We start from the raw sequence: 44,716 nt of genomic DNA, 5'->3' as shown, positions 1-44,716 counted from the left end.
CAGATTTTTGTTTCCAACCAACGTTATAGCCTACGACAACCGTATCTATGCCCAATGCTTTCACTTTTTTAAACAACAGACCTACAGTGTGTGAAATGTAACCATTTATTTGTCGTTCTCGTTTATGCCAAAGTGCAGCCATTTGGTTCGTTACAATACGTTTTGAAATTCCATTGTCAATATTTTTCTGTTGGAGGTTACATATCATTTTGTTAAAATATTGGTTTATAGATTTTAATTTTTTTCCATCAATTAAGAATGTATCACCTGTATTCGTTGCGCAACTTACTAATCTGTCTACGCCTAAATCGCAACTCAAAGCGTTACTAGTGGTCGTGGATTGTTTCTTCATTTGAGAAACGTGCATTTCATATGTATAATGCACCTCAAAGAACCGACCTTTTTGCTTCGGTACAATCTCAATATAGGAGATTTTTTTATTTCTTAAGTTCTTAGGCATACGTATTTTAATGGAACCGAATTTTTTTCTGAATGCCACACTCATCGGAATGATCCAATACCTGTTCTCATCCACTTTTGGAACTTGATAGATTTCAATAATTCGTTTATCAGTAGAACGAGAATAATTTGGAAACTTAGGACGACCTGTGAATGCTTCAGGTTTTTTCTTCCACTGTTCCAATGCCTTAAAAAAGCTCTTCACTTCTGTAAATAAGGCTCTACGAATCGCTTGAACAGAGTTTGATTGCATGCCCCAGTAATTCAAATCGGCTTGCATAGCAGTGTCCACTTCTTTTACAGTAGCAATCTTATTATTATTCAGGTAACTTTGTTTAATGGTATACAATCCAACATTTCGCAATGCTTTTGAACTATGCGACATGCGCTGAAGTAAACGAAATTCTTTAGCTGTGAGGCACGCTCGTCCGATATTTTGTTTTTGAGTGAATCGTTGCATGGTTTCTCTTTTCTTTTGTTTACGTAATACTTTCACTGCTTTCTTTCTAGCCATTGTTTTCACCACCTTTCTTAGAAAGTTCATTACTTTTGATAAATCAATATTTGGAAATAAATGTGAACATGGTCTTCATCGTAATTCCTTTTGGTTCAAGTAGCCGAGTGATGATCATTATCCAATTTCGTTGTCTTACAATCTATTCCCTCCTTATCTAAGGACAGATTGTATCGTAAGACAAAAAAACAAACATTCGCCCTAAAAAATTGTTATGAACGAAACAAAAGAGTTCAGCCTTATTGACTGACGGCAATTCATCTCCACCTGAATTGTTGGGTTTCACCCGTAACACAAATCAGATGGATTCTTCTTGCCGAAAAGGATAAACTCATCATTATCACGCATAACCGCAAAGCCATTTCCCCTTGCTCCGCTACAAGTTAAACCGAAATATTTTTCTAAAAACTCTCTAGTAGCTGCTACATCTGAAACTGTTAAATTAAGATGTTTAATTTTCAAACCATCACCATATTTCTTAATTTTCTAACATTTTATCATATAAAGTGAAACTTGAATCAATGGGGGCCTTACTGCCCGTTAATGCAGGACAAATAAAAAACACGCCTTTCACAGCGTGTTTTATTGCTTCACATACACTTCAACAATTGGATTATCTTTATGATCCGCATGTAAGCGTATATTCTCTTCACTTGTACGATAAATGCTAGCTAATAACATAATCGTTAACACATTAGGAGTTTTTGCATCGCTCCCATATTTCCTTTCCAGCGCTTCCTTATATTCAAAATCCAAATCCCCCTGCACATATGTATACACTTCAAAACCATCTTCTAAATTGCAAACTACTGTATCAATAATATCTGCCCCAACTTGCTTCTTCATTTCCTCTCGCAAAGCTTCAATAAACTCTTCCCACGGTACTTCGTATATCTGAAACTGATCTGTAGATTTCATTGCCTTTTCCTCCTTATATATCCTCTTCCTATATTTCCCCTTTCCAATAACAATTATGATAGATAGGACATTCGTACAAGCCGCACTTGTCCCCATTACATATCGTATTACTGTAATGGGGAAGGAGGAAAGAACATGCATAGACAAAAATGTTACGATACGTGCCAACGTTATTTCGGTAAAGTCGTTCGAATTGAAGATCGTGATGGGCGCGTTCATTTAGGCAAAATAATTGATGTGACAAAAAACTCTGTATGGATTGAACCAGTGCAACAGCACTCATCTTTTGATACAGGATTTGGATACTATGACGCTTATGCAAACGGTGGCTGTGATCTTTGCGGCGGCCTTAGCAGATGTGATAGCTGCGGATTTGGTTGTGGTGGTGGATTCAGCGGCTGTGGATGTGGCGGTCGTGGTTGTGGTAGTTGCGGCTGGGGAGGCGGCGGTTGTGGCTGGGGTGTTGAACTCGGATTTGGTTTCATCTTCGGAATTACATTAGCTGCGTTATTTTTCATTTAACATAGTAAAGAGTTGACTATCTTTAGCCAACTCTCTTTCTTTATTTTTCACATATAAAAATACGATGACCTAAAATATGTTGGTACATAAGCCGTACATTTTCATGCTGTACCCATGCCTCATATAACTCATTCGGGATAAATTGTGATACATTCCATTCGGGCTCTTCTATATAGCCCGAGATCGTTTCTGCAATTGTACCACCACCAGCAATCGTAACCCGCTTAAAATTTGCTTTCTGAAATAATTGTACCCACTCATTCTCAGTTAATAGTTCTTTCATCCCGTATAGTCGGGCGATTTTTTCTTCCTCACTCTTCCCAAGGTGGGCATTAATAATCATTTCAATGACAACTAGCTTTCCATCCTTCTGTAATACACGATAGCACTCCGAAATAACCCTTTCTTTCTCTGTAAAAGCGAGTATCGATTCTCCGAGTACGAACTCAAATGACTCATGCAAACAAGGTAATTGCTCTACCTTTCCTTCAATTAATTGAATGTCTATTCCTTCAAACGACCATCTATCTTTCGCCTTTTGAATCATAATCTCATTCTGTTCAACCGCCGTTACTTTATAACCACACTCTTTTGTCATATACGCCGCTGTTTTCCCCGTACCGCAACCTATCTCAAGGACATTTGCTCCATATCTAAAAGGCAGTTGTGCTAACAATTGTTTTGTTAGCGTAAAGCCACCAGGATGAGCACTCCCTATTCCGTAATAAGCTAAGAAGTCGATGTATGTGTTTCGTTTCATGGGATTCTCCTTTAAATTTTCTATAATACATATATTCATCCATTAATAAATCGTGCAAAAAAAAGAGCATTTCCAAGTGCTATACAGCAGCTTGAAAATGCTCTTCTCTTTTTTATTTCTCTTCTACATACGCCCATTTAAAGCTATATTCCGGACTAATATTATGTTTCACAATTCCCTTTACATTTGGTTTCATAACATATGATCTACCACTTTGATATAAAGGTACAAGTGCTACATCATCTTCAAGTAACACTTTCTCAGCCTTTCCTAACTCTGTCCAACGTTTTTTCGCATCAGCCATCCATTCCGTCTTACTTTTAGTAATAATGTCATCATATTTTGAATTTGAATAGCTCATCTGATTCTGCGAATTTGTCGTTTCAAACATATCAAGATATGTCATTGGATCCGCATAATCTGGATTCCAGCCGCCATATGAGAAATCATAATCTTGGTCTGATTCTAATTTTAGTTTTTGCTTAAATGGCTGCAGTTTAATATTTACTGTTACACCTTTTAAATTCTTTTCAACTTGGTCTTTTACATACTCCCCAACTTTTTTCGCATTACCAGTATCATAATTTAACAGTTCAATTGTTACTTGATCTTTTCCAAGTTCTTTTTTCGCTTCTTCCCAGGCTGCCGCTGCCTTTTTGGAGTCTTGTTTTAAACCATTCTTGAACGTTTCTGCGAAATCTTTACCGTCTGGTCCACTTGCTAAACCTTTTGGTACTAAGTAATCCACTGGCTTTGAACCATCATTTAAAATGACATTCGTTAAAGCTTTCTTATCAATGGATAACGCAATTGCTTCACGCAGTTTTTTGCTCTTTAACGGTGTATCTTGCCCACCACGTTTTTGGTTTAGACGTAAGTAAAACGTACTTGTTTCCGAATATGCGCCAAACTCTTCTTTATTATTTCTATACTTATCAACAAATTCACCTGATAAAAGTGTGAAATCAATCGCACCTGTGTCATATAAATTTACTCTAGTAGCTGGTTCTTTTACTACGCTATAATTGATTTCTTCTAGTTTTACAGTCTTTTTGTCCCAATACTGCTCATTTTTCTTTAATTTCCAACCTTGCTCATGTTTCCAATCAGTAAGAACGAACGGTCCGTTATATACTGTTGTATCAGACTCTAAACCGAATTTATTCCCTTTTTCTTTTACGAATTTTTCATTTAATGGATAGTATGACGCAAACGCCATTAAGTTCAAGAAATATGGTACTGGTCTTTCTAGTTCCACTTCAAGCGTATAATCATCTACCGCTTTTACACCTAATGTAGAAACTTCTCCTTTTCCTTGATTAATTGTTTCCGCATTTTTAATATAGTAAGCGATAAATGCATACTCAGCAGCTGTTTTTGGATCTACTAGACGTTGCCATGCAAATACGAAATCTTTCGCTGTTACTGGATCACCGTTTGACCATTTTGCATCTTTACGTAGTTTAAATGTATATTTTTTACCATCCTCGCTTTTTGTGCTAGATTCTGCTACAGCTGGGATTGGCTTATTGTCTTTATCAAGGCGATATAAACCTTCCATCGTATTCCCTAAAATTTGTGAGCCAAGTGTATCTGTATTTTTTGAAGTATCCATCGTCGGAATCTCATTCGTTTCTGTACGATTTAACACTTGATTTGCCGCATATTTAATATCAGACTTCTTCTCTTCCCCACCATTATTAGATGTCGTTGTCGTTTTCTTCTCCCCACCAGAAGATCCAGAACACGCTGTTAACACCATACTCATCGCTAAAACTGGCGCTACAACCGCCGTAAACTTTTTCATCTTTTTCTTCATTCTTGTACCCTCCCCAATTTATATGTAAGAAACAACTTTGAGAGATTCCTTTTTATTCTAAATTATTAGAAAATTCTTACTAATAATTATTCTACTGATTTTTCTCAAATTGTAAAGTATTTTTAATGAATATCCATAATAATTAATTTATTTAATTCAATAACAATCTATTACTACTATACGAATTCTCCCCCATCTACTATATGTAAGTACCACTTTTCTTATTCTTCTCTATTTATTTAAATTTAATTGAATAGTAAAAAAGCGTTTAAAAAATAAACAATATATTTTTTAAACGCTCTTTTTTCTTATTTTCCTTCTGTTACATACGCCCACTTAAAGCTATATTCTGGACTAATGTTATGTTTCACGATTCCTTTTACATTCGGTTTCATTACATACGCTCTTCCTGTTTGATATAAAGGAACTAGTCCAGCATCTTCTTCAAGGAATAATTTTTCTGCTTTCCCTAACGTTTCCCAACGCTTCTTCGCATCACCCATTAATTCATTACCTGCTTTTTGTACCATTTCGTCGTATTTTGCATTTGAATAACTCATTTGGTTATATGGGCTCTTCGATTCAAACATATCAATAAATGTCATTGGATCCGCATAGTCTGGACTCCAACCTGCATAAGAAATTTCATAATCTTGTGCAGTCTCTAATTTTAATTTTTGTTTGAACGGCTGAATTTTTGTATTAATTGTTACACCTTTTAAATTCTTCTCAATTTGATCTTTAACATAATCAGCTATCTTTTTCGCAGTTCCATCATCATAGCTTAGTAATTCAATTGTAACTTGATCTTTTCCAAGTTCTTTTTTCGCTGCATCCCAAGCTGCTGCACCTTTTTTCGGATCATATTTCAGACCATTTTTAAATGTATCTTGGTAATCTTTACCGTCTGGTCCTGTCGCAAGTCCTTTTGGTACTAATTGATCTGTTGCTTTTGAACCATTATTTAAAATAACATTTGCCAGTCCTTTTTTATCAACCGATAATGCAATTGCTTCACGAAGCTTTTTGCTCTTTAACGGCGTATCTTGTCCGTTACGCTTTTGATTTAAACGTAAGAAGAATGTACTTGATTCTGCATACTCGCCATATTCTTCTTTGTTCGATTTATATTTATCCACAAACTCTCCTGATAGTAGTGTGAAATCAATTGACCCTGTATCATATAAGTTTACTTTCGTCGCAACTTCTTTCACTACACTATAGTTAATTTCTTCTAATTTTACAGTCTTCTTATCCCAATACTTATCATTTTTCTTTAGCTGCCATCCTTGTTCATGTTTCCATGAAGACATCACGAACGGCCCGTTATACACCGTTGTATCTGCTTCTAAACCGTACTTATCGCCTTTTTCTTTTACGAATTTTTCATTTAACGGATAGTATGACGGGAATGCTAGTAAATTCAAGAAATATGGTACTGGCTTTTCTAATTCTACCTCTAGTGTATAATCATCTACTGCTTTTGCCCCCAAATCTGTTAGAGGTTTTTCACCTTTATTAATTGCTTCTGCGTTTTTAATATAGTAAGCAATAAATGCGTATTCTGACGCTGTATTTTTATCAAGTAAGCGCTGCCATGCAAATACGAAATCTTTCGCTGTTACTGGATCACCGTTCGACCATTTTGCATCTTTACGTAATTTAAATGTATATTTTTTGCCATCCTCGCTTTTCGTACTAGATTCTGCAGCAGCTGGGATTGGCTTATTATCTTTATCAAGACGATATAATCCTTCCATCGTGTTCCCTAAAATTTGTGACCCTAACGTATCAGTAGATTTAGACGTATCCATCGTCGGAATTTCTTGATTCTCTGTACGATTTAATACTTGTTTTGCTGCGTATTTAATTTCGGATTTGTTCTCTTCCCCACCACCATTAGACGTCGTAGTTGTTTTCTTCTCTCCACCTGATCCAGAACACGCTGTCAACGCCATACTCATCGCTAAAACTGGCGCTACAACCGCCGTGAACTTTTTCATCTTTTTCTTCATTTTTGTACCCTCCCCAATTATATGTACGAAACTAATTTTGATAGATTTTCTAATAACTAGTTATCAGAAAATTCTTATTAATTAATATTCTACTAACTTTTCTATTTTTGTAAAGTTATTTTTAAAATATTCTAAAAATTATTTTTTTGTAATAGTAACAAGTGTATTTTACAATTATCACAATATAAATCCTTCCTTAATATTTATCGATTTATTTACATTTAATTTCATAATAAAAGAGCATTCCAAAAGTAAATAGTCTACTTTTGGAATGCTCTATCATTTTATCTTTCTATTGTGGATAATGAGATTTTCACTACAAAATAAGCTAAGAAACTTGTATACATCCACTTAAATATAGCATCACTGCTTAAAAATTATTTTCCATCTTTTTCAGTCATATATGCCCACTTGAAGCTATACTCTGGGCTAATGTTATGGTGAACGATGCCTTTTGCATTTGGTTTTTGAACGTATGCATCACCACGTTGGTATAAAGGTACAAGTGCTACATCTTGCTCAAGAAGTAATTTCTCAGCTTTTCCTAGCTCTTCCCAACGTTTCTTCGCGTCACCCATTAATTCTCCGCCAGCTTTTTTGATCATATCATCATATTTTGAATCAGCGAAGCTCATTTGGTTATGAGAATGATTAGACTGGAACATATCTAAGAATGTCATTGGGTCAGCGTAGTCAGGTCCCCAACCAGCAAATGATATATCATAGTCTTGCTCTGTTTCTAATTTCAGCTTTTGTTTGAATGGCTGAAGTTTAATATTAACAGTTACACCTTTTAAGTTTTTCTCAATTTGATCTTTTACATATTCCCCAACTTTTTTCGCATTACCAGTGTCATAGTTTAATAGCTCAATTGTCACTTGGTCTTTCCCAAGCTCTTTTTTCGCTTCATTCCATGCAGCTGCTGCTTTTTTCGCATCTGGTTTAATACCATTTTTAAATGTTTCTTGGAAGTCTTTACCGTCTGGTCCAGTTGCTAATCCTTTCGGTACTAAGAAGTCCGCAGGCTTAGATCCATCATTTAAAATAACGTTTGATAAATTCTTTTTATCGATTGATAATGCGATTGCTTCACGTAATTTTTGGCTCTTTAACGGTGTATCTTGTCCACCACGTTTTTGATTCATACGTAAGAAGTAAGTACTTACTTGTGAGTATGAGCCAAACTCTTCTTTATTGTTTCTATACTTATCAACGAATTCACCTGTTAATAGCGCGAAATCAATTGCATTTGTATCATATAAGTTTACTCTTGTAGCTACTTCTTTTACTACACTATAATTGATTTCATCTAGTTTTACAGTCTTTTTATCCCAATATTGATCGTTTTTCTTCAGTTTCCAGCCTTGCTCATGTTTCCAATCAGTAAGAACGAACGGTCCGTTATATACTGTTGTATCAGACTCTAAACCGTATTTATCCCCTTTTTCTTTTACGAATTTCTCATTTAATGGATAGTACGATGGGAATGCTACTAAGTTTAAGAAGTATGGTACTGCTTGTTCTAATTCAACTTCAAGAGTATTATCATCTACTGCTTTTACTCCTAGTTCTGTTACAGGTTTTTCACCTTTATTAACCGTTTCTGCATTTTTAATTGGGAATGCGATAAATGCATACTCAGCAGCTGTTTTTGGATCTAATAGGCGTTGCCATGCGTATACGAAATCTTTAGCTGTTACAGGATCACCATTTGACCATTTTGCATCTTTACGTAATTTAAATGTATATTTTTTACCATCCTCACTCTTTGTGCTTGACTCTGCAGCAGCTGGGATTGGTTTGTTATCTTTATCTAATCGATATAAACCTTCCATTGTGTTCCCTAAAATTTGAGAACCTAATGTATCAGTATTTTTAGAAGTATCCATTGTTGGAATCTCATTTGTTTCTGTACGATTTAGTACTTGTTTCGCTGCTAATTTTTCTTCTGATTTGCTATCTCCGCCAGAGCTAGAATTTGTGCTTGTCTTCTTATCTCCACCTGATGTAGAACATGCTGTCAGTGCCATACTCATTGCTAAAACTGGTGCTACAACTGCTGTTAGTTTTTTCATTTTTTTCTTTTTCACTTTCTGTACCCTCCCTAATTCTTAACGCTCTCATTTAAGAATTTTCTGATAATTCTGTTTTTCTTTATATATTTATCAGAAGATTCTTATTAACTATTATTCTACTAATTTTTCGAGTTTTGTAAAGTGTTATTATTGAAAATTTTTAAAAAATTATTTTTTTACAGTAATATTCATAAAAATTCCATACTCTTTCGAAACACTATATCTCATTGAATTCTATGTATTGATTTAATAGTCTTTATCTCCCTACGCTACAAAACACTTGTAAATTATTGTTAATAAATAATGTATATCATAATAAACCTCTTTTCTACAAAAATAAAAAAGCAGACATTTCGCCTGCTTTAATTCTCCTCAATCTGCTTTTCACTTAATCCTAGATGTGTTCTAAGCGTATTACTCAAACTCTGTAGATCTTTTTTATTAGGATTATAATAATATACACGTTGCCCATTTGGACCGTTAGATAAATATAAATCATCACCAGTTAATTGTATTTTTTCAACTGAACCGTTTAAACCGTATTTATAAAATGATAAAATATCATCCATTACTAAATTTGTTTTAAAATCGCCGTCAACCGCCTCAACTATTTTTTCTAGTTTCGTAATCGAGCCTACACTTTTTAATTTACTTAACATCGCTTCAATAACAAGTTGTTGGCGCTGACCTCTCATTGCATCACTATCAATATGACGCGTTCTTGCCAGTGCAAGTGCTTCTTCCCCTGTTAATTTTTGTAGTCCTTTTTTCAAATGAATCGCGTCAGGTTCATCTTTACTATTTTGCTCCGTAAATTCAACTGGGACATCTACTTCAATCCCATCTAATCCATCAACAATTTTAGTAAATGCATTAAAATTAAACTTCACAAAATAATCAACAGGCACTTGTAGCAATTTTTCTACCGCTTCCACTGAAGCTTGTGGTCCTCCATCTTTACCATTTTTAACGAAACCACTTCCATACGCATGCGTTATTTTATCTTTTTTCTTTTCAACTGGAACATATGTATATGTATCACGTGGTATGCTCGTTAATTTCACTGTCTTATCATCTTTATTAAAAGTAGCTAACAGTAGTGCATCTGTATGAAAAGCACCATTATACTCCTTTTGTCGTTCTTGATTTTCATCAATTCCCATAATTAAAAGTGAAACATTATTTGCAATTGGTTTTACGGTGTTCTCACGTAAATGTGATTTTTCACCACGCGCTAAATTTAAACTAGACTTTTGTACGAGATTAGAAGTTTTCATATACACATAAGCACCGTATCCCACTCCGCCAAATAATAATACTACTAACAATACACTTATTATCATTGTCTTTTTATATTGTCTTTTATTTTTCTTTTCTCTTGAAGAAGAGGTATTCTCCATATAGTTCCCTCCGTTTTCTATTCATCTAATATATTTTTCAATTTTTCATACTTAGCGCTATCCTTTTGAAACACATTCTCTTTCAACCCTTTGTTTATTTGTATCCATTCAGTCGTAATCGAATATTGAATCATACCTTCGTGGAAACTAAGGAATTTTAGCATAACCCCCGTATTTTTCTCTACAACCATTTCAAATTTCCCTCTTAAATCTTCAGATGTACTTACAGGCATTTCTATATTTATTGTCCCTTCTATTTTGTAGCAATCCAGTCCAAGATACTTCGTTTCTTTATAATTCCAATCTTTATATCGGATTAACAAATCAGCAAATTCTGATTGCATACTATACTTCGCAAATCCCACATATTCATCATCATACCTTTTTTTCTCGCCTGATTTTCTCAATAATCTTTCCGTAGGATTTAATTTTAATAGTTCATAGTTTCTTTCCTTCGGGCTCCATTTTATCTCTTTATATGTATATTTCTCATCGTCAAATTCTTTTTTCTTGCCCTCGTTATATATAATGGTTCGTTTTTTCGTTAGCTTATCTTCTTTCGAAGAGATACCTCTCTGTTGCTCCGTATCAATCGCATATTTGTATGTTGTAGCAATTCTTGACGAACTAGAATATTCCTCAAATTGTCCTGAAATATTTTTAAAATAATCAATGGAATCTAGCATCTTTTCATGAATTTTTTCTTTATCTGGATAATTTACGTTCGATTTTATTTCTTCTTCATTTTCATAATCAGAAAACGCCTTTTTCTTTACATATTCAAACACTCCACCATTTTGAGCAAAAATTTGATCAGAAAACTCCGACATAGATACAATTGAAAGTGCTAGAACAGCAGCACTTATAACCATCATGTAAACTCTGTAACCATTCTTTTTTACAGGGAGATTATGTAGTGTACGATTAATCTTTTCATTTAACTCTGGCGGCATTATAACATTCTCATCTTTTATTCTCTTTTTTAATTTCTCATCAAATAATTTTTCATTATCCACTCTTTACACCCCTATTCCATCTTTAATCGTTTTTGCAGTTGTTCCCTCGCACGTGACAATCTCGATTTCACTGTTCCTTTTGGTATTTCTAAAAACTTAGCAATACTCTCTTGATTCATATCTTCATAATAATAAAGCACCGTAACAGCTCTTAATTCTTCATGTAACGATTGAATCGCATTACACAAATCTATATCTTCATACTGATCACATGCGCTCATATTGTAATCATTCTCTTCTGTCACAATTACCTTTTTATACGCTCTAATAATATTGTTACACTCATTCATTAAAATTCGAATTAACCACGTTTGAAAAAACTCTTCTTTTTTTAATTTTTTTATATTTTCATAGGCTTTTAAAATTGTTGCCTGTATCGCATCCTCTATATTTGTCTCATCACGTAACATCGCCTTTGCTATTCGATACATCTTCACTTTCTCTGTATGTATAAGCGCTATAAACGCTTCATGATCACCTTTTTTCGCTAAGGAAACATCTGTTTCTTCTTTTACAAACATTTTATATAAAGGGATTACTTTCACAATTGCTCCTCCTGTTTCATCCTCACTTCAAATTTAACTTTACATGTATTAGACGGATGAGCCTAGAAGAAGGTTCATTTTTTTGAATATTTCCATAAAAAAAGGTAAACATTTTTCATGTTTACCTTTACTCAGATGTAATTCTAAGGAAATATCCATCTGGATCGACAACTTTAAATCCCCTCATCTCCCATGGATAAGTTTGAATTTCTTCTTGTATTGTGCATCTCATCTCTTTACAACGTTCATATACTTCTTCAATTCGATTGACAACAATAATTAGTTCAAAGCCATTCCCCTTCATTTCTTTTCGATTGTAAAAATAATGATTTTCATTCAATGTTAAATTACTAGCTATTAATAAAGAAAACTGGTCGTGATTAAAACGCGCTGCATGCATACTTCTTTTATACAGCTTTAAACCAATTACTTCTTCATAGAACAAGAATGAATTCTCGATATCATTTACATATAGCTGAATCCGGAACAAATGATTCATTCGTTTCCTCCTCATCAAAAAAAGCCCACTTTCTCAGTGGACTTTCTACTTTACAACGGTAAATCCCTTTTCCTAAACACTACAATTGCTACTATGAAAATACAAAGTGCTCCAGCAGTTAAACCTATACTCACTGGCCATATATTATACGTTCCTTCCGCAATTTCTTTCGGACGAAATAGCGTAAATAATGATATATTTCTCATCCACTCTAACTTATCGCTTAATTTACCTACCATGTCCGTTACGAAAAATAAAATAGTTAAACTTGCTGAGTAGCTAAGTGCCTTTCTTTCGTCATTACATATACAAGAAAAGAAAAATGAATACGCACTAACGACTAAAAATATTAACCCACCGACTATATTTATCTTCAGGAATAATTCTTTATTTAAGTTATTATCTTGTAGAAACCACTCTGCACCTACTATACCCGCTACATACGTAACAGTTACTATGATTAGTAGCCCTAATACGAGAATAGCCGCTTGCGTGATTGCAATTTGCACTCTAGATACAGGTGTTGCTAGCAAGTATGCCATCGCTCCTTTATCTACATGACGAGCAATTAAATGCGTTGCAACTGTTACACAAAAAATTGTTAATATGATAATAAACAATAGACTATAATATTCGCCAGCTAAAAAATCCATTACGTTTTGAATCGGACTTTCCATTCCAACAATTTTTTTCACACTATCAGGCATAGCACTTATTAATTCATTTAACCCTTTCGCTGATACCATTGAAGGGAAGATCCAAATTAATAACCATAAATATAGAGCTGCACCAGTTGCATAACTCAAAATACTTTTTTGTGTTTCTTTCAAACTAGCTAAAAACAATTGCTTATTCATGCTTTACCCCTTCTTTCTTATCGTAATAATGCATAAATAAATGTTCTAAATCCATTGCTCTCGTTTGAAGCGCCGTTACATTATAGTTTGAAAGTGTTTGTAAAACAGTTTGATAGTTTCCTTGCACAATAATCGATGCTTCTCTACCTTTCACCGCTTCAAATTGCAAATTACATTGTGTAAGAGATTCAATCTCTTCTTGCGATGATACGGTTACATCTATTACCTGTCGTCTCTTGCTTTGTAAATCATGAATATTTTCAACTGTTACAAGGCGACCATCTTTAATTATAGCCACTCTGTCGCAAGTTCTCTCAATCTCAGTAAAAATGTGCGATGACATAAGGATTGTTTTCCCTCTTTGCTTTTCCTCTACTATTAAATCTATAAATACTTGCTGCATAAGTGGATCAAGTCCTGATGTTGGTTCATCTAAAATTAACACTTCCGGATCATGCATAAAAGCAGCAACAATTCCTACTTTTTGCTTCATTCCTTTAGACATTTTTCGAATCGGTGTTTTCACATCAAATTGTAGACGTTCTATTAATTCATCTCGTCTTTTCGTATCCTTTAACCCACGCATTCCTTGCATTAACTTTAAAAAATCTAATCCGTTCATTCCTTCAATAAAAGAAATTTCTCCTGGTAAATAACCAACTTCTCTTTGAATTTTCGCTGCTTCATCCCAGCAATCTAATCCAAAAATTGTCGCTTTACCAGCTGTCGGTTTTATAAATCCCATTAAATTACGAATTGTTGTGGATTTCCCAGCACCATTTGGTCCTAAGTAACCGAATACTTCCCCTTCTTTTACATCAAATGTAATATGAAACAAACCTTTTCCATTTGAAAACTGTTTTGTGACATTTTGAACTGAAATCATAATTCCACCTCATTTTTTGAAATATTTAATATGTGATATTTCAAAATTATTGTACTCCTCATCTTTCATATTCGCAACAACTTTTTGAAATATTTATATGTCCATATTTCAAAATTATTGTTTTCCATTATTTTTTCTTGTATATTTTAATTGAGGTGATTGCATTGAACGGCTTTGAAAGAGTGAAAGAAAAGAAAAAACGCGCTATTAAAGAGGCGGCCTTCTTATTATTTTCAGAACGTGGATTTAATGAAGTTAAAATAGAACATATTGCAAAAAAAGCAATTGTTTCTCAAGTTACCATTTATAATCATTTCGGAAGTAAAGATGCGTTATTTAGAGAGCTTATACAAGACTTTATCATATCTGAATTTCAATATTATAAAGATCTTGCAGAGGAAAAATTACCTTTTCATGAAATGATGCAAAAAATGATTGTAAGAAAAATGAATACTGGTGGGTTATTTCAGCCGGATATGTTACTACAAATGATGCAAAGAGATGAAGGGCTCCGAGAGTTTATTTATAGTTATCAAAACGAAAAAATCCTGCCTTGGTATTTAGAAATACTAGAACAAGCACAGCAAAAAAATGAAATTAACCCTCACCTTACTAAAGAAATGATGTTACTATACATTCAAATGTTCACTAAACTAGGTGATGATTTCGGGGCTCAGCTTCTTGAAGGAGATCGCGAAAAACATATACAAGATATCATTACGATGTTCTTTTATGGACTGTCCGTCCCAGAAAAATAATGTTTCTAAAGAACAAATACCATCACAAAAAAGCCCTTTGGATATTTAAATCTCAAGGGCTTTTTCATGTCAATAAAATGATTAAAACTAACTTTATCTTAAAGCAGTTAAATGCTGCTTTATAGATAATACCTTATTATAGATTAACTCTTTTAGCATAACTGGCTGAATTGAGATAATTGTTTCACCGAAATTCAGAAAGTAACTTGAAATAAACTCAACTTCTTGTTTGTTAAAATAGCCTGTTATACTATAATTTTCATTTTCTTTTTGTATCCTCATGGAAGGATAATTCTCTTTATCAAAAATATCTTTTCCTTTTTGATTAACAATGACACGAAAATCAATTGCATCCGGCTTTCTGTGAAAAGTTGTAAGATAACTTAACAACTCTTCAAGATTTTTTGGATTCGTATTGCTTGTTTCCTCAATAGAAAGAATTTTATCACATCTAATTATTTGAACATTATTTGTCTCAAAATTAAAGATTTTAGCATACCACTGGCCAAATTTAGATTCTATTCGAATAAATTGGGCGACCAATACTTTTTCCTCATCTTTTTTTAAATATGTTAAATGATAAACTCGCTCAGCAAAAATCCCCTGTAAAATTTCTTTTAAGAACGGACTAAAATTACTATGATTTGTTACTTCAAAAGAAAGCGTTCTTTCCATGATTGAAATATTTTCACTCACATTATCAGGTAATACATGTTTAAATTTATTTTCAAGCGCAATACTTTCTACATTAAATGGTTTTGTCTTGTATCCATTTAGCGTAAGAATCGAAAAGTATAACGCATACATTTCATCCACACTAAAATAAATTGGCGATAACACACTATTTTCTATAATTTTATAACTTCCATTTCTACCCAGTTCAGAATATATTGGTACACCTATTTCTTCCAATGATTGAATATCTCGCAACGCGGTACTTTTAGAAATATCATATCTAGCCATTAAATCTTTTAAATTAAAATATCTTTTATTATTTAAGAAAATAAGCATATCATTTATTCGTTCCGTTTTTTTCATATTTCCCTCCCAAAAAGGTGTCATGTATTGGAACCTTTTTAGTCTATATTATAATTATTAACTAATAAAGGAGTTATATATTTATGACATTAGAAATAGCTATTTTTCTTTCAATGAATGGGCAAGCAAAGGAGGCAATTAATTTTTACACACGTAATTTAGAAGCTACGCAGTTAATGATTGTTACGTATGGAGAACTGGCCAAAAGAGATAGTTCTTTTAAAATTACAAGTGAAAATAAAGATCATATTGCTCACTCTGTTTTACAAATTGGGAATACAAAGCTAATGATAGCAGAAGATACAATGAAACCTAATGAACGTTATAACGTTGGAAATAACATGTCACTTTGCATTCAAAGCGCTAATTTAGAAGAAATACAAAGGTTTTATAATAATTTAATTTCCGATAAGCATGTGAAGATAATCTCTCCGCTAGAAAAAAATATATTTAGTGAAGCATATGGGATTATTGAAGATCCTTACGGCATACAAATCCAGTTAATGTATGACAAACGATTAAACTAAATAATTATCCATATTCACATATTCCTAATAAAAAAGACACGAAATTCGTGTCTTTTTTACTTTATAGTGATGACTCTACCGGTTTCACTACTTTCAATCGCTAATTGAATAAGTCGAATAACTTCTAAGCCTTCTTGTGCTGTTACAGGTGGTTTCTCACCATTTACTATACTATCTCTTACACCTTTATAATACATGTCATAACAGCCAACTTCTGTTGGAATACGCTCTAGCTTTTCTTCCGTATGTAAAGCAGCAAAATTCTCTTCAGCATCTAATCCATAACCGTTATCGCCTGGCTTCATTCCATTTTTTAATTGTTCTTCCTGTGAATCCATACCGTATTTCACGATAGAACCTTTATCTCCATGCAGTGTAAAGTGTGGACCTTCTTGCTTTACGTAACTGCTACTATGTAAAGTGACACGTTTAACACCGTAGTGAAGTATAACATGGAAGTAATCATCAATTTCTGCACCTGGTCGTTGTTTGATTACATCTGCACTTATCGCATCTGGTTTCCCAAATAATGATAATGCTTGGTCAATTAAATGCGATCCTAAATCATACAGTATACCTGATCCTGGTAAGTTCTTTTCTCTCCAGCGATCACGTACATGTGGACGAAAACGATCAAAATGCGCTTCATATGCATATAGATTCCCTACGCTATCTTCTTCTAATAATTTTTTTATCGTTAAGAAGTCATTATCAAAACGACGATTATGATATACACTCAATACCACATTATGTTGCTCTGCTAATGAAATAAGCTCTTCTCCTTCTTCAATTGAAACAACAAATGGTTTTTCTACAACAACATGCTTACCGTTTAATATTGCTTCTTTTACATATGGAAAATGAGTTGTATTCGGTGAAGTAATGACCACTAAGTCAATATCAGCTCGCTTCACCAATTCATCAATTGTACTAACGACGTCAGCATTCGGTAATGTTTCTTTTACTACCTCTTCTTTTGAAGATAATACCGCACCAATATCGTATTCTTCTATCGTTTGTAATAATGGGATGTGAAATGTTGTACTAGAAAATCCAAACCCTACAATGCCTACACCTATTTTTTTCATGTTGCCCCTCCATTTATTCCGCTATTTGTGGACAGTAAGATCCCCACTGATTAAAGTTTCACTTTATGAGAACGATTTCATTCAGTTATTATAACAAGATTATTATTATTCACATAATAATTTGCCTAGAAAAAAGCATCTTGCCATTATCCATAGCAAGATGCTTTTTTTACTCCGGTCGTTTTTTCGTCCACGTTTCAATAACTTCACCAGTATCATTAACATCTAGTACTAAACTACCGTTACTATACCGGTCTTTATTTCGATACGCTTTCGGATCAATTTCTTCTACAATATGTTTCTCAGTCTTCATATATACTAGTTCATCATCTCGAACAATTTCAATACCGACAATACGGTATGGATTACGTTTTAACTCTTTAAAAATAACAAGACCTCGCTTCGCTCTCGTTGATTTCTCAATTTCTGATGCTTTTAGACGTTTTACAGCACCGCGCTGCGTTACGAGAATAAGTTGATCTTTGTCACCATTTAACGGTTTACCAGAAGCGACATAATCATCTTCTTTTAAGTTAATTGCTTTCACACCAGCGGCCCTTACACCGACTGGACTTACTTCATCTTCATGGAAAATAAGTGCATATGCACCATAGGTTGCAAGAACAATATCACTCGTTCCATCTGTTGCAAATATATCTACAACATAATCATCTTTTTTCAAATTCACAGCGACGAACGCTCTTGAATAACGCTGAACTTTATATTGGTTTAATTCTGTTTTCTTAATCATACCATTTCGTGTAACAAATACGATAAATCGTTTTTCTTCTTCAAAGTTCGGTACGACGGTCGCCCAAATAATCATTTCATCCCGCTCGAGTGAAACGAGATTCGCAACGTGTTGGCCTAAATCTTTCCAACGAATTTCTGGCATTTCATATACTGGCAGATATATATAGTTTCCTTTATTCGTAAATAAGAGGACTGTCTCTGTCGTATTCGTATCGAATCGCTCCAGTAAGATGTCACCCTCTTTCATACCGAAGTCTTTTCCGTTCGATGCATTATGTGAACGCCAACCTGTTCGTTTCACATATCCTTCTTTCGTTACAGTAACGATGACATCTTCCTGCGGAATCATAACTTCCACATCGATTTTAATTTCCTCAATTTGTTCTTCAATAATAGCACGGCGATCATCACTATATGTTTTCTTAACTCTCTTCAAATCTGTTTTAATAACTTGAAGAAGCCTTTGTTCACTTTGTAAAATTGACTGTAACTCTATAATCTTCTTATTAAGCTCGTCTGCTTCTTGTTCTAGCGCCGTAATATCTGTATTCGTTAAACGATATAGTTGCAACGAAACAATTGCTTCTGACTGCGCCTCTGTAAATCCAAATTTCGTACTTAAATTGTCTTTTGCATTACGCTTATCTTTAGAAGCACGGATTGTTTCAATCACTTCATCTAAAATCGATAATGCTTTCTTTAAACCTTCTACAATATGTTGACGATTTTCCGCTTTTCGTAATTCATATTGCGAGCGTCTCGTAACAACTTCTTTCTGATGCCCAATATATGCATCCAAAATCTTAGGTAATGTCATAAGTGTCGGACGACGATTATTTATCGCTACCATATTAAAGTTATATGGAATTTGTAAATCTGTATTCTTATATAAATAATTTAAAATACCTTCAGCATTTACTTCTTTTTTTAACTCTACAACAATGCGAAGACCTGTACGATCTGTCTCATCACGTACTTCAGCAATTCCATCTAGTTTTTTATCTAGACGTAATTCATCCATTTTTTTAACAAGGTTCGCTTTATTTACTTCATACGGAATTTCTGTAATAACGATTTGTTGCTTCCCACCACGGATCGTTTCAACTTCAGCTTTTCCGCGAATAATAATTTTACCTTTTCCTGTTTCATACGCTTTTTTGATACCATCAATCCCTTGAATAATACCACCTGTCGGGAAATCTGGTCCTTTCATAACTGTTAATAAATCATCAACAGTACTATTTGGCTTATCAATACGCATCATCGTCGCATCAATTACTTCCCCAAGGTGATGCGGAGGAATTTCTGTTGCATAACCAGCTGAAATTCCTGTCGATCCGTTCACTAGTAAGTTCGGGAACATCGCTGGAAGTACAACAGGTTCTTCACTCGTATCATCGAAGTTTGACACGAATTCTACTGTTTCTTTATCAAGATCACGCAACAACTCAGATGCGATTGGTGATAATCGTGCTTCCGTATAACGCATTGCCGCTGCTGGATCGCCATCCACACTACCATTATTACCATGCATTTCAACTAAAACATTACGTACTTTCCAAGTTTGACTTAAACGTACCATCGCCTCATATACAGAGGAATCACCGTGTGGATGGTAGTTACCGATAACATTACCAACTGTTTTAGCTGATTTACGAAATGCTTTATCATGTACATTTCCTTCTACATACATAGAATATAAAATACGTCTTTGTACCGGTTTTAAACCGTCACGCGCATCTGGAAGCGCGCGATCTTGAATAATATATTTACTATAACGTGCAAAGCGGTCACCTAACACGTCTTCAAGCGGGAGGTCATGAAACTTCTCTGCCTGCATGTTATTCCACCTCCGTCTCCATAATCATTTCATTTTCTAAAATGTTTCCTTCTTCTTGCATACCGAATTGTACATTTCGTTCGATCCATTTACGGCGAGGTTCTACTTTATCACCCATCAATGTCGTAACTCGGCGCTCCGCTCTTGATGCATCGTCAATTTTCACACGAATCAACGTACGTGTTTCAGGATTCATCGTCGTTTCCCATAATTGATCGGCATTCATTTCGCCAAGTCCTTTATAGCGCTGCAGCATGTAGCCTTTACCGACTTTTTTTGTTACACCATCTAATTCTTCATCAGACCATGCATACTCAATCACTTCACTCTTACCTTTTCCTTTACTTACTTTGTATAAAGGAGGAAGTGCAATAAATACTTTGCCAGCTTCGATAAGTGGTTTCATATATCTGTAGAAGAACGTTAGTAACAATACTTGAATGTGCGCACCATCTGTATCAGCATCGGTCATAATTACAATTTTATCGTAGTTAATATCTTCAACAGCGAATTCATTCCCTGCACCACCGCCAATAGCGTAAATGATTGTATTAATTTCTTCATTTTTAAAGATATCAGCAAGTTTTGCTTTTTCTGTATTGATTACTTTACCACGTAACGGTAATACCGCTTGGAAACGTCGGTCTCGACCTTGTTTCGCGGAACCACCCGCAGAGTCACCCTCTACTAGGTACAGTTCATTTTTTTGCGGGTTACGTGATTGTGCTGGTGTTAACTTACCACTTAATGTACCTTCTGATTTCTTTTTCTTTTTACCAGTACGCGCTTCTTCTCTCGCTTTACGAGCAGCCTCACGTGCTTGCGCTGCTTTAACTGCCTTTCTCACAAGAAGTGTAGCAACATCCGGGTTTTCTTCTAAAAAGTAAGCTAAATGCTCAGATACAATTGCATCAATTGAAGAACGAGCTTCACTTGTACCAAGTTTCCCTTTCGTTTGCCCTTCAAACTGAAGTACTTCTTCTGGTACACGTACAGAAACGATAGCCGCTACACCTTCACGAATATCTGTACCTTCTAAGTTTTTATCTTTTTCTTTTAATAACGATACTTTACGAGCATACTCATTGAACACACGCGTCATTGCTGTCTTAAACCCAGCTTCGTGTGTTCCACCATCTTTTGTACGTACATTATTTACAAACGAAAGAATATTTTCTGAGTAGCCATCGTTAAATTGAAATGCTAGCTCTGCCTCAATTCCATTTTGTTCACCAGTAAAATATACAACCGGATGGATTGAATCTTTTTCTTCATTTAAGTATGAAACGAAAGCTTCGATTCCTGTTTCATAATGAAAGACATCTTCTAAATCATTTCGCTCATCTTTTATTAAGATTTTCATCCCTTTTAATAAGAATGCAGATTCACGTAATCTTTCACATAATGTTTCGTAATTGTAATTTGTTGTGCTGAAAATCGTTGTATCTGGTTTAAAATGTATTGTCGTACCAGACTCTTTCGTCTTCCCGATCTTTTCCAGTGTCGTTGCAGGAATACCACCATTTTCAAAGCGTTGTTCATAAATATTTCCGTCACGTTTAATCGTCACTACTAACCATTCTGACAAGGCATTTACAACTGATGCCCCAACACCGTGTAAACCACCACTTGTTTTATAGCCACCTTGACCAAACTTACCACCGGCATGAAGTACAGTTAAAATAACTTCAGGTGTAGGTTTCCCAAGTTTATGCATTCCCGTAGGCATTCCTCGCCCTTTATCAATAACGCTAATACTATTATCTTTATGTATTACGACAGAAATTTCGTCGCCAAATCCCGCTAACGCTTCATCAACGGAGTTATCTACTATTTCATATACTAAATGATGCAATCCACGGCTATCCGTACTCCCGATATACATACCCGGGCGTTTTCGAACGGCTTCAAGTCCTTCTAGCACTTGAATTGCATCTTCATTATATTGGAACTGATGCTTTGCCAAACTCCTTGCCCCTTTCCTAATCAAATCAGAACATATGTTTCTATTATAGAATAACGCCTCGACTATAGTTTTGGCAAGTTATCTTATCTCTTTTATATACCATTTTCAATAGAAAAATCCTTGTTTTTTCACAAGGATTCCTCTAGGCTACTATTTCAGAAAAATAATCGTTTGTCAACGAGAAATGGATATGTATGCCAAGATTATACATTCCAAACCTTTATCATGATCCAAATGATCAATATCCAAAATGGGATAACAAGTAACAATCCCCAAAAACAGCCTTTAAAAAATCTCATGATGAACACCTCGTTCATCGGCCCTACTTATTTATAAAGAGGGCTGAATCAATCTTTCTCTCTTTAAAACCTATACTATTTTGTCATCGCATGTTCTACTTTAATGCACCGATCCATTATTACAGTATAGCCTTTTTCTTGCAAAAGTTTATATGTATCTTCATCTTGTACTCCTAATTGTGCCCAAAAAACATCTGCATCAATCTCTACAAACTCTTTCGCAACATCCATTAAAAATTCTGAACGACGGAATACATTTACAATATCAACATGTTCCTTAATATCCTTTAGTGAAGAAACCGCTTTTTCTCCAAGCACCTCATCTACTGTTGGGTTTACTGGAATAATGCGATACCCAGCATCTTGCATTGCTTTTGAAACCATATACGATGTACGTTCTGGCTTATCCGATAATCCAACAACTGCAATCGTTTTGCTTTTCTTTAATACTTCACCAATTTCCGTACGAGTTGGGTTTTCAATTGTCATAATTTATCCCTCCTATTCCTTTAGTATAGCCGATAAAGAAAGTCTCTTTCAATATGAAAGAGACTTTCTTTTATTTCAATTATTGATTCTTTGTAGCTGAATTATCTGCTAAAGTAGCTGTTTTCGTCATTTTTTGACCGTTACGATAGAATGTAACTTCTACTTTCTCGCCTACTTTTTTCTTTTCATATAAATATTTACGGAATTGAAGTGAATTTTCTACTTTTTGATCATCTAATGATACTACAATATCATATTGCTCTAAACCAGCTTTTTCTGCAGGTGATATTGGGTAAATTTTACCTAATACAACGCCGTTTGTTACTTCTTTCGGTACTTTCAATTGATTTACTGCATAAGCTTGCACATCTTCTAATGAAACGACACCTACTCCAAGAGCTGGACGTTTCACCACTCCGTCTTTTTCAAGTGATTCAATAACTGGCTTTGCAATATTAATTGGAATAGCAAATCCAATTCCTTCAACTTCTTGTTGTGCAATTTTACTTGAATTAATCCCAATTATTTCACCATTTTGGTTAAACAACGCACCACCACTATTACCTGGGTTAATTGCTGCATCTGTTTGAATAACTTGAGCATTCCAATCTGCACGCTTATCGCCATCAATATCTACTGGAATTTCACGTTCTTTGCTACTAATAATACCTTCTGTTACACTTCCATCAAACCCTAGTGGGTTACCGATTGCAATCGCTTTTTCACCCGCACGAAGTTTACTTGAATCACCTAAAGTGGCAACTTTATTTACATTAGATCCATCAATTTCTACAACCGCTAAATCTAACCAAGGGTCTTTCCCTACAAGCTTTGCTTCTACCTTTTTACCATCACTTAGTTTTACAGCAAGTTTATTTGCTCCATCTACTACATGGTTGTTCGTTACAATATACGCTTTATTTCCTGCTTTTTTATAAATAACACCTGATCCTGAGCCAGCTTGTTGCTCTTGGCCTGTCGGTTGCATTGCAAATGGATCAACACTTTGTTGCATATTAATAACACCTACAACAACATCTTTCGCGCCTTCAATCATACCAGGTAAATCAGTTTCATTTTTTGCTTTATTGACAACAGGAACTACAGTACCTTCAACTTTTGAATCCGAACTGAATGATGATGATACAGCCGCTCCATTATTTTGAGCCCATGGCATATATGGTGCCGCAAAACTAATTGTGACAGCCCCAACTACAGCTCCTACTAAACCTGTAAAAAAATAACCTTTTTTACTACCTGATTTTCTCACTTCTCTCGTTTCACTATGCTCTTCATTTACATTCGGTCCGTCGTAATATCCCATGTTTACTTCCCCTCTCTGGTGAATTCGTATTTTCAGTATAGTCACGTTTTGTGTCCTTCTTGTGAACTCATCGTGAAATCCAATTAAAAAAATACTCTTATCTAACATTGTAGACAAGAAAAGTATTTTTTGTACATTCCACCTACAAAAGAGAGTATAAATTTGCTATATCCCAAAGCCAAAGCGCACAGTAATTTAAAGGTTATTCTTCAAATTTGTAACCCACTCGAATAACAGTACCGATATGCTTCGCTTTATCTCCTAGTTTATTTCGTAGTTTTTTAATATGAGTATCAACCGTTCGGTCATCACCGTAGTAATCATATCCCCATAACTGATCTAATAAATGTTGACGTGACAACACAATTCCTTTGTTCTCCATTAAATAAACAAGAAGTTCAAATTCCTTATGTGTCAATATAATTTCTTCTCCGTCTACTAAAACGGTTCTAGATAGACGATTTACTTCTATTCCAGCTAAAGACATAGCATTTTCTTCCGCTACTCCTACCACGCCATCCGCACGTTTCAATAATGTCTTCGCGCGAGCTACTAACACTTTCGGGCTGAAAGGTTTCGTTACATACTCATCTGCACCTAATTCGAACCCTAGTAATGTATCATCCTCATCCGAACGTGCTGTCAACATAATGATTGGTACTGCTGATTCTTTTCTAATTCGTCTACAAACAGACCATCCATCTATTTCTGGTAACATTATATCTAACATAATTAAATCAATTTCATGCTCTGCAAATAATTCTAACGCTATTTTTCCGTCTTCTGCTTCGATTACTTCAAAGCCTTCATTACGAAAATAATCACTAACGATTTCACGTAATCTTCTTTCATCTTCAACAAGTAATACTGTTTTATTCATATCATCTATCCCGCCTTTTTACTCTTTCAATCGAATAATACGTTGATTGGAGCTTCCGCGAAATGGAAGTGTTAAATCTTTTTTCTCGATTTCAAATCTTCCATCGACTAAAACATCCCCATAATGTAACAACTCTATCATATCATTATTTTGAGAACTCTGTATCTCTTCTAACGTATAACCTGTATACATCCAAAGATTTTTTTTCAAGTCTTTCACAGCTTTTGCTACTTTTTTCACTTCAGCAGCTTGAAAAAATGGATCTCCACCTGAAAATGTTACATCAGTTAATGAATTACTTGCAATCTCTTTCACAATTTCTACTACTGTCATTTCAGTTCCATTACAAATATTCCACGATTTCGGATTATGGCAACCGAAACAACGATGCGGACAGCCCGCAAAAAACACGACTGTCCGCAACCCTTCTCCATCTACTACACTATCATGAATGATATTCATCACTTTCATTGATGCTTCACCCGATCCATCTCTTCACTACGTTTTGCACTATTCCACTTCGACATATCTCCTACAAGATAGCCTGTAATACGGCGAATTCTTTCTATATTAGCCTCGTCTTCATTTCCGCAGCTTGGGCATTCATTTCCAATAACTCCGTGATAACTGCAGCACTTACAACGGTCAACAGGATGATTAATTGAACCGTATCCAACGCCATGATCTGCCATCGCTCGTACAATTTGTTTTAACGCCTGTTTGTTATGCATAGCTGCTCCGTCTAGCTCAATATACGTAATATGTCCCCCGTTACATAGGGCATGGAAAGGTCCTTCTAAACGAATTTTATTTATCGCTTGAATGCTATAGTAAACTGGGATGTGAAATGAATTCGTATAATAATTATGGTTCGTTATACCGCTAATCACACCAAACTCTTCTCTATCTTTTTTCACAAACTTCCCTGATAACCCTTCTGCAGGAGTTGCAATTACTGAGAAATTCAGTTCATGTTCTTCCGTCGCTTTATCCATTCTATCTCTCATAAAGGAAATGATTTCATACCCGAGTTTCCATGATTCTTCATCTTCTCCATGATGCTTTCCTGTTAAAGCTACTAAGCACTCCGCAAGACCGATAAAACCAAGACTTAACGTCCCTTGCTTTAAAATGGATGCTACAGAATCTTCAGGCTGTAACTTCTCTCCACCGCGCCATACACCTTGTGAATATAAAAATCGAAAATCTCTTGCTCGCTTCGTACATTGATACTCAAATCTCTCTAATAATTGCTTAATTCCTAAGTCTAAGTAATAATTTAACGCTTCAAAAAATGCTTCTTTTGAACCACTAATTAACGCTAATTTCACTAAGTTGATAGACGTAAATGATAAATTGCCTCTTCCAATCGCTGTTTCTTCTCCATGTATGTTAGACATAACACGGGTACGACATCCCATATAACATACTTCACTTTCCGGTCGTCCGTCATAATGCACTGCATTAAATGGCGCATCTAAAAATGAAAAGTTAGGGAATAATCGTTCAGCCGTTGTCTCTAACGCTAATTCAAATAAATCATAGTTCGGATCACATCCTTCAAAGTTCACACCTTTTTTCATTTTAAAAATTTGAATCGGAAAAATTGGTGTTTCTCCTTTACCAAGACCAGCTTGTGTCGCTTTTAAAAGTTGTCTAACTAATAACCGTCCCTCTTTTGATGTGTCTGTTCCATAATTAATAGAAATAAACGGTACTTGTCCCCCGCCCCTACTGTGCATACTATTTGAATTATGAACGAAAGCTTCACACGCCTGATACGTATCATTTTCTGTTTCTTTCCATGCAAATTCTTCTATTTGTTCTTTCGTAAGCGGATATGACTGTAATCGTTTCTTATGTCTCGCTACTGTTTTTCTCACATATGGAGCTAAATCAATATCAAAGAGTGCAAATGATTGACCACCGTGCTGCATATTTTGATTCGCCTGAAAAATAATAGACGAAAGAGCCAATGCACTTTTAATATCCTGCGGTTGTCTCATATGCCCATGTCCGGTATGAAAACCGTCCGCAAGCATTTGCGCTAACGGAATTTGCGAACAAGTCGTCGTTCCTGTCGCATAAAAATCTAAGTCATGTGGATATAATATATTTTGATTTATCGCTTTTTTCACTTGATCTGACAATAAATTTTCAACTGCATAATATTTCGCACTCTCTGATGCGAACGTTCCCATTACTCCCATTGGAGAGCGACCATCTACATTTGCATTTTCTTGCATTAAATCTTGCTCACTACCGTGGACAATCGTCTCAAACACTCTCATTAATTCTTCTCCACGTACATTTCGTTGTAACATTTATAACCCTCCACCAATATGTTGTTGTCTTTTGATTAAAATGTTACTACATATAGTCTTGGTGTTTCTGTGAGAAATGTAACATTCCTGTGAAATTTTTTTCACGAAATAATGAATTTTTCATTTACAAAAAAGAAATGTGCTCTTTACAAATGTATGGTACAATATACGGGAAAAACTCTTTTTACCCTTTATCAACACATTTGAATAAAGGAGACTGAACTTATGGTTATTACATATCTTTTATTTATCGTTGCCTACTTACTTGGCTCGATTCCATTCGCACTAGTCGTTGGAAAAATCGGCTACGGAATCGATATTCGTGAGCACGGAAGCGGTAATCTAGGCGGAACAAATACATTCCGCACACTAGGGAAAAAAGCAGGTTTTATCGTTACAATTGCTGACATTTTAAAAGGTACATTAGCAACAAGTCTACCGATTATTTTCGGTTTAGATGTTCACCCACTATGGTTCGGATTAGCAGCTGTTCTTGGACATGTGTATCCGATTTTCGCGAAATTCCGTGGTGGTAAAGCTGTTGCAACTTCTGCTGGCGTGCTATTATGCTACTCTCCAGTTGTTTTTGCAATATTAGCTGTTGTCTTTTTCAGCCTTTTATTTACAACAAGATACGTATCACTTTCTTCTATGGTAACAGCCGTCGTTGCTGTTATTGCATCCATTGTTAGCGGGGATAAAATCTTCATTATTGCGATGTGTTTATTAGCAGGTATGGTTATTTATAAACACCGTGCAAATATCGGACGAATTATAAATAAAACTGAACCGAAAGCAAACTTTTCAAAAAAGCAAAAATAAGATCGTAACCCACATAACGCAAAAAGAAAACGTGAAGCATATTAATAGCGTCTTTTTGCGTTATTTTTTATACTAAAGAAAAAGCAACATAATTTGGAGGAACTATACATGAATCTTTCCGTAACAAAAGAAGCAGCACAATGGTATAAAAACGAATTAAACTTACAATCGGGTGAAACACTACGCCTTTTCGTACAATACGGCGGTTGCAGTACTGTGCAAAAAGGACTTTCTTTAGGTATTCGTAAAGATGATCCTGCACATCCTGCTGTTCAAACTCAAGAAGAAGGTATTAACTTCTTTATTGAAGGCGATGATGAGTGGTTCTTCGATGGACATAATTTAGCTGTTACATTTAACGACGGTGATGATTTCCCGCAATTTAATTATGAAAAATAAAAAAGCGTGGCTTCTGCCACGCTTTTTTATTTTTTCTTAATTTCCTCATATTTCGCATACCACTCTGGATATAACTTTTTAAATGATACAGGCCTGAACCCTTCTTTTTTCGCGCAAATATTCGTCGTACTTGCAGTAATACAAAGTTCACCTTCACCGTTATATATTTCATAACCATATACAACGCGAAGCGGACTAACAGTATCAATCCACGTTTTCACAATTGCTTTTTCTCCGTAACGCATCGCTTTACGATATGAAATTTGCAAATCTAACACAGGAGAAATAATTCCCTCTTTCTCCATTTCAACATATGAAAATCCTAAATCTTGTATAAGTTTCGTGCGACCTAGTTCAAGCCACACCAAATAGTTTGAATGGTAAACAACACCCATTTGATCTGTTTCCGCATAACGGATTTCAACTTCATGTTCTGCTACAAACATATGTATTCGCCTTCTTTCACTTCTGCTACCTTGCATACATTTAATCATAATACAGTGACATCAAAAATAAAATAAAAACAGTGAATCTTTTACTGAAAGGAGCAAGCATATGATTCAAATTGTAACTGTTCGTAGCGGTGATAGCGTATATAGCTTGGCATCAAAGTACGGATCAACACCTGACGAAATAGTAAAGGACAATGGACTAAATCCAGCTGAAACACTCGTCGTTGGTCAGGCACTGATCGTTAATACGAAAGGGAATAATTATTATGTACAGCCTGGCGATAGCCTATATCGAATCTCTCAAACATATAACGTACCTCTCGCTAGTTTAGCTAAGGTTAATAACTTATCTTTAAAATCCATTCTCCATGTTGGACAGCAATTATATATACCAAAAGGGACAAAACGCGCAGTAGAATCCATCGCTTATTTACAACCTTCAACAATACCAATAAAAGAAAGTTTGGTTAACGCTACGCGTGCCATTAATCCATTTTTAACATATTTGGCTTACTTCAGTTTCGAGGCAAAAAGAGATGGTACGTTAAAAGAACCAACTGAAACAGCTAAAATCGCTAATATTGCAACGCAAGGCAAAACCATCCCGATGCTCGTTATTACAAATATTGAAAATGGAAATTTCAGTGCCGATCTGACATCGGTTATTTTACGCGATGCATCGATTCAAAACAAATTTATTACTAACATTTTACAAACAGCTGAGAAGTATGGTATGCGAGACATTCATTTTGATTTTGAGAGTGTAGCACCTGAAGATCGCGAAGCGTATAATCGTTTTTTACGAAATGTAAAAACACGCTTACCTAACGGATACACATTGAGTACAACGCTTGTACCGAAAACAAGTTCAAATCAAAAGGGAAAATTTTTCGAAGCTCACGATTATAAAGCACAAGGACAAATTGTTGATTTCGTCGTCATTATGACATATGACTGGGGTTGGCAAGGCGGGCCACCGATGGCTATTTCTCCTATCGGTCCTGTAAAAGAAGTACTTCAATATGCAAAATCTCAAATGCCTCCCCAAAAAATTATGATGGGGCAAAACTTATACGGATTCGATTGGAAACTTCCGTTCAAACAAGGCAATCCGCCTGCAAAAGCAATTAGCTCTGTCGCAGCTGTCGCACTTGCTCGTAAATACAATGTCCCCATCCGCTATGATTTCACAGCTCAAGCTCCTCATTTTAATTATTTTGATGAAAATGGTGTTCAACACGAAGTTTGGTTTGAAGATTCACGGTCTGTTCAAAGCAAATTCAATTTAATGAAAGAACAAGGTATAGGCGGTATTAGTTACTGGAAGATTGGCTTACCATTCCCGCAAAATTGGCGTTTACTCGTTGAAAATTTTACGATTACGAAAAAGGGCTGACATAAGTCAGCCCTTTTTGACTATTAAAAATCCGTCACAAAAAGAAGAATGACAACATTCTCCCTTTTTAACCGTTATCAACAATCGGTTGTTTGCCTGTTTGGTCTTGCATTTGCTTTCCTTTATTGCCACCAGCTTTTTTTGATTGTGTTCCAATATGATTCGGTGCAAAGTCTTTTGAATTCTTTTTCGGATTACCCATTACTATCGCCTCCTTAACACTAGTATCGTACTAGTGTTAAGAATTATTCAGCTTGCTTAAAAAGTTGCATTTCATAACGTTTTTCAATACGCTCTTCAATGCGATCGATTGCATCACGATCACTTAATAATTGTTGTTTATTTTCTTTCACAAGTTCGTCAAATGATTTACGGCGACTTCTTCTCATGCTGTTCACCCTCTCTCCTTCGCATTCTTACTATACATAGTATGAGCAAATGAAAAACTCTTTAATCAGATTTGTAAGAAAATTTTATTTTTTAGTACTCCTAAAAAAACTCCGTGTACAACTTCTTGTACACGGAGTTATTTATACCATTATATTTAAATATTCTTTTAGCTTTTCATCTGCATTCATTTCACTTTGTTTATACTCACTTAGCGCTTGCAGTACGAAATCATACTGTCCTAAAATATAACTTTCTAATTTCAGGACATCCTCTAAGCTATTAAGCATAATTCTCGTATTACCAACTTCACTTTTTAACGCGGGTTCACAATTTAAACTCGTACATATTTCTTTCACATCATCTTCTAATATCTCTGTTAATACGTATTTCTTTCGCCCTTTTACTTTTACTCTCATAACTGGATAAAAAGCTTTTATATCTAAATAGCTTCCTACATTCATACAACGAATCCATTCGATATCACGTTTATTTCGTACAAGTATCTTTTTTACTGCTTCATATACTACTGTTTCATCAAGTACTTCTGTATTCGATTTCCTGTTTGTTTCTTCTTCAATAGATGCACATTTTTGATAAACAGCTGCACAAGTAATACAATCATCAAATGCATTATGAGAACTTAAACGAATGCCAAGCATTCGCTTTAACGTTTCAAGTTTATGATTAGGTGCGTGCTTCATATATTTCTTCGCTAAAAACACAGTATCAATCACTTTATTTTGAGGTTCAGGCAGCCCAAGCATATTTACATTACTTTTTAAAAAACGCATATCAAAAGATGCATTATGAGCGACAATAACATTTGTATGTAAAAATGCTAAAAATAAAGGTAATACTTCTTCAATCGTCGGTGCATCTGAAACACGATAGTTTGTAATACCTGTTAAACTCGTTATTCGGTCCGGAATTGAACGCTCTGGATTCACATAGGAAACAAATTGATCTACTAGTTCATGATTACGATATTTCACTGCTGCTACTTGAATAATTTTATCATTATAAGGGTTAAATCCTGTTGTTTCAAAATCAATTACAACATAATCTAACGGTAAGGATATATTCCCCACTCCAAACACTCCTTTACCTCTAAACGTTTATATTTCTTTTATCATAACATGCTGCTATCACTACGTGAAAAAGAAAAGGCAGAAATGGTAACTTTCCACCTCTACCTTTTCACCATTATTTTAATTTAGCAATCCGTTTCTCCATCTCTTTTTGCGTCATCGGTCCAATAAACTTATCTTGAATGACACCTTTCGTATCTATAAAATACGAAGTTGGAATCGTAATTACTTTATACGCTGTTGTCACATCAATGTTCTTGTCCAATAAAATAGGAAAAGTAATTCCTTTTTCTTTTGCAAAATTGCTTACCTTTTCTACTCCTCCGCCCTTTTCTGAAGGCGTATAATTTATTGCTAAAATTTCTACATTTTCTTTATGTTCTTTATAGAAAGCCTCCATATCCGGCATTTCTTGCTGGCAAGGTCCACACCACGTTGCCCAAAAGTTTAAAATCACTTTCTTTCCTTTCAAATCTGATAACTTTACATTCGTTCCATCTAACTTCGTTAATTCAAAGTTTGGCGCACTCTTCCCTATTTCGATACCATTACTTGCAATCATCTCTTTCATAGCAGCTTCACTTTTTTCTTGCTCCCCTTGTACCGCCTCGTCTTTTTTACCAAACTGTTCATAAGCTGCATATCCCGCTAAACAAAGTAACACTACAATAATCGTAAGCTTCCGCCACATTTTATATCACCCTAACGTATTTATCTTCTTATTAACCTAATTACCCAAATACTATATACCTTATTTTAGCTTATACGGACAAGCTTGGAAATATTCACAGTCAAAATAATTAGAATATTCTTATTTAAAGTGAAGTTTTTTCCTTTTTATCATATAATTAGAAAAACAGATGACATGTTGCTTATCTTCTTATGGATCCATTCACCTTTTTACTTTCTTATATAACCTTCAACAAAAGGGGGATTGTTTATGAATTCATTCGAAAAAATAACATTATATATTCTTAGTTTTCTTTTATACCCAATCGGCATTATTACATGGATCATTTCACTCTTTAGTAAAGATCTTGAAAAAAAGAAAGTAGGGCGTATTTGTCTCTACGTCTCTCTAGTCTCATTCGTCCTTTTCTTAATTCTCGGAATTGTAACTTTCCTTATGACTGCTACTTTTAACGTTGATCTGAATCACTCCGAATCTATCGAGTATCAAATAAATGATGCTGAATAAAGATAAGAGCACTGCTCTTATCTTTATTCATATCTCTGTAAAAACGAATGACTATTTATTAATTTTTCAGGACTTCCACATGCAACAATACTTCCTTCTCTCATTATAACAACATGATCTGCTAGTATCGCTTTCTCTACATCATGTGTTGCCACAATTCTCGTGACCCCTCTTCCTAATCCTTCTATCATATTCCAAACAGTTTCTTGATTGCCCGGATCTAATCCCGCAGTCGGTTCATCTAAAATAATAAGATTCGGATTTGAACCAATAGCGCGTAATAATGCAAGACGTTTTCTTTCCCCTCCCGAAAACTCTTCCCCGCTTTTATGTAGTACAGTTTCAATTCCCCTAGGTAAATCACTAATAATCGGTTTCACATTTACAAGTTCAATATTTTTTTCTAATTGATCTTCTAAATACTCTTCTCCGAAATACATATTCTCTTTTACTGTCGTCCGAAAGAAACGAGGTTCTTGCCACACTGTAGTCATACGAGCCTCATTACCATAATAAACAATGCTACCGTTAGATGGTTTATACAAACCCGTCATTAATTTTAAAAGCGTTGTTTTTCCTGCACCACTTTCCCCCACAATAATAACGAGTTCACCAGGTTGAATTTGCAAATCCATATTCTTAATTCTGTATTTTGCTTCATCATTCTCCTGAAATGAAACATTTGTTATCGTCATCCCCATCGCTCTTTCTACCTTACTATCTGCCCCTCGTTTATCTAAAAAAGAAAAAACTCTATTTGCCGAAGCGACTGCAACTTGTGTCATCATTAATAAATCGCCAACGTAACGCACTGGAAAAAAGAGCATTTCAATTGTAGCTAACACGGCAACAAGTGAACCAACTTCCATTTCCCCCTTCATTATTTTTTGCGCGCCTATAATGAGAACAACGATATATGCTCCTGTTTCAATCACTGTCCCAACTACTCCAATACAGTTTTGCATCATCGTCTTCTTTACTTCTGTTTTATAAGATTGTACTGTTACTCCTTTAAATAAGCGAATGGCCCACTTTTCTTTTTGCAAACTACATAAATCTTGTGCTCCTTTTACAAACTGTGACACCATCTCTACAACACTTGATTGATTCTTTTGAGCAATGCTTGCAATATTCCTTACCTTTTTCCCCATCACCATCGGAACCGTTGCACTAAAAAATAAAAACGGAGTTACCCACAATATGAACTGTATATCTATATGTTGTAGTGCTATGAACGCACCTATAAATTGTGCAATGGCGTGTATATATTCTATTAATATGGACCCATATAATCTGATCCAGTTTGGAATATCAGACACAACTAACGTCTCTAACTCTCCTTGTTTAATTTTCTCACTCTCTTCAAACGGTAATGAGAAGAAATGACGCAATACATCTATACGCTTCTCTCGTAATATTCGCTGACTCGCTTTTGAACTTACATAATCAAATGAAAGATTGTTCACCCACATTAACAAGCGGCTAGCTGCAAACAAAGTAATGTAAAGATACACCTCCTTTAACTCCCGTTGAATAAGGTTATCTACAATTAATCCCATGAAAATTGGACGGGATAAGTTTAAAATAGCTGCAAAGAGTCCACTGCATACAGCTGCTATTACTAACATTTTTTCTTTCTGTAACGGTAACAATATTCTTTTATATTCTTTCATGACCTCTCCTCCATTTTTTTAAAGTAAAAAGAAAGGGATGAAACCAAATGGTTTCATCCCTTTCCATAAAATAAGGAAGCTAACAGTTGTTAGCTTCCTTATCGTTCTTTTCAATTATTTAGTTCGACACTTTTGACTCTTCAATTTTCTCACGAAGAACCATTTGTAGGATACCACCGTGACGGTAGTAGTCAATTTCAACTTCACTATCGAAACGAGCTACTACTTCAAATTGTTTTTCGTTGCCATCTGCATCAGTTGCAACTACTTTTACAAGATCGCGTGGTCTAACTGTTTTGTCAATTTGAATTTCAAATGACTCGTTACCAACAAGACCTAATGTTTCAGCGCTTTCGCCATCTTTAAATTGAAGTGGTAACACACCCATTAACACTAAGTTACTGCGGTGAATACGTTCGAAGCTTTCTGCGATTACTGCTTTAATACCTAATAAGTTTGTACCTTTCGCAGCCCAGTCACGAGAACTTCCCATACCGTAATCTTTACCAGCAACAACTAGAAGACCTGTGCCATCTTCCTTATATTTCATAGCAGCATCATAGATAGATGTTACTTCACCAGTTGGCCAATATGTTGTATATCCACCTTCTGTTCCTGGTGCAATTTGGTTTTTAATACGGATGTTCGCGAATGTACCACGCATCATAACTTCATGGTTACCACGACGAGAACCGTAAGAGTTGAAGTCAACTGGTTGTACGCCGTTTTCTAATAAGTAGCGTCCAGCTGGTGTGTGCTTACCGATTGAACCTGCTGGTGAAATATGGTCTGTCGTTACAGAGTCTCCAAATTTACCAACTATGCGTAAATCTGATAACGTTTCAACTTCACCTGGCTCTTTAGATAATCCTTCAAAGAACGGTGGGTTTTGAATATAAGTTGAATCATTATCCCAAGTATATAAAGCTTCATTTGAAGTTTGGATTTCATTCCAGCGCTCATTGCTGTTAAATACTTGTGCATATTCTTTCTTGAACAGTTCAGATGTAACAACGTTTTGAACTACATCTTCAATTTCTTTAGCTGATGGCCAAATGTCCTTGAAGTAAACAGCATTGCCATTTGCATCTTTACCGATTGCATCATTTTTCAGGTCAATATCAACAGTACCTGCAAGTGCATATGCCACAACAAGTGGTGGTGATGCTAAGTAGTTTGCTTTTACAAGTGGATGAATACGACCTTCAAAGTTACGGTTACCAGATAAAACAGATGTTACTAATAAATCGTTTGCTGCGATTGCTTCTTCTAATTCCTCTGCTAACGGACCAGAGTTACCGATACAAGTCGTACAACCGTAACCAACTGTTTGGAAACCTAATTGATCTAAATATGTTGTTAAACCTGATTTATCTAAGTATTCAGTAACAACTTTAGATCCTGGTGCTAATGATGTTTTTACGTACTCAGGTACTACAAGCCCTTTTTCAATTGCTTTCTTCGCAACTAGACCTGCCCCAATTAATACGTATGGGTTTGATGTATTTGTACAGCTTGTAATTGCAGCGATTGCAATTGCACCTGTTTTCATCGTTACTTCTTTATCTTCTAATGTAACCTTCACTTCTTTATCGAACTCTTGCTCATTAAATCCAAGTCCTTGTGTTCCAACTGGTGCTACAACAGCTTTATGGAACGCATCTTTCATATCTGAAAGTGGAATTAAATCTTGTGGGCGTTTCGGTCCAGAAAGGTTAGATTCGATTGTATTTAAATCAATTTCAACAAGATCAGTGTAAATTGGATCTTTGCTGTCTGCTGTATAGAATAAACCATTTGCTTTACAGTATTCTTCAACAATGCGAATTTGCTCTTCATCTCTACCTGTTAAACGTAAGTATTCTAATGAAATATCGTCAATTGGGAAGAATCCACAAGTTGCACCGTATTCTGGTGCCATGTTTGAAATTGTTGCACGGTCAGCTAAAGGCATGCTCTTTAGTCCATTACCGAAGAACTCAACGAATTTACCAACTACACCTTTTTGACGTAATACTTGTGTTACTTTTAATGCAACGTCAGTTGCTGTAGTACCACTTGGAAGTGTACCAGTTAATTTCACACCGATTACTTCAGGTACTGGGAAGTATGAAGGCTGTCCAAGCATTCCTGCTTCCGCTTCAATACCACCAACGCCCCATCCAAGAACGCCGATACCGTTAATCATTGTTGTATGTGAGTCTGTTCCAACTAATGAATCTGGGTATGCAACTAAGTCACCTTCAGCATTTTTCACAGCATGAACAACTGGTGCTAAATATTCAAGGTTTACTTGGTGTACAATACCTGTAGCTGGTGGCACTGCGCGATAGTTATCAAATGATTTTTGTGCCCAGCTTAAAAATTTATAACGTTCTTCATTACGTTTAAACTCTAAGTCCATGTTGAATGCAAGCGCGTCTGCCGTACCCGCTCTATCAACCTGTACAGAGTGGTCAATTACAAGGTCTACAGTAATTTCTGGATTAATTTTATCAGGATCCCCGCCCATATCTGCCATTGCTTTACGAAGCGAAGCCAAATCTACAACAGCTGGAACACCAGTGAAATCTTGTAAAATTACACGAGATGGTTTAAATGGAACATCGATATCTTGCACATCTTTCGTTCCCCATTTCGCTAAATTTGTAACATGTTCTTCTGTAATTACACGTCCGTCTACTTGACGAAGTACTGATTCAAGTAAAACTTTCACGGAATATGGTAATTGAGATACGTTGCCAACCCCTGTATTTTCAAGCGCTTTCAAATCATAATAATGATACGTTTTTCCATCTACTTCAAAAGTTGCACGTGATTGAAATGGATTATGTTTGACCATTATGTTTCCCCCCTGTTAAACGTGACTAAGTTGTCTGAATATAAAATGTAGACAAACTTTTCAATACCTTACGATAATATCTTATTACAACTTTCTAAATAAGTAAATAATAAGAAACTTATAGATTATCATAAGTTTTCTTTATGTTTCTAAATTTGAATAGTGTTCACGCTCCTTATGAATACTATTACCATAAAGTAAAGTGCTCTATTAGTGCTTTACTTACAGTTCATACATACTATGAACTGCTCATCATTCAACATACAAAAAATATTATAGAGGTGAAATAAAATGGGTAAAAGAAAAGCAAATCATACTATTTCAGGAATGAATGCGGCATCTGCACAAGGACAAGCAACTGGTTACAATGAAGAATTTGCAAACGAACCTTTAACTCCCGCAGAGCGACAAAATAATAAAAAACGTAAAAAGAACCAGTAACAAAAAATCCCAAAAGGCATATTTTCCTTTTGGGATTTTTTCTAATGTTTATAACGTAGTAATTCCGAAACCGTTACAAATCGATATCCTTGTTTTTTCAGCTCAGGTAAAATTTTTGCTAGCGCTGCTACTGTTTGACTACGATCATTTCCTCCATCATGTAATAATACAATATCTCCACTTTTAGCATTTTTCACTACATGATTTACAATGGATTCAACCCCTGGATTCGCCCAATCACGTGGATCTTGATGCCACGACCATAGAACAGTTTGATAACCAGCTTCTTTCGCTGTTTTAAATACAGCATCGTTAATATATCCGCCAGGAGGACGGAATAGTAAAGGTTCTTTCACCCATTTTTTAAAAAATTTCTTTCCATCTAAAATATCATTTTCTAATTTTTCATCTGATGAATTACTCGCATACAAATGGTTCATCGTATGATTTCCAATTTCATGTCCCTCTTTTAACACTTGTTTCACTAAATATGGATTACGCTGAACTCGAAATCCAATCATAAAAAAAGTCGCTTCTGCTTTATATTGACGTAATAAATGTAAAATTTGTGTTGTATAAGTCGGATCTGGTCCATCATCAAATGTAATGGCAATAATCTTTTCATTATTAGGTACTTCCCATGTTACATAGCCAGTTGGTTCTAGCTCTTTTCTGAGCAACATTTTCGCTTCCACTTTTTCCACTTGAAATATATGTACTGCGCATAATAAAGAAAAAACCACTAAAAAAATTTTCTGTTTTAGCATAATGTTCATTAAAGTAGGAGGTTGTCGAATACACAACAACCTCATTTACTTTTCTAATTGATCTACATTTCGCATAATGTTTTGGAGATTATTTTCGTATTGCTCAAGTTGTGGACGTTGTGTTTCTGAAGCTACTTCTAACGCATTTTGAATCTGTTCATACGCTTCCTGAACCTCTTGGCGTAATTCTTTTAGATCATGACCGTAGTTTGGATCATTTTTCACAATGTTGTTAAATGCATGTTCTGCTTGTGTAACTCCTTGCTGCGCTGCTTGAAAAGCTTGTTGTTTATCTTTATGATATGGCATTATATAATCCCCTTTCCATAATAGTTAGTCCCATTTATCTTTACCTTTTTTTCTAAAAACATTCTCGTATAAATTTGCAAACTTCTCTCATTCTAAAGAGAAAGAGGAGGTGTCACATACAATGGAAAAAAACAATCGTGAAGCGAAAGAAAAAAAGGGACAACCTGAACCATTAAGCGGATCTCATAAAGTAAAAAACCGTAACCATTCACGCCAAAAAAATCATGCACATCATGATATGTAAAACAAAAGGTTCACACTAGCTACCTTTGTCACATACAATGTTTATATTTTTCCATTTATTCTTCACCCCTACTTCATTCATGCATAACATAGTATGAATTGAGATTTTACGGAGGGTGTCTTACATGGGCAAGAAAAAGAAGGATTGTCTTTTTCATGTTGATGGTTTCGAAGAATGGATGGATCAATTTTGTTCTGATTCTTGTAGTAACTTTAGTTTCCCAAATCAAATTCATATTGACCTTTGCGAAACTGAACAAGAGTACATTTTGGAAACAGATGTACCAAATGTATCCGAACAAAATGTAGTTATTAAAAAGATGGAGACAGGCCTAAATATTTGCATACTTCATAATAATAGTTCTTTGCAACGGATCATTCCTTTACCCGCTACTATTATTTATAAGAAGATGCTAGCCTGCTTAGAGAATGGATATTTAGCCATTCATATTTCCAAAAATGAAGTTGCTAATAAACATGAAAAAAAGGTTCTTTTTCAAATTGAGAATTAAAATAAAGTAAAGCTTTAATCAATGGGAGTTTTACTGCCCGCAAATAGCGGGATAAAGTGAAACTTTAATCAGTGGGGGCTTCATCCCCCACTGATTATTAGCCTTCACCAATCGGGCTTTTACGGGCAGTTGATCCCCCACCTAACTTCTTTGCTTTCACTGAATTTTTAGGTGTGGGTTCTTACTGCCCGTTAATGCGGGATAAATACAAAAATAAGCCCCAGTCATCTGCTGGGGCTTATTTTATTTCGCATGTAATTCTAAATTACAATTTCTATCATATCTTTTTTTCAATAAACCTTTTGTAACTACAAGTACAGGAAATGCTACAGTTGAAAATATAGCTAGTGCTGAAAATACTACAAACCCATTTTGATACCCGTAGTAATCGAGAAGCACTCCCCCAAACCATGGACCAATTACTGCTCCAATCCCTGAAAATCCCATTGCTCCAAAATATGTTCCTTTTAAATGTGAAACAGCTATATCATCAATAAATACATCTGTCATGGAAAACATTAAAACTTCTCCAATTGTAAAAATAATTGTGCAGACAGCAGCACCTAGCGTAGATTCTACTATTCCAAATCCAAACAATCCTCCGCTCACAAATAAAGTTCCAACCATAATTGATGTTAACGGTGTATACTTTTTACATATTTGAATAACAGGGTATTGAATTACGACTACAACAATCGCATTTAAAGCTAACATATACGAAAACAATGTCACTCCATCCTGAAATATATGTGCATTTGCAAAATATTGAGATACTGTTGTCGTTAAGTGTGAAAAGCCACAATTACTCAAAATAATACCGACTAAAGCAACTAAAAATACGACATCCTTTCGCAATATACGAACTGCATTTAACATTGTGACAGGCTTTTCTGTATTCACTTTCTTTTTTTCGATTGGATACTTCTTAAATTGGAACGCTAATATAGCTGTATATAGAATGTATACTCCAGCTGCTACTAAAAAAGGAATTGTAGATTTTGCACTTCCAATCTGTAACCCGACAAGTGGGCCAATCGCTACTCCAACATTTATTGCACCGTAACGCAAATTATATACGAGTAAACGATACTCTGGTTTCGTTAAATCTGATAATAATGCTCTTGACGTCGGCTCAAAAAAAGATCGACATAATCCATTTAAAGCATTTAATAAAAAGAAACTTAAAACATGATTTGCAAATGAAAAACCTATAAATACAAACACCCAAGCAATCATAGACCATATTATAATCATGTTTCGGCCGAATCGATCCGATAAATTCCCTCCGATAAAACTAGCAAACACTCCAACAAGTGCACTCGTTCCGATAATAGCACCCGTCATTCCAGCTGATACGCCTTTAACAGTCGTTAAATAAATTGCTAAAAATGGAATACTCATTGACGTGGCGAACCTCGCAAATAAAGTCCCTATTATAATTGTCATTCCTAACGGATGAATATTTTGTAACTTCCCTTTCATTGTTAAACCTACTCTCCCTATTTTCACATAAAAAAAGAAAGCAAAGGATCTGCTTTCTTTTCCCTTTTTATACTTGAGCTGTTGATACCCGAGCTGTTCTCGTTATTTCCATATCTATGCCATATGTAAACTGTAATTCTTTACAAACATCTTTAATTAAAATTACGACATTATACTTCTCATTAAATTGTAAAACGATATTTTCTACTTCTTCATATGTATACTTATATTCCCCTGTAATGACACTTTTTAAATCAAAGCATTCATTTATACAAAGTTGCACAAGTAGCTGGTCATATTTCTCTATTACATCTTCTTTCTTCCACAGTAACTCTTTTACATATAACCGATCAAACTTCACACTTTCTCGATTACAATCCGTTAAAATCCGGGTCATTTCATTTAATTCTCGATACAATTCAGAAATATTTTTGCTTAAACTAAGCAGTTTATCTACGCCGTTTTCATATAACATATTCATTCCACCCCCGCATTTTCTTCTTATTATAGCAAGAAAATTCTAAAAATAGTTTCTTTCTTCTGAAATATTAGGAAACTAATTTCAATTGCTTTACAATGAAACTAGTGAACGCGAAAGGGGAAAGAAAATTGGAGCAAAAATTATATTACACTGACGCTTATAAGCAAGACTTTACTACAAAAGTTATAAAGCAAGATTATGATAAAGACGGTAACTTATACGTCGTTTTAAACGAGACCGCATTTTATCCGACAGGTGGCGGACAACCGCATGATACTGGCACATTAAATGATATCGATGTAATCAATGTAGAAGAGATACATGGAGAAATTCGTCACTTCATTGTAGAAAAATTACATACAGAAGAAGTAGAAGGTAAAATCAATTGGGAGCGCCGTTTTGATCATATGCAGCAACATGCGGCTCAGCACATTTTATCTGCTGCTTTTTCGGACCATTTTAACATACCTACGATTGGATTCCACCTTGGTAAAGAAACGGTAACAATTGATTTAGAAACAGAAAATCTTCATGCGGAAACGGTTGAAAAAGCGGTACAAATTGCAAACAAAATTGTTTTTGAAAACCATCCAATCCGCACCCTGTGGATGAACTTAGAAGAAGCAAAAGCATTACCCCTTCGTAAAGAACCGACTTTAACAGAAAATATACGTGTTGTTATAATTGAGAACTTCGACTACAACGGCTGTGGCGGAACGCATCCGAAACGTACAGGTGAAGTAGGTCCTATTCAAGTACTAGGGTGGGAGCGCAATAAAGGTGGCATACGATTAACGTTTATCGCTGGTTGGCGCACACTAAATTTAATGGGCCAACAACTACAAATTATGAAAGATGTTTCTAAACAATTAAACAGTAGCGAGAGTGATATCCCCGCAAAAGTAGCACAACTTCTTACTTCTCAAAAAGAAAATGAAAAAGCACTACAAACAATGAATGAAAAATTATTATTTGCAGAGGCAAATGAACTACTTCAACAGCCTACGGAAATACATGCCGGCATACTTATTTCTAAAGTATTTACAAATCGTTCTATGCAAGAAATCGCAAAGCTTTCTGCCATTATTACAGAACAACAAGAGCATGCCATTACATATTTCGTTATTGAAAATGAGGACAAACTACAATGCATCCTCGCTTGTGGAAAAACAGTCACGCTCGAGATGAATGCTCTTTTAAAAGAGGCACTTCCTACAATTGAGGGAAAAGGTGGCGGAAATAAAAAGAGTGCGCGCGGTGGTGGGAAAGCGCTTATGACTGGGGACGAGTTTTTAAATCAGCTTGTTTCTTCTTTACAGTCGGCGGTATAAAACATGTTTATGAAGGATAGCTAACTGCTATCCTTCAACTATATTTACAAGCCTATATTTTGTTTCAAGCCTTGATAACTCCCTGCACTTGCAAAACCTTCACTTATAAGAGTTATAAAAGTTTCCGAAAAACCATATTGACTTAAATCTTTAATCGGTACCATTTGCACATCTTGAATTGGATTATGATCAAACTCATTAGAAGGTAGCGTAATTTCACCGTGAATCCTTTCAAGCAGAAACGTAATATGTAATAAAGATGGACTAGCATCTGGTTTATCACAAACATAGAGTAGCTTCTTAATTTTAACTTCTAAACCTGTTTCTTCTCTCATTTCTCGAATCATCGCTTCTTCTAACGTTTCACCATTCTCTACCGATACGATAAACTTAACTAAATCTATACAATTCAATCAAATTTACACAAGTTAGTGCTTCATCGTGTTCTCGCAACCCCGAAGGGACGAGGGGTATAACACTCCACACGAGGCAGTATCGTTACCTCCTATTATCAAGCATTTATTTTACCCATCTTGATAAATTTATCGAAGCATTTAAATCTCTATCGTGGTGGCTATTGCACCCAACACAACGCCACTCACGTATTTTTAAACTCCACTGTCCTTCTGGTTGAACTGAATGGTCGTATTTTACTCCGCAACATGAGCAAATCTTGCTTGAGGCGAACCATTTATCAGCTTTTACATACGCAATGCCATACTTCTCGCACTTGTATGACAAACATTGAAAGAAGAAGTTTAATTTTTGAAAGGAAAATGCTTTCGATAGTTTTTTGTTTTTTAACAGGTTTGAGATAGGTAAGTCTTCCACAACAATTCTCATTGGTTTGGTTTTCACCAAGTTAGCTGTTGCTTGATGGATATGGTTATTTCGGATATTCGTAATTTTCCTAGATAACCGCAGGTGCTCAGTTTTAGCTTTTTCATATCCGACAGACTGAATTTTTACACCTTTTTTAAATCTCCTAGACATATCTCTTTGCGCTGACTTTTTCCTTTTCAAAAGCTTTTTAACCTTGGCATCTTTGTTTATATTTCGTTCTTTCATACCATTAGAAGCTACAAACAGCCCTTTTAAACCAACATCCACACCAATCGACTCATTGGTTAGTTCTTGTGATTCAAAGTCTTCTTGGAACCCTACACTCATCCACCAGTGACGACCATCAAAGATAACTCTTGGATTGGATGGCTTTTTGTTTCTTGGTAGTTGTTGGCTTGTTTTCACTTCTCCAATAGACTGAATATGAACTACTTTCTTTCCTATAATCAGTCTTTCATAATTGGCATAAAATCCTT

44 protein-coding genes and 2 pseudogenes are annotated in these 44,716 nt (G+C 35.2%); 11 read left to right on the top strand and 35 right to left on the bottom strand.

Annotated features, from left to right (window positions below; genetic code table 11):
• The 3 genes and pseudogenes from DN394_RS22610 to DN394_RS22595 form a co-directional block, all read right to left on the bottom strand.
• A partial coding sequence (locus DN394_RS22610) for an RNA-guided endonuclease TnpB family protein (protein ID WP_149294255.1) occupies positions 1–973 on the bottom strand: 973 nt, incomplete at its 3' end.
• 321 nt (positions 974–1,294) lie between these two features.
• Positions 1,295–1,435: pseudogene (locus DN394_RS22600) on the bottom strand (VOC family protein); the annotation flags it as partial.
• A 120-nt stretch (positions 1,436–1,555) separates the two neighbouring features.
• A complete protein-coding gene (locus DN394_RS22595; RefSeq protein WP_097917408.1) occupies positions 1,556–1,891 on the bottom strand; it encodes a hypothetical protein in 336 nt (111 codons plus the stop codon).
• A gap of 135 nt (positions 1,892–2,026) precedes the next feature.
• Between DN394_RS22595 and DN394_RS22590 the strand changes: the two genes are divergently transcribed.
• Positions 2,027–2,413 (top strand): hypothetical protein, encoded by a 387-nt coding sequence (locus DN394_RS22590; RefSeq protein WP_149294254.1) that lies wholly within the window; start codon positions 2,027–2,029, stop codon positions 2,411–2,413.
• Between the two features lie 40 nt (positions 2,414–2,453).
• Here DN394_RS22590 and DN394_RS22585 read toward each other — a convergent pair whose 3' ends face one another.
• The 10 genes from DN394_RS22585 to DN394_RS22540 form a co-directional block, all read right to left on the bottom strand.
• The gene (locus DN394_RS22585) at positions 2,454–3,173 is read right to left on the bottom strand and encodes a class I SAM-dependent methyltransferase (RefSeq protein WP_097917356.1); all 720 of its coding nucleotides are present in this window, start codon (positions 3,171–3,173) and stop codon (positions 2,454–2,456) included.
• 112 nt (positions 3,174–3,285) lie between these two features.
• Positions 3,286–4,992 (bottom strand): peptide ABC transporter substrate-binding protein, encoded by a 1,707-nt coding sequence (locus tag DN394_RS22580; protein WP_149294253.1) that lies wholly within the window; start codon positions 4,990–4,992, stop codon positions 3,286–3,288.
• A 308-nt stretch (positions 4,993–5,300) separates the two neighbouring features.
• Positions 5,301–7,007 (bottom strand): peptide ABC transporter substrate-binding protein, encoded by a 1,707-nt coding sequence (locus DN394_RS22575; RefSeq protein WP_097917358.1) that lies wholly within the window; start codon positions 7,005–7,007, stop codon positions 5,301–5,303.
• A gap of 377 nt (positions 7,008–7,384) precedes the next feature.
• Positions 7,385–9,097: a peptide ABC transporter substrate-binding protein gene (locus DN394_RS22570; RefSeq protein WP_149294252.1), complete on the bottom strand. Its 1,713-nt coding sequence runs from the start codon at positions 9,095–9,097 to the stop codon at positions 7,385–7,387.
• Between the two features lie 347 nt (positions 9,098–9,444).
• Positions 9,445–10,482: an LCP family protein gene (locus DN394_RS22565; protein ID WP_149294251.1), complete on the bottom strand. Its 1,038-nt coding sequence runs from the start codon at positions 10,480–10,482 to the stop codon at positions 9,445–9,447.
• A 17-nt stretch (positions 10,483–10,499) separates the two neighbouring features.
• Positions 10,500–11,498, bottom strand: coding sequence for an anti-sigma factor (locus tag DN394_RS22560; RefSeq protein WP_097917361.1), 999 nt, complete (start codon positions 11,496–11,498; stop codon positions 10,500–10,502).
• Between the two features lie 11 nt (positions 11,499–11,509).
• A complete protein-coding gene (locus DN394_RS22555) occupies positions 11,510–12,043 on the bottom strand; it encodes a sigma-70 family RNA polymerase sigma factor (protein ID WP_046954580.1) in 534 nt (177 codons plus the stop codon).
• 127 nt (positions 12,044–12,170) lie between these two features.
• Positions 12,171–12,542, bottom strand: coding sequence for a VOC family protein (locus DN394_RS22550; RefSeq protein ID WP_097917362.1), 372 nt, complete (start codon positions 12,540–12,542; stop codon positions 12,171–12,173).
• Between the two features lie 50 nt (positions 12,543–12,592).
• Positions 12,593–13,399, bottom strand: a complete 807-nt coding sequence (locus DN394_RS22545) for an ABC transporter permease subunit (RefSeq protein ID WP_001041452.1) — start codon at positions 13,397–13,399, stop codon at positions 12,593–12,595.
• Complete coding sequence (locus DN394_RS22540) at positions 13,392–14,285, bottom strand: ABC transporter ATP-binding protein (RefSeq protein WP_097994587.1); 894 nt, start codon at positions 14,283–14,285, stop codon at positions 13,392–13,394. Before DN394_RS22540 ends, DN394_RS22545 begins: the two co-directional genes overlap by 8 nt.
• Positions 14,286–14,422: 137 nt before the next feature.
• Here DN394_RS22540 and DN394_RS22535 point away from each other — a divergent pair, with 137 nt between their 5' ends.
• Positions 14,423–15,043, top strand: coding sequence for a TetR/AcrR family transcriptional regulator (locus tag DN394_RS22535; protein ID WP_149294250.1), 621 nt, complete (start codon positions 14,423–14,425; stop codon positions 15,041–15,043).
• A 93-nt stretch (positions 15,044–15,136) separates the two neighbouring features.
• Here the strand turns inward: DN394_RS22535 and DN394_RS22530 are convergent, their stop codons facing one another.
• Entirely contained in the window at positions 15,137–16,105 is a 969-nt protein-coding gene (locus tag DN394_RS22530) for a helix-turn-helix transcriptional regulator (protein WP_088122823.1), read from the bottom strand.
• A 59-nt stretch (positions 16,106–16,164) separates the two neighbouring features.
• Here DN394_RS22530 and DN394_RS22525 point away from each other — a divergent pair, with 59 nt between their 5' ends.
• Positions 16,165–16,608 carry a VOC family protein gene (locus tag DN394_RS22525; RefSeq protein WP_087982129.1) on the top strand — a complete coding sequence of 148 codons (444 nt, stop codon included), beginning with the start codon at positions 16,165–16,167 and terminating at the stop codon, positions 16,606–16,608.
• Positions 16,609–16,664: 56 nt separating this feature from the next.
• On the opposite strand, the gene DN394_RS22520 is transcribed toward DN394_RS22525, so the two are convergent.
• The 8 genes from DN394_RS22520 to DN394_RS22485 form a co-directional block, all read right to left on the bottom strand.
• Entirely contained in the window at positions 16,665–17,696 is a 1,032-nt protein-coding gene (locus tag DN394_RS22520) for an oxidoreductase (protein WP_098110334.1), read from the bottom strand.
• Positions 17,697–17,865: 169 nt separating this feature from the next.
• The gene (parC, locus tag DN394_RS22515; protein ID WP_087981493.1) at positions 17,866–20,289 is read right to left on the bottom strand and encodes a DNA topoisomerase IV subunit A; all 2,424 of its coding nucleotides are present in this window, start codon (positions 20,287–20,289) and stop codon (positions 17,866–17,868) included.
• A 1-nt stretch (position 20,290) separates the two neighbouring features.
• Positions 20,291–22,255, bottom strand: coding sequence for a DNA topoisomerase IV subunit B (gene parE, locus DN394_RS22510; protein WP_149294249.1), 1,965 nt, complete (start codon positions 22,253–22,255; stop codon positions 20,291–20,293).
• Between the two features lie 374 nt (positions 22,256–22,629).
• Entirely contained in the window at positions 22,630–23,043 is a 414-nt protein-coding gene (locus DN394_RS22505; protein ID WP_048565897.1) for a CoA-binding protein, read from the bottom strand.
• Positions 23,044–23,122: 79 nt separating this feature from the next.
• Positions 23,123–24,367: a S1C family serine protease gene (locus DN394_RS22500; protein WP_149294248.1), complete on the bottom strand. Its 1,245-nt coding sequence runs from the start codon at positions 24,365–24,367 to the stop codon at positions 23,123–23,125.
• A gap of 202 nt (positions 24,368–24,569) precedes the next feature.
• Positions 24,570–25,247: a response regulator transcription factor gene (locus DN394_RS22495; RefSeq protein WP_001044675.1), complete on the bottom strand. Its 678-nt coding sequence runs from the start codon at positions 25,245–25,247 to the stop codon at positions 24,570–24,572.
• An 18-nt stretch (positions 25,248–25,265) separates the two neighbouring features.
• Positions 25,266–25,718 (bottom strand): anaerobic ribonucleoside-triphosphate reductase activating protein, encoded by a 453-nt coding sequence (gene nrdG / locus DN394_RS22490; protein WP_048544052.1) that lies wholly within the window; start codon positions 25,716–25,718, stop codon positions 25,266–25,268.
• Complete coding sequence (locus DN394_RS22485; RefSeq protein ID WP_098110336.1) at positions 25,715–27,571, bottom strand: anaerobic ribonucleoside triphosphate reductase; 1,857 nt, start codon at positions 27,569–27,571, stop codon at positions 25,715–25,717. The genes nrdG and DN394_RS22485 overlap by 4 nt, the downstream gene beginning before the upstream one ends.
• Before the next feature lie 225 nt (positions 27,572–27,796).
• Here DN394_RS22485 and plsY point away from each other — a divergent pair, with 225 nt between their 5' ends.
• Both plsY and DN394_RS22475 read left to right on the top strand, forming a co-directional pair.
• Positions 27,797–28,393, top strand: a complete 597-nt coding sequence (plsY, locus tag DN394_RS22480; protein WP_000237189.1) for a glycerol-3-phosphate 1-O-acyltransferase PlsY — start codon at positions 27,797–27,799, stop codon at positions 28,391–28,393.
• A gap of 108 nt (positions 28,394–28,501) precedes the next feature.
• A complete protein-coding gene (locus tag DN394_RS22475) occupies positions 28,502–28,792 on the top strand; it encodes a HesB/YadR/YfhF family protein (protein ID WP_001054448.1) in 291 nt (96 codons plus the stop codon).
• A gap of 26 nt (positions 28,793–28,818) precedes the next feature.
• Here the strand turns inward: DN394_RS22475 and DN394_RS22470 are convergent, their stop codons facing one another.
• On the bottom strand, positions 28,819–29,238 hold the full coding sequence (locus tag DN394_RS22470) for an acyl-CoA thioesterase (protein WP_000495804.1): 420 nt from the start codon (positions 29,236–29,238) through the stop codon (positions 28,819–28,821).
• 109 nt (positions 29,239–29,347) lie between these two features.
• On the opposite strand from DN394_RS22470, the gene DN394_RS22465 reads away from it, so the two are divergent.
• Positions 29,348–30,640 (top strand): glycoside hydrolase family 18 protein, encoded by a 1,293-nt coding sequence (locus tag DN394_RS22465; protein ID WP_046954571.1) that lies wholly within the window; start codon positions 29,348–29,350, stop codon positions 30,638–30,640.
• Between the two features lie 67 nt (positions 30,641–30,707).
• Here DN394_RS22465 and sspN read toward each other — a convergent pair whose 3' ends face one another.
• From sspN to DN394_RS22445, 4 genes are all read right to left on the bottom strand, one after another.
• The gene (gene sspN / locus DN394_RS22460; RefSeq protein WP_000527987.1) at positions 30,708–30,842 is read right to left on the bottom strand and encodes an acid-soluble spore protein SspN; all 135 of its coding nucleotides are present in this window, start codon (positions 30,840–30,842) and stop codon (positions 30,708–30,710) included.
• Between the two features lie 43 nt (positions 30,843–30,885).
• Positions 30,886–31,029: an FbpB family small basic protein gene (locus DN394_RS22455; protein ID WP_001254698.1), complete on the bottom strand. Its 144-nt coding sequence runs from the start codon at positions 31,027–31,029 to the stop codon at positions 30,886–30,888.
• Positions 31,030–31,170: 141 nt separating this feature from the next.
• Complete coding sequence (locus DN394_RS22450) at positions 31,171–32,118, bottom strand: 3'-5' exonuclease (RefSeq protein ID WP_088122827.1); 948 nt, start codon at positions 32,116–32,118, stop codon at positions 31,171–31,173.
• A gap of 115 nt (positions 32,119–32,233) precedes the next feature.
• Positions 32,234–32,809, bottom strand: a complete 576-nt coding sequence (locus DN394_RS22445) for a redoxin domain-containing protein (RefSeq protein ID WP_000269057.1) — start codon at positions 32,807–32,809, stop codon at positions 32,234–32,236.
• Between the two features lie 249 nt (positions 32,810–33,058).
• On the opposite strand from DN394_RS22445, the gene DN394_RS22440 reads away from it, so the two are divergent.
• Positions 33,059–33,316, top strand: coding sequence for a hypothetical protein (locus DN394_RS22440; protein WP_149294247.1), 258 nt, complete (start codon positions 33,059–33,061; stop codon positions 33,314–33,316).
• A gap of 23 nt (positions 33,317–33,339) precedes the next feature.
• Here the strand turns inward: DN394_RS22440 and DN394_RS22435 are convergent, their stop codons facing one another.
• A complete protein-coding gene (locus tag DN394_RS22435) occupies positions 33,340–34,989 on the bottom strand; it encodes an ABC transporter ATP-binding protein (protein ID WP_149294246.1) in 1,650 nt (549 codons plus the stop codon).
• Positions 34,990–35,107: 118 nt separating this feature from the next.
• Entirely contained in the window at positions 35,108–37,831 is a 2,724-nt protein-coding gene (gene acnA / locus DN394_RS22430) for an aconitate hydratase AcnA (RefSeq protein ID WP_149294245.1), read from the bottom strand.
• Between the two features lie 291 nt (positions 37,832–38,122).
• Between acnA and sspO the strand changes: the two genes are divergently transcribed.
• Positions 38,123–38,272 carry a small acid-soluble spore protein O gene (gene sspO / locus DN394_RS22425; protein WP_000518050.1) on the top strand — a complete coding sequence of 50 codons (150 nt, stop codon included), beginning with the start codon at positions 38,123–38,125 and terminating at the stop codon, positions 38,270–38,272.
• A 41-nt stretch (positions 38,273–38,313) separates the two neighbouring features.
• On the opposite strand, the gene pdaB is transcribed toward sspO, so the two are convergent.
• Positions 38,314–39,039, bottom strand: a complete 726-nt coding sequence (gene pdaB, locus DN394_RS22420; protein ID WP_096001630.1) for a polysaccharide deacetylase family sporulation protein PdaB — start codon at positions 39,037–39,039, stop codon at positions 38,314–38,316.
• 45 nt (positions 39,040–39,084) lie between these two features.
• Positions 39,085–39,348 (bottom strand): hypothetical protein, encoded by a 264-nt coding sequence (locus DN394_RS22415; protein ID WP_001146292.1) that lies wholly within the window; start codon positions 39,346–39,348, stop codon positions 39,085–39,087.
• Between the two features lie 121 nt (positions 39,349–39,469).
• Between DN394_RS22415 and DN394_RS22410 the strand changes: the two genes are divergently transcribed.
• A complete protein-coding gene (locus tag DN394_RS22410) occupies positions 39,470–39,592 on the top strand; it encodes a small acid-soluble spore protein P (protein WP_000414449.1) in 123 nt (40 codons plus the stop codon).
• Between the two features lie 124 nt (positions 39,593–39,716).
• On the top strand, positions 39,717–40,103 hold the full coding sequence (locus DN394_RS22405) for an Hsp20/alpha crystallin family protein (protein ID WP_000516738.1): 387 nt from the start codon (positions 39,717–39,719) through the stop codon (positions 40,101–40,103).
• A gap of 243 nt (positions 40,104–40,346) precedes the next feature.
• On the opposite strand, the gene DN394_RS22400 is transcribed toward DN394_RS22405, so the two are convergent.
• Positions 40,347–41,585 (bottom strand): MDR family MFS transporter, encoded by a 1,239-nt coding sequence (locus tag DN394_RS22400; protein WP_098110339.1) that lies wholly within the window; start codon positions 41,583–41,585, stop codon positions 40,347–40,349.
• Positions 41,586–41,652: 67 nt separating this feature from the next.
• Positions 41,653–42,060: a hypothetical protein gene (locus DN394_RS22395; RefSeq protein WP_000965135.1), complete on the bottom strand. Its 408-nt coding sequence runs from the start codon at positions 42,058–42,060 to the stop codon at positions 41,653–41,655.
• A gap of 134 nt (positions 42,061–42,194) precedes the next feature.
• Here DN394_RS22395 and DN394_RS22390 point away from each other — a divergent pair, with 134 nt between their 5' ends.
• The gene (locus tag DN394_RS22390; protein ID WP_149294244.1) at positions 42,195–43,397 is read left to right on the top strand and encodes an alanyl-tRNA editing protein; all 1,203 of its coding nucleotides are present in this window, start codon (positions 42,195–42,197) and stop codon (positions 43,395–43,397) included.
• Positions 43,398–43,441: 44 nt separating this feature from the next.
• On the opposite strand, the pseudogene DN394_RS22385 reads toward DN394_RS22390, so the two are convergent.
• Positions 43,442–43,771 (bottom strand): annotated as a pseudogene (locus DN394_RS22385) (NUDIX domain-containing protein); the annotation flags it as partial.
• 145 nt (positions 43,772–43,916) lie between these two features.
• On the bottom strand, positions 43,917–44,716 hold an 800-nt coding region (locus DN394_RS22380; RefSeq protein ID WP_255451647.1), incomplete at its 5' end, for an RNA-guided endonuclease InsQ/TnpB family protein.

The organism is Bacillus sp. BB081, assembly GCF_008368895.1.
GTDB lineage: Bacteria > Bacillota > Bacilli > Bacillales > Bacillaceae_G > Bacillus_A > Bacillus_A wiedmannii.
The sequence above is the reverse complement of the archived record's forward strand: the minus strand, read 5'-3'. Positions and strand labels throughout refer to the sequence as shown.

What these genes read in the sequence shown, in the direction of transcription:
- DN394_RS22595 (WP_097917408.1), bottom strand. Translation starts at nt 1,891, where the DNA reads ATGAAATCTACAGATCAGTTTCAGATATACGAAGTACCGTGGGAAGAG.
- DN394_RS22590 (WP_149294254.1), top strand. Translation starts at nt 2,027, where the DNA reads ATGCATAGACAAAAATGTTACGATACGTGCCAACGTTATTTCGGTAAA.
- DN394_RS22585 (WP_097917356.1), bottom strand. Translation starts at nt 3,173, where the DNA reads ATGAAACGAAACACATACATCGACTTCTTAGCTTATTACGGAATAGGG.
- DN394_RS22580 (WP_149294253.1), bottom strand. Translation starts at nt 4,992, where the DNA reads ATGAAGAAAAAGATGAAAAAGTTTACGGCGGTTGTAGCGCCAGTTTTA.
- DN394_RS22575 (WP_097917358.1), bottom strand. Translation starts at nt 7,007, where the DNA reads ATGAAGAAAAAGATGAAAAAGTTCACGGCGGTTGTAGCGCCAGTTTTA.
- DN394_RS22565 (WP_149294251.1), bottom strand. Translation starts at nt 10,482, where the DNA reads ATGGAGAATACCTCTTCTTCAAGAGAAAAGAAAAATAAAAGACAATAT.
- DN394_RS22550 (WP_097917362.1), bottom strand. Translation starts at nt 12,542, where the DNA reads ATGAATCATTTGTTCCGGATTCAGCTATATGTAAATGATATCGAGAAT.
- DN394_RS22545 (WP_001041452.1), bottom strand. Translation starts at nt 13,399, where the DNA reads ATGAATAAGCAATTGTTTTTAGCTAGTTTGAAAGAAACACAAAAAAGT.
- DN394_RS22540 (WP_097994587.1), bottom strand. Translation starts at nt 14,285, where the DNA reads ATGATTTCAGTTCAAAATGTCACAAAACAGTTTTCAAATGGAAAAGGT.
- DN394_RS22530 (WP_088122823.1), bottom strand. Translation starts at nt 16,105, where the DNA reads ATGACACCTTTTTGGGAGGGAAATATGAAAAAAACGGAACGAATAAAT.
- DN394_RS22525 (WP_087982129.1), top strand. Translation starts at nt 16,165, where the DNA reads ATGACATTAGAAATAGCTATTTTTCTTTCAATGAATGGGCAAGCAAAG.
- DN394_RS22520 (WP_098110334.1), bottom strand. Translation starts at nt 17,696, where the DNA reads ATGAAAAAAATAGGTGTAGGCATTGTAGGGTTTGGATTTTCTAGTACA.
- parC (WP_087981493.1), bottom strand. Translation starts at nt 20,289, where the DNA reads ATGCAGGCAGAGAAGTTTCATGACCTCCCGCTTGAAGACGTGTTAGGT.
- DN394_RS22505 (WP_048565897.1), bottom strand. Translation starts at nt 23,043, where the DNA reads ATGACAATTGAAAACCCAACTCGTACGGAAATTGGTGAAGTATTAAAG.
- DN394_RS22500 (WP_149294248.1), bottom strand. Translation starts at nt 24,367, where the DNA reads ATGGGATATTACGACGGACCGAATGTAAATGAAGAGCATAGTGAAACG.
- DN394_RS22495 (WP_001044675.1), bottom strand. Translation starts at nt 25,247, where the DNA reads ATGAATAAAACAGTATTACTTGTTGAAGATGAAAGAAGATTACGTGAA.
- nrdG (WP_048544052.1), bottom strand. Translation starts at nt 25,718, where the DNA reads ATGAAAGTGATGAATATCATTCATGATAGTGTAGTAGATGGAGAAGGG.
- DN394_RS22485 (WP_098110336.1), bottom strand. Translation starts at nt 27,571, where the DNA reads ATGTTACAACGAAATGTACGTGGAGAAGAATTAATGAGAGTGTTTGAG.
- plsY (WP_000237189.1), top strand. Translation starts at nt 27,797, where the DNA reads ATGGTTATTACATATCTTTTATTTATCGTTGCCTACTTACTTGGCTCG.
- DN394_RS22475 (WP_001054448.1), top strand. Translation starts at nt 28,502, where the DNA reads ATGAATCTTTCCGTAACAAAAGAAGCAGCACAATGGTATAAAAACGAA.
- DN394_RS22470 (WP_000495804.1), bottom strand. Translation starts at nt 29,238, where the DNA reads ATGTTTGTAGCAGAACATGAAGTTGAAATCCGTTATGCGGAAACAGAT.
- DN394_RS22465 (WP_046954571.1), top strand. Translation starts at nt 29,348, where the DNA reads ATGATTCAAATTGTAACTGTTCGTAGCGGTGATAGCGTATATAGCTTG.
- sspN (WP_000527987.1), bottom strand. Translation starts at nt 30,842, where the DNA reads ATGGGTAATCCGAAAAAGAATTCAAAAGACTTTGCACCGAATCATATT.
- DN394_RS22455 (WP_001254698.1), bottom strand. Translation starts at nt 31,029, where the DNA reads ATGAGAAGAAGTCGCCGTAAATCATTTGACGAACTTGTGAAAGAAAAT.
- DN394_RS22445 (WP_000269057.1), bottom strand. Translation starts at nt 32,809, where the DNA reads ATGTGGCGGAAGCTTACGATTATTGTAGTGTTACTTTGTTTAGCGGGA.
- DN394_RS22440 (WP_149294247.1), top strand. Translation starts at nt 33,059, where the DNA reads ATGAATTCATTCGAAAAAATAACATTATATATTCTTAGTTTTCTTTTA.
- DN394_RS22435 (WP_149294246.1), bottom strand. Translation starts at nt 34,989, where the DNA reads ATGAAAGAATATAAAAGAATATTGTTACCGTTACAGAAAGAAAAAATG.
- acnA (WP_149294245.1), bottom strand. Translation starts at nt 37,831, where the DNA reads ATGGTCAAACATAATCCATTTCAATCACGTGCAACTTTTGAAGTAGAT.
- sspO (WP_000518050.1), top strand. Translation starts at nt 38,123, where the DNA reads ATGGGTAAAAGAAAAGCAAATCATACTATTTCAGGAATGAATGCGGCA.
- pdaB (WP_096001630.1), bottom strand. Translation starts at nt 39,039, where the DNA reads ATGCTAAAACAGAAAATTTTTTTAGTGGTTTTTTCTTTATTATGCGCA.
- DN394_RS22415 (WP_001146292.1), bottom strand. Translation starts at nt 39,348, where the DNA reads ATGCCATATCATAAAGATAAACAACAAGCTTTTCAAGCAGCGCAGCAA.
- DN394_RS22410 (WP_000414449.1), top strand. Translation starts at nt 39,470, where the DNA reads ATGGAAAAAAACAATCGTGAAGCGAAAGAAAAAAAGGGACAACCTGAA.
- DN394_RS22405 (WP_000516738.1), top strand. Translation starts at nt 39,717, where the DNA reads ATGGGCAAGAAAAAGAAGGATTGTCTTTTTCATGTTGATGGTTTCGAA.
- DN394_RS22400 (WP_098110339.1), bottom strand. Translation starts at nt 41,585, where the DNA reads ATGAAAGGGAAGTTACAAAATATTCATCCGTTAGGAATGACAATTATA.
- DN394_RS22395 (WP_000965135.1), bottom strand. Translation starts at nt 42,060, where the DNA reads ATGTTATATGAAAACGGCGTAGATAAACTGCTTAGTTTAAGCAAAAAT.